We start from the raw sequence: 50949 nt of genomic DNA on the forward strand, positions 1-50949 counted from the left end.
GCGTAATGATCAGGCCATTGCCTTCGCGATATTCGCCAAGGTCATTTCGCTAGTATCGTTAAAGTGAATATCCGCTGCACTCAAAGTGTCAGGGTCGCCGATACCGATAGACGTTTCGTTGGCGCCGTTGATGGCTTGAATGCCGGCGGCTGCGTCTTCAACGCCGATGCATTGGGTTGGGTCGAGGTCGAGTGCTTCAGCACCCTTGACGTAGATTTCTGGATCAGGCTTGCCCTTTGAGAGGGTGGCAGGATCAACGATCTTTGGAAAGTAGTCGGTGAGTTCTAGTTGCTTTAGGACGGTTGGACCGTTCTTAGAAGCTGAAGCTAACGCAATCAAGTAACCGTTTGCACGCAAGTCATCGAGAAAGGCCTTGATGCCTGGAAGAATGTTGGCGGGTGTCATTTGGTGGATGGCGTTAACGTAGTTGGTGTTCTTTTCGGTTGCCAAGGCCACTTTTTCGTCTTGGGTATAGTCATTTTCTTTGTTGCCGGCCTTGAGGATCATTTCCAATGAATCCATCCGTGAGATGCCCTTTAAGCCATCTTCAAGCGTCTTAGTCCACGTAACACCGAGTTTTTCAGCTAATTGACGCCAAGCCTTCGTGTGGTAGAGAGAGGTGTCCGTAATAACGCCGTCGAGGTCGAAAACAAAGCCCTTAATTTGATCAAATGCAATTGTTGTCATGATGCCAACTCCTTTAAAATTAGTTTAGTAATCAACCGTTTTGGTTTGATTAGCGGTCAATGCAACCGGTTGCCCTAAGATAGCCACTGTCGCATCCGTATCCGCTGTAACTCGAACTTGTTTTTGGGTGACCGTGAAGTCGTACCAATGACCGCGAATCAACTGGCGAAAATGCAGTGATTGCCACTTGGCTGGGAGGTGAGGGTGAATTGAAATCACCTTACCTGAGCTATCAACGCCAGCGTAGTTTCTGGTTTCGATCATCAACGTTGCTGTCATGACGCCAAGGTGAATCCCTTCAGCAGTTGTACCGCCTTGAATGTCGTAGTAATCAGAGAAGAGGGCAGTTGAAAACAGTGACCAAGATTGGTCAAGGTTATCGTCCATTTCGGTGAGCACAGCATAAACGATTCGAGACAGGGTCGATCCGTGCGTTGTTCGATTTAAGTAATATTGGATGTTCTTAGTGAGATATTCTTTTGGTAACTGATACCCCAATTGTCCCAGAAGATGGTCGACCTCGTCAATACTTAAAACGTAAAATGGCATTAAAGTATCAGCTTGCTTGGCCACTTGGTAAGCATCAGGCGTTTTTCCTTCAGCCTTTAAGATCCGGTCCATTCGGGCAATGTCGCCGTATTTGCGGTGATAAGCTTCGAAGTTCAAACTTGGTAACTTAAAATAGCCCTCGAATTGGGCAAGGATGCCGTTTTTGTTGATATCTAGTTTGAGCTTGTGCGCGATATCCTTGAGTTGATCAAAGTTGGTGGTGGTAAACCCGCTCTTTTTTGCGGCCGCTTTGATCGTAGCGGGCTTTAATTGCGCTTGTAAGTCCAATAGCGTGTTGAACAACCAAGCGACCATCAAGTTAGTGTAGGTATTATTGGTCAGCCCTGGTTCATCAGCATTGGGGTAGTTTTCGTGAAACTCGTCAGGCCCCATGACGTGACTGATGCTATAGCGTTTGGTTTTGGCATCATAACTAGTCGTGCTGATCCAGAATTTGGCGATCGACAGCAGCATTTCTAACCCGTAGTCGGCCATGAACGTTTGATCGTCAGACACGTGGACGTAGTTGACCACGTTGTAGGCGATGGCCAGTGAAACGTGACGCTGGAGTCGGCTGTTGTCTGGATCCCAAGTGTGGGTCATTGGGTTTAAGTGGGTAAATTGAGACTGCTCATCACCGGTCATCCCAGATTGCCAAGGATACATTGCGCCTTGATAGTCGGCACTAGCAGCATAAGCCCGGGCAGCGTCTAAGCGGCGGTACCGGTACATGAGCAGTTGTTTGGTAAGTTGTGGAAAATGCAATGTGTAAAATGGCAACACAAACATTTCGTCCCAAAAGACGTGCCCCCGGTAAGCTTCACCGTGCAGGCCCCGCGCACCAACGGACGCATCAAGTTGACCAGACGCAATCGCTGCGGCTGAGACCATCCCGTGAAAGAGGTTCACTCGAGTCAGTTTTTGACTGGTAATATCCGTGCTAATTTGAATATCAAAGTTTTGCCAACCCTGCTTCCAATAACCGGTGCTCTGCTGCATCGTTTGTTTGTAGGTTGCAGAATCCAGAACATCATCAACGACTTGCGTAAGTGGTTGGTCAGGCGTTTCTAAATCAGTATAGATAGCAACGTTTTTGTCGAAAATAACGGGTTCGCCAGCCGTTACTTCAGTACTCATCACTTGCCGAATCTTATTATCGCCCATGGCAACGGTCACGGTTGGTTCGGTTTTAACCTTGGCCATGTGGAGCGTGCTCCCCACCGCAAAGTTAATGTGTGAGGTTTGGGTTTCACCGGTCATGACCATTTGGTGGTCGTTAGCATTCATCCCGGTGATGTGCAGGTGGTGTTGATCAAAGTCTTGGTAGCGGTCGACGTTACCGTTGATCACGCTACCATCGATTTCGGAGTAAATTTGGACACTTCCTGAAAAGTTAAGGGGGGTCACGGTATACCGAATCGCGTACTGATGCCAATCAACCATGTTGGCCACTTTGGTGGTCGTAATGGCGAGGGTGTGCCCAGTTGATAGTTGAATGTGCATAATCGTTGTGAGGGTACCGTGTTTGAGATCCAAACTCCGGTAAACGTCTTGAATATCTTGATGATTAATTTTAAATGGCGGTTGTTCATCAACGCCGAAGGTTAAATACTGGGCGTTAGGTAAATTAACGAGGTCTTCATTTGTGACATCTCGATCGCCAATTTTCGTTGTCAGTTGATTGTAGACACCCGCAACGTAGGTGCCAGGATAGTTGTCGGCATCGGCTTTAGATTCTACGTACGCGCCACGAAGACCTAGGTAGCCATTCCCAATCGTGAGCATGGCTTCTTGACCGTAGTTGCGCTTACTGTCGTACTGGCCGTAATAGTCGAGATGCCACTCGTTGTAGTGTTGCTTGCGCTTCACAGCTTGGGCGAGACCGTGCTCATCCACGTCTCGTTGACAAACAACGGGAATGTTTAACATGTTTGTAATCGCGAGTCCAATATCGATTCGGCGGTGATTGATGCCGATGATCGTATCTGAAAATTCATATTCCAAAGCATTGAGTAAAATGGCTGCGTCAATCGGTAACCCAGCCAATACGACCTTGATTTTTTCAAGGTTGTCACCAATCGTTTGATCGGGGTTGTAGGTAATCACGAATTGTCGATACGGCGCCTGATTATCATTGGCCGAGTAAGCAATTTCGATTGAATCCTGCATCACTCGAAGTGCAATTGTTTTCATCAAAAATCAGCCTCTTTTCGTTCTTAGAAATGCTTATTTCTTTGAGCCCCATACTTTAATCATAAGGAGCAGTCAATCATTTCGCAAACAATTAGACTTCGTTTCCAAGAAGCTGAGGCTTATAGAAAACGGTGACTGATACTTTCATTGGTGATTAAAATTGGCTCGTGTTGAAGGTAAATGGTGAGTGGTTTGCCCGCAATCAGTCGACACGTTAACGCAGATTGGGTGACTGTAAAGACGAGCTTTCGGCCTCGAAATTGAAGCTGGAAGCGCAGACTCGTCCAGTTTTCGGGGAGCCGGGGATCAAGACGTAACTGATGATCCGCAGTTAACGCCACCCCCGCAAACCCAAAAATCAAACTCAGCCAACTGCCACCCATATTCGCAGCGTGAATCCCGCTACCAGTGTTATCCTGTGCGTTAGTGAGGTCCATCATTGCCGTTTCCGTGAAGTACTGGTAGGCTTTTTCGGGTTGATGAAGTCGATGGGCGAGAATGCCGAAGATGGCGCGGGATAGTGATGAATCGTGAACCGTAATGGCCTCGTAGTAGTCAAAGTCGCGTTGGAGTTGGGCTTGATCTTGATCATCGGGAAATAAGAAATCACTCATCATGGTGTCGGCTTGTTTATTAACTTGGTAGTGATAGATCGTCATCGGGTGGAAGTGTAACAGAAGCGGGAACTGGTTGCGAGGTGTTTCCGCGATTGGCCAGACCGGTTTCGTCGTTGACACATCGTCCTGTAATTTGATCCGACGCTCGTCATCGTACGGTAAGGTCATGTGAGTTGCGGCTCGTTGAAACGCATCGATTTCAGCAGTTGTTACGTTTAGCGCCACCAATTTTTCGGGATGTTCATGCTTTAGTTGGGTCGAATAGTCAACTGCGATTTGAAGGTTATATTGGGCCATTCGGTTGGTAAAATAATTGTTGTTTACCATTGCAGTGTACTCATCTGGGCCAGTCACGTCTTCAATCACAAAATCCATACCATCTGCGGTATAGTGACCGTATGCCAACCAGAAACGAGCGGTTTGGATAATCATTTCATACCCAGCTTGAAGTAAAAAGGTCTGGTCATCGGTAACGGCAACGTAGGCCGCAACCGCATAAGCGATATCAGCATCAATATGAACCTGTGCCGTTCCGGCTGGGTAGTAGCTGCTGGCCTCTTCACCGTTAATGGTCCGCCAAGGATATAGCGCACCGTTCTTGATAGCCAGTTCTCGGGCACGTTGTTGGGCTTGGGGAAGGGTTTTGTAACGGTATAACAGCAGGGATTTGGCAATCTTGGGTTGCGTATAAAGAAAGAACGGGAACATAAACATTTCGGCGTCCCAGAAGTAGTGACCTTCATACCCAGTGCCCGTAAGGCCCTTGGCGGCAATGCTGGTCTGGCCATCACGACCAGCGGCCTGAAAGAGGTGGAAGAGGTTGAACCGAATCGCTTTGGCTAACGTATCATCGCCGTGCAACGCAATGTCACTATCACGCCAAAAGTCCACTAAACGTTGTTGAGAACTTGCTAATAAAGCGTCGAAAGTTTGGCCTGCGAGCCGACTTTCAGCAGTTTCTGTGAAGTCCTGAAGCAGTTGGGTCGCGTCCAGTAGCGGATGGGGATTGCCAATGGCGTAGGCGAAGCTAAAATTAACGGTTAACCCACTCGTGAGATCAAGCGTGCGGCTATAAGCTGGCAGGTCGTCAATCGTCGTCAGTGGCATATTGGTATCAGGTAGCGGTGTCATCGCAACCAGTAAGGCCAACTGACTTTTACGGGTACTGATCATCATCGTGGGGAGTTGCCCTGAGGTAAAGGTCCGGTCCAACGTCATGTCACGTTGGGCGGCACGCACATCATTCTCATCACGAGCAATCTGTTGATCAATGTAGGCGTGTTGTTTGATAATCGTAACGGGTCCGGTAAAGTTAAGGGCCGAGATTCGGTAATTGATGACGTAAAAATGGGTGTCATCTTGAGAAGCAAAGGACTGTAAAGTCAATCGAAATTGCTTATTGGTCGGGGTGGTCACGTCAAACAGTTCGAGCAAGACACCGGTCTGCATATCAAGGTTTTTATCCACAATTTTGACATCAAAGGGCTGTTCATCTGATCGAATGCCATCAATCTCGAAAATGATTAAGCGCGGGTCGGGAAGGAGACAAATCGTTTGCGAATTTTGAGCGTAGCCGAAGTAGTTTTCACCGTAAGACAGCGGGGTTAAATCGTAGAACCCGTTCACTAATAATCCTGGCTGGCCACGGTAGGCAGTCTGCGTGCCTTGAAGTGGATTAGAAGCACGAACGCCAAAGTGACCATTGCCTAACGTAAATATTGTTTCAATGGCCGTCTCCGGTTGGGGTGGTAACTGTTGCAAATGGAGTTGAAATTGATCATGAGTGGTCATTGGTTCACCTAGTTTCGTCTGAAGTTAACCCCATTGTAAGCCGTTTAACTTGAAAGTGGCTGAAAAATGGTCTGCTAATTTGAAATGAAAGTTTGCTAAGAGAAGTCGGAAATTCGAAGGCCATGCGCCGTGTTATTGGTCATTGTGTGTTAAAATGACAATCGTAGCTAGGCAATTTATCGGTTATCGGCAACTAAATTTATGCCGATTAAAATTTCTGTGAGAGAGTTAACGGAGGACCAACGTTATGGAAACTATTCAAGAACAGTTACTGTCAGCACAACAAACAGGCCGGTTGGTGTCGTTATTTCGTTACGGCGATGAACGGCATTTTTTAACGGGCAACGTGATCGCGGTTGATGAGAAGTTTGGTTTGATCAAACGCATCAATCAAAACGGCGCGGTGGATGGCCTGATTGTGCTGCGATTAAACACCATTACGAAGGTGATCGCACAATCGGACTATTTAAAATCACTGGTTGCCATTATGGCGTTAGCCCGTGAACGGCACTATAGCGATGTTTGGCAGATTGATGCCATCACGACGGACCTTGATTTAGCGCACCATTCAGTTTTAAAAGCTACCTTGAAGTGGGCCTTTAAACAGGACCAAGTTGTGAGTCTCGGGATCCATCCAGGAAAGCGCGAAAAAACGTATACTGGTTTTATCGCCGCGTTGAAGAATAAAAGTTGCAACTTAACGATGTTGATGCTACCGATTTAACGGCTCGCGTTCAGGTTAAATTAGCTTATGCTGATGTGAATTACCTCGAACTTGGTAGTTTCAAGACTTATGGTGTGACCGCTATTTTGGAACGTTACATGGCCGAAGACTTTCATTAATTTTTAGTAACGGAGGATTAACGTGAAAGCACTCATATACCTAATTATCGTTGTTGTACCATCGACCATTATTGGGACAACGGTTTACCTGACTCGGACGTGGCCACCTCACGCGATGAGCACCATGGTGGTGTGGTTTATCGCATGGATGGTATCGATGGTGTTAGTGACGATTCTCTATCTCAAACTGATGCCGTTGACGAAACGACTTTCGGCGGATGAAGATGATGATGAGGATGGGTCAGTAACCACCAAATCGGCGGATAAAGTCGACCAATAAACATGATTGAGGTGACGACATGTCTGGACTTCCTGATTCTCGCCCAGCGGCACGCCCGTCGCTGTGGACGCGGATCTTACTTTTCATTAGCTTTTTTGTGTTAATTCAACTGCCACCCGTGTTGTTACTCGGGTTTCAAAAATTACCTGCCAGTTCGATTCTGGGGCGTAGTTTACTGGCAGTTGGTTATATTGCCGGTTATGCGTTAGTGATTTGGCTCGTTTGGCTTGCGCTGAAGCGGGTGACGACTGGGCCAATTTGGCGACGACTAACGGGTCCGGATTGGCGGATGATTGCAATTGGCTGGATTGGCTTTTTTGTTATCGAAATAGGGTTAAATATGCTCAACCAGTTATTGTTCAGCCAAACCGAAACGGCGAATAATCAAGCCATTATCGACCTATTAAAAAGCGATCACTGGACGTTTTATTTACTGATGTTTTCCGGCGTGGTGATGTCACCGATTCTCGAAGAACTACTGTTTCGGGGTTACTTGGTGAACGCCTTCTTCAAGACCAACCAGTTTTGGTGGCCGGTAATTTTTAGTGGGGTGGCTTTTTCAATTGGTCACGCAAGTAGTAATCCGGTCAGCTTCTTGATCTACGCCTGTTTAGGTGGCATTTTGGCAACGGTCTATTTGAAAACGAACAACTTAACCACCTCCATTGGCGTGCACATGCTTAATAATGCGATTGCGATGGCTGGAATGGCGGTTATGTTGCGGTAGGCACAATTAAATACAAGCTGAGTTAGCTAGGTAATTCCATTTACTGCTAACAAAGCTAAAAACAAAGTTCCCCAACTGATTTGGTCAGTTGGGGAACTTTGTTTTAGGTTAACGTGATGTTGTTGAAACTGGTTCAGGAAAACTTTTTCGGTAGACTATTTTTGAACTCAGTAAAATCGTTCGCTTGGCCTGTTCAGGGGCGTTCACGGTATCACTAAGCGCTTCAACCGCAGTTTGGCCTAGCACATGAACGTTTAAGTGGTAGGTGGTTAGTGGCGGTGAGACGTATTTGGCCACATCAATATCATTGATGCTGATAATGGCGGTTTGATCAGGCACTTGAATCTGGTGCTCGTTAAAGGCCTGTAGAACACCAACTGCTAAGGGATCAGATGCAACTAAGAAGGCCTCGGGGATGACACCAGTCTCCTCGTATTTTTCAGCAATAAGATTGCCAACTTGGTAGCCACTTTCAACTGAGAAATTAGTACCGAGAAAAATATGACGCTCATCAAAAATACCGAGTTCTCGCATGTGGGTTTCGAAAAACTTCCGCCGAACGTCCCAGACAGGTCGTTGTGTTAGCAATTAACCTTCAGTAAGCGGTTACATTTTATTTAAAATCCGGTTATTCTTAATTTGCGATATCGTAAAATCACCTTATTAATTTATGATAAGGTGATTTTTTATGATTTCATATGACTGCGATTGCGATGCTTTGCCAACAAGTAGTAGTGGAAGCAATTTATCTAATGTTGAATTGACTAAACCAATTAATTATACTAGCTTTAGAAAGCGTTTACAGAATAGACAGTGTTTCTCACTGCTTTGAAATAAAAATGCTTTGAAATCAGGAGGTTTCAAACGTGAAAATTTATGTTAATGCCAACGCCATTCGAGATGGAAACGGTACTGAAAAGGCACCCTATAAATTAATCAATGACGCGGCACGTGTTGCTGCCGCTGGTGATGAGGTCTTAGTTTATCCGGGGACCTATCGTGAAAACGTTAATCCGGTCAATGCCGGCACTGAAGATGCGCCAATTACGTACCGCAGTGTGGAACCATTGAAGGCAATTATCACCGGTGCTGAAAAAGTCACTGATTGGAAACGATACAAAGATAATGTTTGGGTGACCCGAATCAATAATAACTTATTTGGCGACTACAACCCATATACCACATATATCATCGGCGACTGGTACCTCGGACCCGTCAATAAGCATACAGGTGCCGTTTATATGAATGATCGTCAATTTTACGAAACCGAGACTTTAGATGACTGTTTGAAGGGTGACGTTTATGCCCGGTCTTGGGATCAAAAGCATTCTGTTTATAAATGGTACACCGAACAAGACGAAGAACGGCATGAGACGATTATTTATGCTAATTTCCAAGGTCAGGATCCAACTAAGGAATCAGTTGATATCAATGTTCGGCGTGAGGTGTTTTGGCCACAAGCAACCGGCAGAAATTACATTACGGTCAGTGGGTTTGCAATCAATAAAGCCGCGACAACTTGGGCGCCACCTGCCGCTTACCAAGATGGCATGATTGGTCCGCACTGGTCAAAAGGGTGGCTTATTGAAGACTGTGATATCAGTCATTCACGTTGTGCTGGGATTTCGCTAGGTAAGTACAAGGATCCTGATAACGATCACTACTTCACTTACAAGCACGTTAAGAGTCCCACTCAAATGGAACGGGATGCCGTCTGCCGCGGGCAATATCATGGTTGGTATAAAGAAAATATTGGCCATCACGTCATCCGGCGGTGCAACATTCATGATTGTGAACAAGATGGAATCGTTGGTCGTCAGGGCGGGGTATTTAGCTTAATTGAAGATAATCATATCCACCATATTAACAACATGCAAGAATTAGCTGGTGCCGAGATTGCCGGCATCAAACTCCATGCGGCAATCGATGTCATTATTCGTCGTAACCACTTCGATCACTCAACGATGGGGCTATGGTGTGACTGGGAAGCGCAAGGTACCCGGATCACGCAAAACCTGTTTGATCACAACTATGCGCCTGATGGGACTGCGCCACATTTGAAGGGTGCGATGGAGAGTCAAGATATTTGGGTCGAAGTGAGTCACGGCCCGACATTGATCGATAATAACTTACTTTTATCGAAGGGCTCATTGCGGATTCCAACCCAGGGGTTAGCTATCGTTCATAACTTGATTTTAGGGTCATTTACACTAGTTGGTGCTGGTACGGATCATCCGGGTAAGGGTGAACCGCAACCACGATATACGCCGTATCACATTGCACACCGGACGGAAGTTGCCGGGTTCATGACGATTCTGCATGGCGATGATCGGTTCTATAACAATATCTTCATCCAAAAATGGCCTGTAACCGATACGACACCGGCGACCAATGAAAAAGTTGGCACCTACGTCTTTGATGATTACCCAACTTATGATGAATGGTATGCGCCATTTAAAAAAATCGAAGGTCAACCAGCGGTGGAGAATGACATGGCAGACTTGCAGCCATATCACTTCGGGCATCTACCAGTTTGGGCCAGCGGTAACGTTTATTTAAACGGGGCTCAAGCTTGGAAGAAGGAGGATCATAAGTTAGTGGATGACCAAGATAAGGTCGAGTTTGAACTTGTTGAAAAAGATGGCAAGCCATTGGTGAAAACGAACTTGTACGAGCTACTCGGCAACTTCAAGAATAGTATCATCAACACCGATGTTTTAGGCGAAGCGTTCGAACCAGAACAACGTTTTGAAATGCCGAATGGGGACGATATCATTTTCAACGAAGACTACTTCGGTAATCATCGTGGGGTTTCAACAATTCCGGGACCGTTTGCGTCACAACAAGCGGCAAAGAATTTTCTTTGGCACAAGTAGGCTGAGTAGGCATAAAAAGCGGGCTCACCGTCATCATTCCAATTGGATGGTGACGGTGAGCCCGCTGTTCGTTATTGTCAGTTATTCAGTGACACCGTGAATCAATTGATCGTGATTGATCGTGTTCAGTTCGCCGATAACACTGTTAATTTGCTTCATGAATTGGTCGTAATCGATGCCATCTAGCTTCAAGAAGTCCACGCAGGCGTTGACCCGGCTGTAAACTTCATCACGCTGGTTTTGGGCAAATTCAGTGACTTCAATGTTCACGTGTCGTTCGTCTTGTTGGCTACGGGTTCGGGTGACCCAACCCATGCTTTCCAGACGTTTAAGCAGTGGGGTTAACGTCCCACTATCAAGATTAAGGTGTTCGCCCAATTCACGAACCGTCATGGGTGACTTCTCCCAGAGAGCCAACATGGCGATGTATTGTGGGTAGGTGAGGTGGAAAGGCTTCAAAGCCTCTTGGTAAAAGTGATTGAACGTCTTACTAGCGTTGTAGAATGCGAAACAGAGCTGATCGTCTAGTAAACGAGGAGTCGTATCGGACATAGTGGCGCCTTCTTTCTAAGAGTTTTAGGTAAATCGTCATCAATTCATGACGGTCTGTGATGGACAATTTAATCATTAGTCGAATTCATTGTACCCCGCTTGATTTTGCTTGTCCAATTATTTATATGCTTAGTGATATGGATAAGAAACATTATTCGAAATATGAAGTGGATTGTCACTTGGCGTGGTTAAAAATTAGCTACGGCATTATTAAAGACGGTGTACTGCTTGATTTGTTTTTTAGTCAGCTTCAAAAGTTGATGCTTCTGGATAAAAGCGTTCTCTCTTGCCCAATTAACCGGTATAATGACGTCAGAGGGGTGATTCGATGTTTATGTCGACAGGTGATTTTAACCAAGCACACGTCATTAAAGGTGTGGTGGCTGTAACGTGCCATAAAATGTTAACGTCCGAAAAACCGGATGAATTTGAATTATTTGATCAACTATTTGAAGATGCCAAACAGCAACTCTTTCAAAAAACGAAGGCGCGTGGTGGCGACGGAATCGTTAATGTGTCGTTTAATACGGAAGTGGTTCGCATGAGTGTTGCACCTAAGTTTTTAATCGTTCACGGTTATGGAACCGTCATCACTTTGCCAAAATAGGCCTTTACAAACCACTGATGATACGGTATGATTATTTCTGTTGTTTGATGCCCCGGTGGCGGAATTGGCAGACGCGCAGCGTTCAGGTCGCTGTTTGGGCAACCAAGTACAGGTTCGAATCCTGCTCGGGGCATAATTAACATACCGAATCAATGATTCATTAAAGCTTTGCTAATTAAGTTTAGCAGAGCTTTTTTTGTGCGTTCAAGATTATCATTAACAATCGTTTGACTTGATTATTCCCCCAATTCGACTTATTCTCTACATAATTAATTTGGAGGTGTCGGATGATGGAACTAACAGCAACGGATTACAACATTTTAGACGCGATTGCAACGGGTAAGGTTGAACCGGGGACTAGCCCAAGTTACTTTGTGGATTACTGTGACAACGTGATTGGCGGCGATCCAAAGCCCTTGATTGCGGCAGGGTATATTGATGCCGGTCACTTTATTAACGGCTTGACCGAAAAGGGTAAACAGGCGTTAGCAAACCGTGATCAACCATCAGCTTGATTTCTCACACTTAGAAGACGTTCGTGGGCAAATTCAACGGATTTTTAATCACTGGCAATCTCGAATTGAGCAGGTTGAACTGGGCGCCCGAAAGCGACAGGATTTTGCTCAGGTCAACACGGTGACGCGGTTGTTGCGACACGAAATCCAACGTTATTATCAGGCCAATCAACTGATTTCGCGCTCATTGCCACTGGCAAATCGCCGGTTACAGAAACGCTTTTTGCAGGCGTTGCGCGAACTGTCTTCCCGAATCGTGTCCGTGCCGACGAAGGCGCTGGCCTATGATGATTTAGTGGGATTTAAAGCCAACCTGTTTGTTGCACAACAATTTGTGTTAACGACATGATAAAAATGAGGGATGTGTTTCGTGCGATTATTAATTAGTGATGTGCGCGAGTTAAGGCTTGGTGATCGGACTGCCGAAATTGAGCAATTTCTGGCTAAAATCGGTTATCAAATTAGTGAGGCTTCTGCAACGACGATTATGCTAGCAAATGATCATGCATCGGTGACGGCTAGTGTGCCAGTTGTGCTTCAGCGGTATGATCGAGATCATTTTTTAAGTGTGACGGCCGCGGATGGTGAGCAGTTTGATTTGCCTTACGTGAAACAGCCTCAAAACCGGGTGCGGTTTTGAGGCTGTTTTTTGAGATTGGAAATTTACAGGTGGAGAACTACGCGTAAGGTAATTAGCAAAAGCCGAGAACGGCGACTTGCTATTGATTGGCCCTTGCGCTTTGCGCTCTCAACGCTTCATTTCACACACTAAACTTCTTTTGAGACCTGATACGCCTTAGAATCATCACCATTTTCATTTTGATGAGTGATTTCGTTATCGGCTAAAAAGATGTCGAACGCTTTATTATCAACGCCTTTAACGACCAGCACGTGGCCATCTTGCACGTGGTTAGCTTCCCGATAGATTTGCGCTGTTCTCACAGCTTCATCGTAATCGTGGAAGTTCCCAATTGAATCACCGGGGTTGAAGAAAATTAAATTATCCATTGTCATCCCTCCATTTCGTGTTCACTTTTATTATACAGCATTTGGGGTTTGAATAATATCGTAGCGCTTTCATTTGGCGACACTTAAAGAAAACGTTATGCTAGTACATGTTTAGTAGTATTGTGCGCCATTTTTTGCTAAAATAAAGCATGTTTTTGATTACGGGTCGATCGACCACGCGTCGTCGGCAAGGATCACGCACCGTAATCACAGAAGGCGCACCGAGACCTTCGACAATGTAAGCGTAAATAGCAGGATAAAAAGGGGATATCAACATGTGTGGATTCGTTGGTTATGTTAACCAATCAGGCGTTCCAAGTGATACGATCGTAAAAATGGCGAACCGGATTCGTCACCGGGGACCCGATGATGAGGCTTACTTTAGTGATGACAAGGCTACGATGGGCTTCCGTCGGTTGTCAATTATTGACCTTGCTCACGGTAAGCAACCAATGTATAACCAAGACCAAACCAAAGTTTTAACCTTTAACGGTGAAATTTATAACTACCAAGATATTCGGAAGGAATTACAAGACCTCGGTTACGAATTCCGGACTGACGTGGATTCAGAAGTTTTGATTCATGGTTACGATGCTTGGGGAGCTGACCTGCTACAAAAGTTGCGGGGCATGTATGCCTTTGTCATCTATGATTCTAAGACCGGTGACGTCTTTGGCGCCCGCGACCATTTTGGTATCAAGCCATTGTACTACTATGATGACGGCGATACGTTCCTGTGGGCTTCCGAAATTAAAGCCTTCTTGGAACACCCAAAGTTCAACAAAGAATTTAATAAGGATCTGTTGGCCATTCACTTGAGTTTTGAATTTATCCCTTCAAAGGATACGATGTTCAAAAACGTGTTCAAGTTGTTGCCAGGTCACTACTTCTTACACCACAATGGTCAAACTGAGACCCATGAATATTACCGGTTCAACTACGACCATATCGATGAAAACCAAACGATCGAAGAAGACGCCAAGAAGATTCGCAAGATCGTGGACGAATCAGTTGACGCACATATGATCGCCGATGTTGAAGTTGGGAGTTTCCTGTCAAGTGGGATCGATTCCAGCTACGTCTTGAACGAAGCGGCCAAGTTAAAGCCAATTCAATCATTCTCGTTAGTTTAATGATTCAAAATACAGTGAATTGAGCTGGTCAACCGAATTTGCCAAGGAAATCAAGCAACAAAACACGCCATTAACGATGACCGGTGACGATTACTTTGACATCTTACCAACCATCATGTACTACATGGACGAACCACTGTCTAACCCATCAGCCATGCAACTTTACTACCTCTCAAAGGGGACCCGCGAACACGTGAAGGTTGCCTTATCTGGTGAAGGGGCCGATGAATTCTTCGGTGGCTACAACACCTACCTTGAAGCCAAGCCATTTGAAACTTACCAAAAGTGGGTCCCAGCTGGCATTCGCCGGTTGCTTGGCGCAGCTGTGGTTAACTTACCACGGTTCCATGGTCGTCGGTTCCTCGTTCGTGGGGCGCAACCACTGAGCGAACGTTACTACCGGGTCAACTACGTCTTTGACTACCATGATCGTGACCGAATCTTAAAGGATCCAAGCTTGAACATGGATGCCGGGGCCTACACGAAGCACATCTTTGATGATGTTAAGGGTAAGGATGAGATGACCCAGATGCAGTATTTTGACATCAACACCTGGTTACCTTACGACATCTTGCACAAGGCCGATCGGATGAGTATGTGTAACTCATTGGAAGTTCGGACGCCATTGGTTGATAAAGAAGTTGCTAAGTTTGCAGCCACGATGCCAATCAAGACGCGGATTCGCGGGACCGAAACCAAGGTTTCACTGCGGACGGCCGCACTTTCTGAACTCCCAGAACGGGTTGCTAAGAAGGAAAAGTTAGGCTTCCCATCACCAATCGCTTCTTGGATCAAAGAAGACAAGTACCGGACTCGGATCGAAGAGGCCTTCACCTCTGACGTTGCCAAGAAGTTCTTTAACACGGATGCCTTACTTGAAATTTTACAAGAACACATTAATGGTAAGTCTAGCATGCAAAAGATCTTTACCATTTACACCTTTATCTTGTGGTACCAAGTTTACTTCCCAGAAGACACTTCAGCGGATACGGTAAGCAAGGTTCGTCGCACGGACATCGACAAGATTCCAGTTGCTAACTAGAGCCTAGTTAATTGAAACCGGCTTGCACCCGTCAACCCATTTACGGTCGCCGGGCGTAAGCCGGTTTCTTTTTTCGAGCAAACGTGAAATAATGGAGTGTGCGCTAAGTAGGTGATTTGCCTACGCAACGCAATCGAGTTAGCACTTATTGGGGCTAACGAAAGCACTGTTGTTGGGGTCGTCATGAACGGCGACCTAACGAAACAGCATTTAGGAGATGAATCAAAGCCAATGTCACTTGATATGACCCAAGCGTTGACTTTATTAAACGAACATCAATTACTCATTCAAACGACGCAACCAGCGTCTACGCAAACGTTTCAACACGTGACCTACGATTCTCGACAGGTCACCGCTGACACGTTGTTCTTTTGCAAAGGTAACTTTAAACCCGCTTATTTGGCGAGTGCCAAGGCAGCGGGGGCAACAGCCTACGTTGCTGAAACCGCGTATGACGAAGCGGGCGCTGGTCTGACCGGCATTATTGTGACCAATATTCAAAAAGCAATGGCGTTGTTAGGGGCAGCTTTTTACGGTTATCCGCAAAACGACCTCTTTATCGTTGCCTTTACGGGCACTAAGGGGAAGACGACCTCATCGTACTTCACTTATCACATTGAAAAACAACACACTGATAATCATGTGGCGTTGTTTTCAACGATTGATCGTATCGTTGGCAACAAGCCAGCCGATAAGTTTAAGTCGGATTTAACCACCCCAGAGTCCCTTGATCTCTTTCACGATATGCGGTCAGCCGTTGACAATGGGATGACCCACCTTGTGATGGAAGTGTCCTCACAGGCGTATAAGAAGAACCGGGTATACGGCCTGACTTTTGATGTCGGCATCTTTTTAAACATCACACCAGATCACATTGGTGAAAATGAACACCCAACTTTTGCTGATTATCTGCATTGTAAAGAACAGTTACTGGTGAACTCCCGAACGTGCATCATTAACGCCGAGACTGCCCAATTACTGGATGTTTACCAAACGGCGAAGGCAACGACTGAGCCAGAGCAAATTTACCTGTACGCACGTGAAGGGGCTAAGCTGGCACTGCCACTCGACCTTGACGTCACGTTTAAGAACGTGAACGAAGATCTTCACCAAAGTGATTTTGCGGTGACGGCCTTGTCGGACAAAGCTAAAGCACTAGCACTTGATGAAACCTACGAACTGCACGTACCAGGTGACTACAACGAAAGTAACGCCGTCAGTGCCATTATGGCGGGGGCGTTATCAGGGGCGAAGTCAACTGAAATCAAACAAGCGTTGGTCGATGTTCACGTCCCTGGTCGGATGGAAATGGTCACGAGTCCGGATCACGGCACAATTTACATCGATTACGCGCACAACTATGCGAGCCTAAAGGCGTTGCTGCAATTCTTACATCAACAGACCCACGCCGGTAAGGTGATCGTTGTAATCGGCAGTACTGGTAACAAAGGCGTTAGTCGCCGAGAAGGCTTTGGTAAAGCGTTGAGTGAAGAGGCTGACGTAGCGATTTTGACGACTGATGATCCCGGTTATGAAGACCCCAAGGTGATTGCGGACGCCATTGACGCCCACATTGACCACGAACGGGTCACCGTTCAGTTTGTGATGGATCGCCAAACGGCCATTGAAACGGCCATTAACATGAGTACCCCAGACGACATCGTCGTGTTGGCCGGGAAGGGTGAGGATGCCTACCAAAAGGTAAATGGTGTCAACACGCCGTACCCAACCGATGTCACGATTGCGAAAAATGCTGTGAAGGAGCTTTAACATGCAACAAACACCAGAATTTACCCCAATTCTATTGGGAAGTGATTTTAACGTCTACGGGATGGCGCGGTCACTGTATCAACTTTATCACCGTCCCGTTAAGGCAATTGCGTCGATTCAACTGGCACCAACGCGTTACACGAAGGTTGTTGATCTGGAATTGATCGATGGCTTCAGTGAGGATCCCGTTTGGATCGATAGCATGCGCAGAATCAAGGAACGTTACCGCGACCACAAAGAGCCCGTGATTTTGATCGGTTGTGGTGACGGCTATGCCGAATTGATTGCGAAACATAAGGATGAGTTATCAGACGTCTTTGTTTGTCCGTACATTGATTACGATTTGCTGAAGCATTTGAACAACAAGGAACGCTTCTACGAAATTTGTGATCAATACGGGTTGCCATATCCGGCAACGCGGACGATTTCAAAGGACCAACACGACAGTCAAACGGTGGTTGATCAGCCGTTTGATTACCCGGTTGCGTTGAAGCCGGCCGATTCTGTTGCTTGGTTGGACGTGCACTTTGAAGGCCGGAAGAAGGCTTTCCGGATCCAATCACGGGCCGAGTTCGATAAAATCTTGGATGCCTCATACGCTAACGGGTATACTGGCGACTTTATCCTCCAAGACTTCATCCCTGGTGATGACAGCAACATGCGGGTGTTAAACGCCTACGTTGACCAACACCACCACGTAAAGATGATGTGCTTGGGTCACCCATTGTTGGAAGATCCAGCACCATCTGCTATCGGAAACTACGTGGCCATCTTGCCTGAATATAACGAGGCCATCTACCAGCAGATCAAGACGTTCTTGGAAGCCATCGACTTCACAGGTTATGCCAACTTTGACATGAAATACGACTCGCGGGATAACACCTTCAAGTTGTTTGAAATCAACCTTCGACAAGGCCGGAGCAGCTTCTTCGTCACGCTGAATGGCTATAACTTGGCCGACTGGGTCGTTAAAGACTACGTCAAACAAGATTTAGCCGATCAACCAACGGTGTACGGTAACCAAGACGAATCAAAGCACGCGCTTTGGCTAGGGGTTCCAGTGAAGGTCTTCAAGAAGTATGCGCGGGAAAATGCCGATAAGGAACGGGCGTTGAAACTGATTGCCGCTCATCGTTACGGCACGACTTACGAATACAGTGAGGATATGAACCTCAAGCGTTGGGCATTGATTAAATGGATGAACCATAACTACACGAAAAACTTTGACCGTTACTTCGCTGAAAACAAAGGGTGATGCGAGATGGAACACTTTTTTACGATTATTGGTGGTATGGGGACCATGGCAACCGAAAGTTACGTACATCAGCTTAACCTTCGCACACCAGCCCATCAGGATCAGGATTATTTGAACTACATTCTAGTCAATCACGCCACGGTGCCAGACCGGACAGCGTATATTATGGACCACAGCCAGCCGAACCCGGAACCGGTGTTGCAGGCCGACTTTAAGCAGCAGAGCGCGTTAGGACCCGATTTTTTCGCGTTACCGTGTAATACGGCCCATTACTTCTACGATGCGTTGACGGCGGTGACGAATATTCCGATTTTGCATATGCCAAGAGAAGCTGTGGCTGAGATCAAGTCCAAGTATCCTGCAGCTAAGAAAGTGGGCATCGTTGCCACTCAGGGAACGATCGAAGACCACATCTATGATGAAGAAATTATGGCAGCTGGTTATGAATTTCTACGGCCAAGTAAGGCCGTTCAAGCCAAAACCAATCATTTAATTTATGATGACATCAAGGATAACGATCACGTTGACCGTGAGCTTTTTCACGGTCTTGTCCAACAGATGTTTGATGAGAGTGGTGCGGACGTTGTGATCTTGGGCTGTACGGAACTTTCCTTAGCTCAGGAACGCGAACCCATCACAAATATGCCGATTGTCGATGCACAGTCGGTCTTGGTGGATCGTTCCTTGGCGTTAGCGTTGAAGGCGCGGGGAAAAGCTTAGTTATAGCAGACCAACACATCAAAATTTGCTTCAAATAAAAGCGGGTATCAAGCGTCGCACAAGTGCGAACGTTTGATACCCGCTTTATTTGTCTGTGAATTAGATTGATTGCAACGTTAACCAAATCCCCAATGCGGCAGTTAAGAGCACTAAAATCATGAAACCGGTCAACCACCGTTTTGAGAGGGTCCGCTCCTGTTTACGACCAAAAGTGAGTTCAATTAAAATCACCACGAACACTTCAAGTAGAGCCTTAAAACTGACCAGCATTGGCGCGTGTTGGAAGGTTCGGATCACTAAGACCACGCCACTAATGAGTAGCGATAGGTAAACTAATCGGTTAAGTATCAAAAATTGGGCGATTCGTTTTTCTGAATGGCGACTTAGGCCAATAATTGTGAACGGAATTAATAGAATTAAACTAATAAAGTGAATGAGAAGCCACATGACAGTCACGTCCTTGAAATCAGTTGTTGGCAGCGTTGGTCGCCACCGGTTTAAATTAAGTGTACCATGTTCGATCGGTTAGCGACGACTGGCTTTAGTGGAACACAGAAATTATTTAACTTTTTAGGCAGTGTTTGAAACTAGTAACTAGAATCGTGTCTAATAAAATCGAAAAAGGGCGATTAAAACCCGAGATAGCCAGTTTAAGTAAGCGATTACACAAAATAATTTTAAAAACCCTTAAAAATCCTTGTATTCTCAAGTTGAATTTGGTATTATCTTTCTCATCATGTTAAGTGGAGGACACACAACCAATGGCAGAAGAACACAAGATTGGCGATTACGTAAAGGGCAAAAAGTTCGGTTCCTTTGAGCACGATTTCGAAGGCGAAATTGAGAAGGTTTATGAAAACTCAGTACTCATTCATATTCTTAGTTTTGATCCGGAAGATCGAATTCTGGTTGGTGAACTTAACAACCGGGCAATCGTCCGGAAAGACGATGCGCAACCAGCAAAACCAGCTAAAGTTAAGGCTGAATAAACCGCGCATCGAGTTCAGATATAACTAGTCATTTCAGCAACGGAAACCATCTTTTCTGAAAAAAACTCATTTTTATGCAAAAAAGGGCTGACAAAGTGCGGTTTATATGATAAGATTGTTTCTGTTGTTAATTGCGGGTGTAGTTTAGTGGTAAAATCCAAGCTTCCCAAGCTTGTGTCGCGGGTCCGATTCCCGTCACCCGCTTAAGTGAATTGCATCGGGTATCTTAAAATGAAAGTCTGCTAACTTCAGAGTTAGCGGGCTTTTTATTTTCGATTAATGGCGCGTTGTTCTTAGTTGATGGGGGTATCACTGAATTCAAATGAAGCTGGTTGTTTTGGAAATTGATATGGCTAACTATCATAAGTCTATTTTCAAACTCAGCAATTACGCCATGAAAAATACTCCAGAACCCATTTTCAATAACCAAAGCCGGAATTGTATGATAAAATGGTCGATAATCAAAACGATTATCAATCAGTAGATTAGGGGGGCGTGTTGTATGACAGACTATCTTTGGTGTGTAACGGTTCAGCGGACAGATGGGAGTTTGTTGAATTACCGATTATCAGATGATTTACAATTCGGCTTAAACATTGATCCAAAGGGGCAACGGCATTTAACCACGGCGCTGATCGTCATTCCACTGGCACCGTACCTGTATGATCATCCGGGAATGGCGGATGATGTCCTACCACCGTATGGCGTGGGACAAGTCCAACGAATCTTTCAGGTTTCTCGAGAAGTTGCTGGCGATTGGGTGCCAACGAGAAGTCAGTTTATTGGCGATAATGCGTGGCACACAGCGGCTTTTACTTCAGTGGAAGGGTACCTGAAGCACGATTATCGAGACGAAGATCGGTTACGAATTGCTGAAGATATTCAGTACTGGCAGTCGCAGGTTAAGCACCGGCCGTTTCATCAAAGTTGCGGGCTACGAAAGGCTACGAATCGAAGCATTGAAGCGCATTTAGCGCGAGTTGGTCGACGGCGAACGATTGCTGATCAGTCTGAATGGCAGCTTGCTCAGGTGGAGGTACCATCGGTTTAGGGTGACCTTTTAGTGGATCAGTAAATGTAAGCGCTAACAAGAATTGGACTGGTGTGTTTCTAACGCCGGTTCTTTTTGTTCAAATTGGTGTACCCACTCAGTCGTTCGGTCAAACGAGCTGTTCGCTTGTTATATGAGGTCAATCTGTGATAATGTGCAAAAACGCAAGTGAACGGAGTGGCAAAGAACGCATGCAAATTGCATTGATCGAACGACAAACGCCAAATGATGGCCGTTACTTATATTTAGTGGGCTGGCCGGTGTTAAAACTGACTGACCGTCAGCTGACGGTAATGGCGAAAGTGACGAACTTAGTGGTCGGCATCACGTGTAACGCTCGGGAACAGGTCCAGATTGCCTTTTCTGAAACCAAACCATTGATTCTAGGTACCGGCAAGATCAATCGAATTGGGCACAAACCAGCAGAACTGACGGATGTCGATTGGTTAATGGAATTAGGTTATCCATCACTGCCCAAAATCGACCAACCGATGCCAGCGCAGTTAATCATGACTTGCCAACAGTTGACCGAAATTCCGGCACGGTACATTGTGGTTGATTGTGAGTTTGGCAGCTACTACCGCACACAGCAAGCCGGTAGCGACCAACTATTACAGCAGGTGACGGTTGATGGCGTTAATCAGAGTATTTTTCAAATTAGTGCGTTGGGGTTTGCGGATGGGCACCGAACGACGACTTATCTCAATCGATTTTTGGATAATCCACATTTTTCGGCTGCTCAAACGCTGATTGGATTACAAAAGACGGGCCTCTCGTTAGCTGAGTATCGGCGTGAAGCGGCCATTATCGATGTTTTGCGAGCGGTAATTGAGGTCGTGCTGCAGCCGGGCCTGCCACTGGTGTTTTGGAATCAGGCGAACGATTTAAAGTACCTGATCAACTTATTCACGGTGCACTATGATGCCTTCAATGCGGCCGAACAAGCCGTTTTGAAACAACCGCTGCAGGTATTCGATGGCTCTCAATATATGAGTGATGTGATCAATCGAAGTAACGTTGGCCGCCAAAATAATCACTATGATTTACCGTTAAGCGGGGTTGCTGGTCTATTGAACGTGATCAATTCAACGCCACATGATGCACTTTGGGATGCGCTCACCACCCATGAGGTGATTCGGAGATTACGCGACGTTCGGGGCAAGAAAGTTCTCCGTCTGACTGAACCACAGCCCTTAATCACAGAATCGTCAAGGCAGGTTGCTGAACCGGCTAATGCTCAGCCTCACCAGCCTGTACACCGCATTGATCAGCAACAAGTGCTTGAATTACGCGCAATGGGACGAACCTATCGGCAGATTGCGGTAGCGTGTAACATTAGCGTGAGTACGGCATGGCAAATCGTTAAGGCGTCTCAATAATGGACGTAATTTGGATTGAAGAAAGCACCCAGTTTAGCCTTAATGAGTAATTTTTGATTATTTAACTATTAAAATAGGTGTGTAAAGTTGTTCTTACAAGATTTCGTTCTAACAATTTGCAAAAAAGTTCACTATTTTGAGACGCGCAACGGGTGTGTCATCATTCATTTTGACGTGTAATAATAAAGGTACCTTGTGGCCAATTGGAGGAGTACTGGCACACACGGTCAGTCGGCGTTGATCACCACAGCCACTCAAGGTGATGGGTGGCTGTACGCAAACACCGACTACAAATTTGGTCATGTCGTTGAGGACGTTAACCAATGAACTGTTAGGGGGATAAGCAAATGTATCGATATTTTGTTCAAGCACAATTAGACCACTTTACCGGTTCATTGTACGGGTATGAATTTATCATCCGTGAATATGATGCGGGTAATTGGGTTGCACCACTTGATTATAGTAAAATCATTGTTGGGATTCAGGCGATTTTGTTAAAGCTAACGGCCCAGAAGTTAGCGTTGAAGGTTAACTTTGTGTCATTTAACCTGTCGCCAGAACAGATTTTAAATCCCGCAATGGCAACGACCCTATTTAACTTACAACCAGAATTGTTACCCGTTAAATTTGTTGTCGAATTGGATACGACAACGTTAACTGATGACGTTGATATGGCCCAGTTGACCGCTCAACTCAAAACGTATACCGAGCACGGCATCGAGTTGAGTTTGGATGGGGTTTCGCTTAACCAAACCAATATTGCCAATGTGGCAACGTTATTGCCGTTAGCTCAAGAAGTGAAGTTCCACATGGCTGATTTCCGGGATCTTCAAACCGATTCTGAATTAGAGACCCGCTTTCAAACTTGGCAAGCCGAGATTAAGGACTACAATTTGCGCTACGTTGCGACTGGTGTGCAAACGGCAGAAGATGAGGCATTGTTGGATGACCACGAGATTGCGTTGCGTCAAGGTGACTACTATGGTAAACCACATGAGATTCAATAACTGCACAGCAAAAAAGCACTGTAAACACGCCAAACTGGGTGTCTGCAGTGCTTTTTATGTTGTAGAAGAAAGTGTAGATTTTTAATTAATGGGCTTACACATCGGCTTCTAACCGCTTCGCACACTGTTACACAACCTGATCACTATCCGCTAGTATGCAGCGCCATATAGATCAATTCACCCAGTGTCGCAATCAAACAGGCTGGTGGGAAAAAGTAGACCAGCACCGCTAAAATCGCCGTAAACGTGGGTAACTGCCAACTGTTCATAAACCGGTACGGTGGCATGGCAGCCAATTTTTCAGCAACCGAGGTACCACGGTGTTCGGCAATCAGTACGCGGGTTAACAACCAGTAAGCAATGCTCCAAACGAAGAAAACACCGAGGTAGAAGTATTCGGGACCCCGTTCGTTTAAATATTCGCCGGCCCAAGCGGTGGCAACGGGTAGGAATGACATCGCCAGTAACCAGGCGTTATTGACCCAATAAACACGCTTGGTTAAGCGGGTCGCAATCGCGAACATGTAGTGGTGGTTGTACCAAGCAACGCCAACGAAGAGAAAACTGACAATGTAAGCAAATAAATAGGGCGTATCAGCGATAATTGCTGAAAATGCAGGTGATGTTGGGGGTCTTGAATTCCAACACCATAATGGTCATGATAATGGCGACAACGGCATCGGTAAATGCTTCAACACGGGAATGGTTCACTATAATTCTCCTCCAAAGAATGATTTAGTGTCTTTATCATACATCGAGGTGTCAGCGTTGAAAAGGGAGGAGGACCCGGCTTAATTCTCGATTTCGTGGATGACAAGTTAACGAATAATCAGGCGTATAAAACCGCCTCGTGGTTACCATGATGTGGTATTCGCGAGGGCGGTTTTGAATGGCCTCATAAACTTATTCAGTTGCTAATTGTGGTTTGGGCCGTTGATCAATCAGATAGGTAGCCAAAAAGGCCGTGATTTGTGAAAAGATGTCATCCAGATAACCCTTAGCGTGGCGGTTTCCAGGTAATACATTGAGGACAAAAGGTACTTGGACAGATGTTAGCGCGTCAGCTAATTTTAAAACACCACTCGTTGGGACGAATTCCGCTAGCGAGTTGGCTAAGAAAAGTGGTCCCGTCGTCGCACTGATTCGATGAACCGGGGTAGCAGCACTCAGTTCATCGGTGCGTTGGTTAAAGTAGTTTAAAACGAACCACTTGTAGAAAGCGTCATTGCTACCGGTTTGATTGATGGCCGCGCTAGATTGTTGATTAAAGCGGTCTAAATCACCCGGAGCGGCCTCAACGGCTTGGTGTTGCGTCAGCCAGTCATCGATATCTAAGATGCCGGATAACGAAACGGCAGGCACGCCATAGCGAATTGCCAGTTCAACCGCCATGTTACCACCAGCAGAGGAGCCGACCACACCAATTGGCATTTGGTTAAAGTCGCTGGTGGCAATCCAAGTCATTAACGTATCCATGTCGCGCAACGGTTCAGGATAGAAAACTTGAGGGGTTAGCCGGTAGTTCGGTACCAAAACTTCGTAACCGAGTTGCGCAAGTCGAGTGGCCCAATCCGCGTCCTTGTCTTTATCGCCGCGAAACCAACCGCCACCGTGGATGTCAATTAAAAGTCCGAGATAGGGTTGGGCATCATCGTGATAGGCATCCAAAAATAGATGATTGTTTGCGTCATACTCCAATTCAGTTTTGTGTAACATGTTGTCACCTCCAAAGGGTTTTGGGGTGAGTATTACCGAAAAACTAGTCAAAGTCAATTAGACCGACTCGTCATGATAACCGGATAAGCTGTTCGTTGAGTCGCGCATATTTGCGAAAAATAATGGTGGCGACCTGTCCGGCAATGACGAGCGCATCTTGCCGCTCGTCTGCACTGAAGTATCGAGTGAGATGGCTGATTAATCGAAGCTGATCAGGCGTAGCTGTTGATGACGTGGCATCGGTTTGGACCGTCAGATACAGGTGCCAGAGTGCGGCCAGATAACCTCGAATTTCGGGTACCGTTTGACTGTCCTTCAAACTGGCCTGAATCAAGGGGTATAAGGATTTGGCATCTGGGACTACCGGTTCATTGATGACTGCGTTGCGCTGATAACGGGTTCGCCGAAGGGTTAGGCCAGTCTCGTGAATTATTTGCGTCATTTGCTCGAGAATTTGGGCCTCAGTCATGTTCCGCTGAGGATCAGCGGCTAATTGTGTTTGCCTGGCCAGTGTTTGAATCGCTAAACTGCGTCATGTTGCGTTTCAAAAACGTGCGTTAGGTTGACCAGAATCGGTTGATCAGGATGGGCCAGTGCAATCGCGTTGCAATAAGTCGCTTGATTTCTAGTGATTGTGTGATCTGAAACCAACTGTATCTGAATGATGCCAGTTGTGTAAAGATCCGGCGAGAGCGGTGTCTGACGAATCTGAGCATAAACAACCGTTTTGACGACAAAGAGCACTTGGTGCTGGCTGTACGCGGTTGGAATAAATTGTGAATCAAGCAAGTCCATCATCTCCAGTCGATTCAAAATAGATATTAATGCTATTTTAACATTTTATTCAGTAAAATGGAGAAAATGTTGCATATATTTCACTATTTTTAGTTATTTTGCATAATTATTGAAAATGTTATAACGGAATTTGGCTATTTTTTGAAGGTGTTATAACTGAAATCGGTTTCAAATCTGATTGGAATCGAATTTGATAACACCGGTTAATATTGGTGGCGTAAAAAAGTCACGCTTACCGATAATGCATCAGTCGGTAATCGGTGATTGAGTTGGTGTCAATTATTGTCTGAGCTGTTGTGCGAGTGATGGATCAGTTTTGAAGATAAGTTGTGTGATTTGAATGAGGGTGCGGCTGAACTCATAGTGATCGGCGGTGGGGTAAAGTCGGTGAAGAATGTTAGCAAGTCGACAGTCAGCATCGGTCTCGAGATAACTATCCGCAGCGTGTAGTAAGCTTTGAAGATTGTCCAGATGGCTGATCACTTTTGCGATGGTTGATGGGGTATGTCCGTGAGTTAAACCGGCTTGAATGATTGGTAGGATGGGTTGAATTGCGCTAACTTGAGATTGTGCGCTATCAAAACCACGATAGGGAAGTTGAAGACCATGTTGCATCATTAATTGAGCGACTCGGTTTGCCCAACGTTGGGTCAAATCGGGGTTAATCGGTAATGGCGTGATAAGCGCAGCAAGTTGATACTGACACATAGCATTCCGTTGAAATCGCTGTAACAGGTTTTGAAGGAGGTGATCACGATCTTGAAAAAGTTGGCGTCGGTCGACAACGATTTCAATCGTGGCCTTTTCGGGCCGAATCGTAATCAATTGGCGGTGAGTTGAAACGACATGGCAGACTGTGACAGTGGTGATGACCTTGTGCGGATGCTGAATCGGTAGCGGTAATAATGTGACTTGTTGCGCTCGGTCGCCGTGCACCCAGAGCAGGGGGCGATGTTGCGAAAAAGCCGTGTTAATTTCAAACGTTGTCAGCATGGCGCACCTCCTTTGATCGCGATTTGATTCTACGGTTAGTATAGTCGGGTTTGTTAGGGCTGTCTATTTCAAAGTGAAACGATAAACAGCGGCTGAATGACGATCAGTTGCATTTGAAGGCCAAAGCGACTAAAATAAAGCACTAACAAATTGTAACCAGATTGAATCAGGAGGTGGTTTGATGACAAGCGGAATCAAAGCGATTCGAGATGAATCATACGCAACTGAAACGAAGACTGGGGTGGTCGTTGTTGATTTCCGATCGGATTTTTGTCCGGGCTGTACGACGATGGATCACATTTTAACCCAGTTGGCACAAACGGAACAATTTGGTTCACAAGTTAAGTTTACGAGTCTGACAGTCAATCGGCAGCCTCAAGTGGCACGTCTCATTGGGGTTCAAAGCACGCCAACGATGTTAATTAAGAAAGATGGTCAAATCGTTGATGCTGTTATTGGCACCCGTTCACTGGGAGAGATTAGAGCGAAACTGGCACGACACCTCGCGTAGTATGACATAACGGGTAAGGTTAGTCCTCGCCTAAACCGTTAAATAAGCGCCAAACTCCGAAACCGGAATTTGGGCGCTTACTTTTGTAAGTGATTTTTATAATTGGTAGAAAGTCATTCTGAAATCCAATTAGCGGGCCTCAGGAAACAGGTGCGGTTTACCGTAATAGTAACCTTGGCGCAACTGCAACCCTAATTGATCGAGTAAGACTTCATCAGCGGCGTTTTCGATGCCTTCGACAACAAGTTGCACGTGGTAAAAGTTGGCAACCCGTTGCCAATAGGCTAACTGACTGGGAATCTCTGCTTCACGGTGGGCTCGACGAAAGTTCTGCATGGCAAACTTAATTTCGTCGACTTCAGCCAGCAGGTGCCGAATCTCTGCTAACACATTACCGCCACTTTCAATATCATCAAGGCTAATTTGGATGCCGTGATGGTGGTATAACGCAATTTGGCGGCGCAATTGTTCTGGCGTTGCTGTACAATCCTGCGCTTCTTCCGTTACTTCAATCATCAGGTGAAGGGGTGAAATGGCCACTTGAATGGCGATCAGTTGCGCTGTCATGTCCGCATCCAAAAACTGCGTTCGGTTGACGTTGAAGGCGACCGTTGGAATTTTTAATTTAAGCTGGTCTGCGATACCGAGTAATAAGTCGGTTTGGACGTCTGCGGCGATATCAGAAAAGTTAACCGGTAGTCCCCAGTGATCACCTTGATATTCACGAATTAATAGCTCGTAGCCAAAAAGTGATTGCGTACCCTGGTTAAACTGTGGTTGAACAAAATACCGATACATGCACTAAACTCCGTTTCTAAACCGACCCGCAATGAGGTCACTGACCTTCGTGTTGAAACAAGACAAGGCCTACAATAACACACTTGCAAATAAAGGTAAATACAATTCCCGAATTATATACCAAATATATTGGTGAAACGTTAAAGTTATGGCATTGCGAACGACTGATTCAGAGTAGGGTTACAGTAGGCATGATATTGACTTATGCAAAGCTTTTTTGAACCTGTGCAACAAAATATTGTGCAATTTCTGAAAGCGTATGGTTATTTTGTCGAAGCAGAATCATTCGGTTTTGACGTGAATCAGCAAGTGGCCGGGTCACGATACCAACGTTTTCTGGATCTTCCAAGATGCCCGAACCAGAGCCGTACGCATCCGTTTGATTCACAATTGTCACCATGGTGGCTCGGTCACTGGTTGCAATCACCGGCCCAGCGCTCGGAGCGGTGACTGGATCTTCAGCCAATTCTGAGTAAGTGGCATCTTGGGTAAAGCGAACTTGAGGGAAGGGTGCTAAATCACTCATGGTGATAATCGACTTACGCGCCAGCGGATGCCCGATCCGCATAAAAATATGGGTTTCAAAAGTTCCGAGCACATCGTAAACCAGATTATTTTGGGCAAATAAGTTCAATAGATGGGCTTGGTTATCTTCGTTTAGAAAAACGATGCCAACTTCACTACGCGCCTTGGCCGTGTCTTCAATCACGCGGGTCGTGGTACTTTCAAAGGCCCGGATGTATTGGTAATTTGGGTAGTGTGCCATGACTGCACACAGCGCGGTCGCAATAAAGTCGTAGTGCTGACCGGCGACGGAAAAGTACTGTTCATTAGATTGTTTGTTGGAAAACGACCGTTGCAGGCTTTCAGCGTCTGCGACGATTTTACGCGCTTCGTTCACGAACGTTGCGCCATCAGTCGTTAGAAAGGCGCCTTGACGACTGCGTTGAAAAATCTGGGTACCAAGTTCGTGTTCTAGTTCTTTGATGCCGTGCGACAGCGTGGGTTGTGAGACGTATAGTTTTTTAGCTGCAGCGTGGAAACTACCGTTGTCGGCGACTGCGAGGACGTAACGCATTTGTTGAATATTCAAAACGCTCACCTTCTTTTTAAAATTTAAAATTATTGAAACAAAAAAAGCCCCTCGTAGCTAAAATTAGCCACGAAGGACGATTGCTCGTGTTACCACCCAAGTTCATTTAGATCACACTGACCTAAACCTCAATTCAGTACCGATTGATACCTAGTCAGTTAACGATGACAATCGTCCAAGTTGCGTGAACAACTTAGCCACTCCAAGCTCATCTTCGTCATGCTGACGCGATACCCTTTTTCACCAGCCAGGGTTCTCTAATGACGCGTCAGCACCACTACTCTTCTCTTCACAGTGTTTAAATTAAAATTCGCTTAGACTTAGCTTAACGTTTCAGTTGGGAAAGTGTCAAGAAAATTATGAAATTTTTTTAGTTTTGCCATGAAGCAAGGACGAATTGGGGGATTAGTGAAAATACTGAAAAGCGATGAGACATAACTGATGTGATGTTGTATATTTTAACGATGTTTAAAATTATTCTAACATGAGTAATTTACTATGGTTAATTGATTTCAATGACAAAAGTTTAACCTGCAAAGTATTCTAATAAAAGCCGTCGTTATAATAAATTCACATAAGTTACAATTGTAATACGAATTAGTAAATTGGACTTTATTAGCTAGTATTTAATGGAAAACGTGTTAAAATTAATGATGCATAAATAATGCAATATAGCTTATATTTAATCATTCTAAAGTAGCACAAAGTTTGCAAAAGGAAGTGGTCTGGTGTCAAAGCGAAAGGATATTACGGGGCAACGGTTTGGCCGGTTGATTGCAATTGAGCCTCATGGTCGCGATTGTCGAAACGGTGATTTACTTTGGCTGTGTCAGTGCGATTGTGGCAATCAAATTGTCGTCGATGGTGCCCGGTTGCGTTCTGGATCAACTCAGAGTTGTGGGTGTTTACGCCGTGACGTGAGTCGAGAAAAGTATCAACAAAACCAGCAGTTTATGGCACAAGTTGGGGATGCCAGCTCGTTGTTTGACCAAAATGGTATCGCTTTATCATCCGTAAAAGTTTCAACCCGAAACAAATCCGGGATAATTGGGGTCTCTTATGATAAAAACTCCGATAAATGGTTTGCACGGATGATGTACAAGGGCGCGTACGTCTTATTGAAGAGCTTTGACACCAAGGCTGAAGCAATTGCTGCCCGACAGTTAGCGCAAGAGCAGGTTCGTCAACAGCGGCAGGCTGAGGCAGACGTAACGAAGTAGTTGAGTAGGGCGGTTTTGCTGAAATTTAGTGGTGTATAAGTAGGGTGAACCGTAAGTGAACAGCGATTAAACAAAGCAGTCGGTAGGGAAATCGACCATATATATTTAGTAAGTATCGAACTCGTTTTTGGCTTCAAGCAACTTAACAGTGTTCGTTCACAATCGTTGACTCGTGGTTAAGTCATCAAGTGATTTCCAACGGATGCGGGATGGTGCGCAGAAATCAGCGCCTATATATAAGTAAAGGCCCCGGAGATTCTTAACTTTAGAATCTCCGGGGCCTTCTGTTTGCATTGCTTGATTAGATGGGGGCGACCACTGTCCGCTGTTTAAGCTGGCAGGATCAATCGCAACCCAATGCCCGCAATCACTGCGAATGCAACAGCGGTGGCGATGCCGTTTAACAAAATTGCCAAATCAAACTGTCGCTGGTAGTCGGCGGCGATTGCGGCCAATGTTGGGGAGGCCTTGATCATTTCAGCGTGGTTATCGTGAAGTTCGGTAAATTGGGCTTCCAGTGACCGATACTTTAAATCACTGAACCAGCACCACCAAGAGATCGCGAAAGCCATGATCGCAATTAACATCAGGCTCATGAGGAGCACATGACTTTGACCTTGACGCCAGAGAAATGACCAGGTTTTTAGCTGATTGGCAGGCACGATGCGAACCGTGATGAGACCGACACTAACGATGACGATTAAACAGGTGAGTTGACCAAGATTGGCGTTTTTATGACGAACGGACTGTTGTCGAAGCTCAAGCAATTGTTGCTGGACAATGGAAATATTTTTAGTCAGGGGAGTGGCGGAAATCATAACGGCAGCTCCTTTCCGTTGGTTGGTAAAGGCGTCAGCTAACAGGGTGACTAGTTTTCAGCAGTTAATTTCGTTATTAATATACGTCAATATTAGTATACGTCAATTGGTCTACGAAGCGGTGGATAAACACCTCATAAAATCGGTGTTTTCTCATAAATAAGACAGTTCGTTGTCGTTTGTTTAAATGATAACGATTACACTTCTATGAGAATTTATGAAATTTAATGAAATTAAAAAATAATTAAAATATATGATTGACAAATTAAAGATAAATGATAAACTTCATGTTGTACTCATTTAACTGATTGATTTGAAACGATAGTTGTTTGAAATCACGATGGCTAAATGGTTAACATTACCGAGATGGTAGGTGATTTGACTTCGTTTGGTTTAGAAATAACATTAAGTTCTAAATGAGAATTTGATAACACATAGTGCACCACTTCGGTTAATTTAGTTGGCAATGAGTCCTACTATAATAACCAATTTTACCTCAATTATTGTTCACGTTTTATATTCAGGGAGGACTACATATGAATACAATTGAAGCAGTTGGGAAATGGGTTGGCCGTTGGTTTACCTTATTAGTTGTGATTTGGGCGGCATTTAACTACGCTGTTCCAAAGACGAGTGCTTGGGTCGTTCCAAACACGTCGTACTTACTTGGCATTATTTTGTTTGGGATGGGGCTGACGTTAAAGGGCGCCGACTTTGCTCGGATCGTTAAACGCCCAGTTCCAGTTATCTTAGGCACCATCGCTCATTATGTGATCATGCCATTAATCGCGTTTCTACTTTGCCAAATTTTTCAATTAAAGGGTGCAACCGCAGCCGGGGTTATCTTGGTTGGGTCATGCCCAAGTGGGACGTCGTCTAGCGTTATGGCCTACCTTGCAGGTGGTGACGTTGCATTGGATGTATCGATTGAAACGTTATCAACGCTGTTGGCACCAATTGCTTTGCCAGGATTGTTGTTGTTGTACGCTGGTCAATACGTTGCCATTCCAACGCAATCGTTATTCTTAAGCACGATCAAGATCGTGCTGGTACCAATTATCTTAGGGGTTTTGATCCACACGATCTTTGGTAAGAAAATCGATCAATTAACTCGAGCACTGCCACTCATTTCACAAGCCGCAATCCTATTGATCATTGGGGCCGTTATCTCTGCTAACCACGCAGAACTTTTCTCCGCTGCAACTGCACTGGTTATCCCAGTTGTGATGTTGCACAACCTGTCAGGCTACGGCTTGGGCTACCTCTTCTCACGGTTGATCCGGTTGAAGGATCCACAACGTAAGGCCATTACCTTTGAAGTTGGGATGCAAGATTCCAGTTTGGGTGCGACGCTTGCGATGAAATACTTCTCACCAGCTGCTGCAATTCCATCAACAATCTTTAGTATCTGGCACAACATTTCTGGCTCGATCTTGTCGTCGTACTGGCGTGGTCGAACTGAAAAGAAAGCCGCGCAAACAACCGCCGAAACTGCACCAGTTTCTGGTCGGTAAACGATACATCAAAAAAGAACTTGTGACGAGTGGTCGTCCAAGTTCTTTTTTATTGGATTAGGTTTAGTTACGCTTGTGTCCAGCGTAAGCATTCTGAGTTTGTGAGGTGATTCTGGTTTTATATGGTGGAGGATGCCGCGGGAGGCTCCGGCGCTATGCGAAGCTGGAACGCAGTGGCGGGCCTACGAGCTAGGAATGGCTGAGGACCGCCATGTCGGATCTCTCCGGACCCGCGTATGACTAAGGCACTCGCACCTCGAACCCCACGAGGCACGACTGCCTAAGTCATACCGACACTGCTGAGCCTCGCGCGCCTCCGCCTCCCGCTACATGGTGCGCTGTCAGTAACTCAACTGTTAACTGCAACAATCTGGAGTTAACGAAACTGTATAACGATAACATTGGACGGTAACTCAACAACTGCAGAAACGATAGTGGTAAATATTCAGTAACCGCGATGAATCAACGGTTGTGCCATACTAAATCTACCAGGCATGCACCACGTTAGCGTGAACTTAATGCCGATACGTTGCCATTCAGACATCCGTTATGATTCTGAAGTGTTGACTGATGATCAATTTTGTTGTTTGTCGAATCAACGTTAGTCATTGCAATACTGCTGTAAACCGTACAAAGGGCTTGAGATGATCTGCAATAGTGCTAAATTGTGCAATGTGAGATGGAGGTAAGTGGCTAGGTGTATGCTGTGTCGCGATAATTGGCGGTTGTTGGTGTTCTTCCGACAACCGCCAATTATCGGGGACGAATTCAAGACTCGCACGGATTTTGGCGAGGCTTGAATTCGAGGGCTGAGACCGCCCTTGGGCTCAGGCCGGCCCCACAGCAGGAACCTAGCCGCTTACCGGAATCGACAGTTCAAGCAAATCATCGCATTTCACAAACTAACAGCAACGATGCTTAAGCTGGACACAAACGACAGTAACTATCACGCTAGTAAGTTCTAATCTTAGGTGGCTGATACGTCGTCATAAACGTCATAATCGTATCCAGCGAGTCAGCGAAACAGAGTTTTTGTCGATCAGTTGGTGTTAAAAAGCCATTCGTGACCATGTCGTCAAAGAAACGTTCTAATGAATCGTAATAATGATTGACGTTGTAAAAGGCACACGGATTAGAATTATCGCCTAAGCGGGCCCAAGAAAAAGCCTCAACGATCTCTTCCAGTGTCCCAGGACCACCAGGTAGTGCCAGACACCCATCGGCCAGCGTCAACATAGTTTGCTTACGGGTGGCCATATCGGCGACGATTTGAAGATCGGTGAGGCCAGTAAACGCTGCGCCACGGTCAACCAGTTCTTGTGGCATGACACCGTACACCTGACCACCGTCTCTGAGAACTTGGCGTGCGAGGATGCCCATCAAGCCAATCCCGCCACCGCCGTAGACGAGATCGAGGTGGTGCGTGGCTAAGTAGTGACCAAGTTCCGTAGCGGCCTGTTCGTAAACGGGGTTTGTGCCCGTGGCGGCACCGCAGTAAACGGCAATTTTTTGCATATGAAGGCTCCTTTGAGGTTTTAATCAAGATAGGATTAATGTACCATATAGTTGTTAAATTAGATAGCCGCGAATTGTCAATAGTATTTGACAGTTCATGTCAAATGATTTTGACACTGTTTGACAAATACTTTTGACATTTCGAAAGGAGGAGCCGGTATGCAAAATTCAATTCAAACGCGCCGAAAAGCATTGCACTTATCACAGGCTGAATTGAGTCAGTTAGCTGCCGTTTCACGACAAACCATCAACGCAATTGAAAATGCCAAGTACGATCCGTCATTAGCGCTAGCGTTTCGTCTGGCTGCCATCTTGTATACGACCGTTGATGAGCTGTTTGATGCGCCTGATCAGGTCACTTTTGAGCAAAAATGAAGCGCTTGTTGGCCGATGGTAAACCAACTTATTGCGAAAAAGGTTGTATTTCCAAAATAATTAGTAGAAAATAATCTATAAATAATAACAATTACACATAACAGTTAATTTCAGCAAGAATGAAGGGTAAATTATGGCATTTAACCTATGGATGTCACACCTTCTCATTTCAGTGTTTTTTGTGGCGGGCTTTATTACCTACTATGAGTGGCACGTCAAATGGGCAATTCAAACACCCCGACCGACAACGGTGGGGGAATGGCTGAGACGATTTTCAGTCATCGGTGTGACGGTGCTACTCTGCTTATGGCTTCAGTATATTACTGGTGCCAAGGCGGTTAGCGTATTACTATTTTTAAATTTACAACTTTTTGTCATTGCTTACCCACTATTAAATGATCGACTCACCGACTTCGAGTTTTGGCTTCAGGGCGCAATTGGCGGTTCGTTTTGGTTTATTAACCATACGTTTGACCTCGAATTATTCATTGGGGTTGCCTTGGTTCTCATCATCATGGGCACGGTACTGCGCTTATTTCGAAATCAGATTCGTTATAGTTGGGCCTTTCATATGATCTACGTAGTGGTGTTATCGGTTGCCTACTGGACGAGCTACGTTGGCATCGATAACTGGCAACGGTTTGGCTATATCGCGATGTTTATGGCGATGAGTGTCTATTCATGTGCTTATAGTAATGCCACTCACAAACGCGCCTTAGAGCGGGCAAAACTCACGCACGAAGTTAATTTTGATGCGTTAACTGGTGCCAAGAGTTACACCAACTTTTTAAGTGAATCGGTCGCCATTTTTAACCAAATTCGAGATGACCAGCAGCCGTTGACCTTTGCTGAATTAGATATTGATAATTTTAAGGGAATCAACGATCGCTATAGTCACTTGGCAGGTAATGGGGCCTTGGTTGCGGTGACAAACCTCTTAAAAACGACGTTGTCACACTACGTCCAGCCCTGGCAGCTTTATCGAACTGGTGGTGAAGAGTTCGTTATCCTGTTTCCAAATGGTGACGCTCAAGAAACGGTACCGGTTGTCCGAGCGTGTTGGCAAGCACTACGACAAATGGATTACCACTACCACGATCAATTCATCAAAATAACGGCATCGTTTGGAGTAACAACGGTCCGTCAAGCAGACGTTGTTTTGGCTGATAGCTATGGTCGAGCGGATGATAGTTTGTATATTTCGAAGCAACATGGCCGAGACTGTGTCACGGTTGATGGTGAGACGTTAGATGTCAATCCATTGTCAACGGTCGTTGTGACCCACACGTATTTCACCCAACCCGTTATTCAAATTGCGGATGAGCAACCGATTTGTCAGGAGTTATTAATGCGGACGTTTGATCACGGTCGGTGGGTAGTGCCAGAGTCGTTTGACCTTGGTGTTACGACTCAGGTGTCCATGATGCGGCAGTTGTTAGCGCAACTGAGCGTCAAGGTCATTGCCATCAATGTGACGCGAGCTCAATTTGTTGATCCGCACCACATTAAGCAGTTACAGCGATTTGTAGCGGCAACGCCAGAACTTCGACGATTGACACTGGAGTTAAGCGAAACACCAACTATGGCTGAGCTTAAGCAGATTTACCCGCAGTACCAAAATGCCGGGATTTTAGTGATGTTAGACAGTGACTCGATTCTACAACAGCGGAAATTGCTTGCTGAGGGCCTTGCGTACATTGATGGGATCAAAGTTGATGTGCAAGCATTAAGCGTTGCTGATCAACAATCGATTCAACAATGGCAACAACACCTTGAGGACCACCATAAGCGTTTGATCTTGAAGAATATTGAAACGTTAGCTGATTATGAACTAGCGCAGATGTTGAATGTTCGATATGGTCAAGGTTACTTCTTTGGTCGGCCGGTGATGCCACGGATGATTTAAGCAACATGTTCACCGAATAATTGAAACAGTACCGAAATATCTCGAATTAAGGGGTGTTTCGGTACTTTTTTGGATGAGATGATTCCGCTCAAATTACCTAAGTTTGGCATATTCGTAAATTATTAGTTATTTTTAACGTTGGAATGGGTATAATTAGGCTGGAATATTTTTGAGTGAAGAGAGGCGAAGGTTGATACAAGTGGCTAATTTGAAAATTTTCAGAAATCGCAAGTAGTTGCTTGTAATTTAGAATCAATCCAGTTATAATTGATTCCTGGTTAGAAAAATTCTAAAGTAAGGCGGCGGTTTAAATGAAAAAGAAGATTACGTTAGCCCAACGAATCAATATCATGCGAGCAGCGGTGATGGGTGCGAATGACGGAATTCTATCCGTTGCTGGGATCGTTATTGGGGTTGCGGGTGCAACAACCAGTAACTTTGCGATTTTGATTTCAGGGTTGTCAGGAATGTTGGCCGGTACGGTTTCAATGGCGATGGGCGAGTATGTGTCCGTCAATACGCAAAAGGATTCGCAGCGGCGAGCAATCATGGCCGAACAAGAGCGATTGGATGACGATTATGATGGCGAGTTCAACTTCATTCGTCAAAAATACATTAATTCAGGGATCAGTCCGGATCTTGCCCATCAAGCAACCACCGAAATGATGGCGCAAGATCCGTTAGTCGCTACGGTTCGAGAACGTTATGGGTTTGATGCAGGGGAGTATACGAGCCCATACGCAGCCGCAATTTCATCCATGATTTCATTTCCAATTGGGTCGGTGTTGCCCTTGTTGGCGATTACATTATTACCAACGTCAACGCGTATTTTAGGCACGTTTATTGCGGTTATCATTGCGTTAACGATTACCGGCTACAGTGCCGCCGCATTGGGAAATGCGAGTCGAAGCCGCGGGGTACTGCGAAACGTGGTCTCTGGCTTATTAACCATGATCGTTACGTTTGCGATTGGGACCTTGATTGGTCAGTAGGGGGAATACGAAAATGATGAAGCAATTAGCTGGGGCCAAACCCAAGAAAACCCAAACGATGGAAGAACGGTTAAACACGTTACGAGCTGGCGTTTTGGGATCCAATGACGGCATCTTAACCGTTGTTGGGGTGTTGTTTAGTGTGGCGGTGGCAACGCCGAACCGGTTTACCATCTTCATTGCCGGATTATCAGATTTATTAGCCTGTGCGTTTTCGATGGCATCCGGCGAATATGCGTCAGTCTCGACGCAAAAAGATACTGAAAAGGCAGTTGTGCGGACCGAAAAGAAGCGGTTAGCGACGAACTATGATGATGCGATGGCGGCGGTTGTTAATCACTATACGGACCGTGGTGTTTCAACTGAAACGGCGACTAAGATGGCTGCCGAATTAATGGCAAAACGGCCATTGGAAACGGTCGTGAGCGTGAAATATGACCTACAACTTGGCCATTACATGAGCCCGTGGAACGCGGCTTTCTCGTCGCTGTTCTCAGCGGCTGCTGGTGGCATTTTCCCGTTAGCTGCCATGACATTGTCGCCAGTTAGCATTGAATGGCCAGTCACAATTTTAGCCGTTTGTGCTTCAGTTGCGTTGACTGGGTTTCTCAGTGCTAAGCTGGGTGACGGCTTAGTTAAAACGGCCATTATTCGGAACGTGATCGTTGGTATCCTGACGATGATCATTCACTATTCCGTGGGGATCTTGTTGTAATTATAAAAAATGAAACGACCTGCCAATTCACGATGAACTGAATTGGCAGGTCGTTTTTTGTTGTTCAAATCAAGTTAAAAAATTTCTGAGCTATCGTGAATAATCGTTATCGGGGTCGTCGATTGCGTTGCCATTTGTTCGCCCCAAATCGAGAGGGTGACAAGCGTTTCTCGAAGGCTTCGACCAGCGGCGGTTAATCCGTACACTACTTTCGGCGGCACGGTACCACAGGTTGTTCGACTAACGATGCCGTCCGCTTCAAGTTGCCGAAGTTGTTTAGTTAAGACCTTTGGTGAAATCCCAACTAGGTGTCGTTGTAATTCCAGCGGTCGTTGCGACTGTAAGCCTAATTGACAAATAATGGCGGATTTCCATTTGCCACCGATGATGGCGAGGGTGTAATTGATGCCCAGTTGGTAGATTTTATCGTCGTATGCCATGAGTGCGTTCCTTTCGTATCCGTTAAATTGAGTCAGAAAATTTTAGCAGTGTTCAAACGACTTGACACGCTAAAACTTACCATCCGGTAACTATTGTACACCGAATTAATTACTTTTAATTAGTGATTGAGCGTGTATACTGGGATTTGTAATCGGTTTCAATTTAGCTGAAGGAGACTTCGAAATGACAGACTATCAATTTTAAAGCCATATACCTTTAAAAACGGCATGACGGTGAAAAACCGGGTGGTAATTCCGCCGATGACGGAACGTTCCGGATTGGAAGACGGGAGCGTCTCACGAGATGAATTGTATTACGCAAGTTTGCGGGCTGGCGGCGTTGGTATGTTTATTACACCAGCAGCTAATGTGACGGCGACCGGGAAGGGCTTCGAAGGCGAATTAGCGGTGAATGATGATCGTTATCTTCCGCGGTTGGCCAAACTAGCGGCTACGATGAAGCAGAACGGCACCAAGGCAATTTTGCAGTTGATTCATGCCGGACGGATGACGAACTCACAGATCCTTCGTGGGACGCAACCTGTCAGTGCCAGCGCAATTGCGGCGCCTCGTGATGGAATGGAAACCCCGCGGGCATTGAGTGAAACGGAAATTAAAGAAATTGTGGTTGCCTTTGCGATGGCAACGCGACGGGCGATCCTCGCGGGATTTGATGGCGTTGAGATTCACGGTGCAAATACCTATCTGATTCAACAGTTCTTTTCACCCAACTCCAATCAACGGACGGATCAATGGGGCGGTTCGGTTACAAATCGGATGCGGTTTGGGTTAGAAATTGTCAACGCGGCTAAAATGGTGATTGATCAGTACGCACAAACGCCATTTTTGCTGGGTTACCGAATTTCGCCGGAGGAAGTTGAAAATCCAGGGATCCGCATCGCAGACACGTTACAATTTGTCGATCGATTAGCGGATAGTGGCATCGACTACTTACACGTCTCAATGGGTAATGCTTGGCGAAAATCCCTGAATGATCCGCAAGAAACCCGGCCAACGATCCTTCGAATCAAGGATCAGGTCCATGATCGGGTGCCATTGATTTCAGTTGGTGGGTTGCAATCGCCTGCGGACGTTGAGAAAGTGATGGCCGCGGGCATCACGTTTGCGGCATTGGGACGCGAGTATCTTAGAGAACCAAAGTGGGTTCAAAAGGTTGAAGCCGGTCTTGAAGACACAATTCGTTACCGGGTCAACCGGACTGAACTGGAGGATTTAGGCTTAAACCCTGCTTTATTAGACTTCTTAGACGTCATTGGTACTGATCTGGGCTATGCGGGTGAAACCGATGCAACGGCCAGTGACCGGGTTGATGCGATATTTAAAGATTAATTGGATGATAAAAAAAGGAGACCACCTGTCGTTGAATAACATGTGGTCTCCCTTTTAATTAACCTTGTGATACCGCGATATTGTAGTCTACAATGAGTGAATCAAGTTATACCAAACTTCACCAGCATGATCCGATTCAGCAACGCCTGCGTTGACGTAACCGTTTCGTTCATAAAACGGTATCAGGCGTTCCAGACAGGTCAACGTGATGGCCTGACGATGTTGCGCTTTAGCAACCTTAGCGAGTTCTTTGAGTAGCTGGCTTGCGATGCCTTTACCCTGAGCATCGTCATGGACGGCCAAACTTAACACAGTCTGGTAGGCTGCTGTCGGATTATTGGGCGTTGTGTGGTCGAAGAGGTCGTCGTTGATGTAACGAGCATTGTCGGCTGGGCCAACGATATAGCCGAGCACTTGGCCTTGGTCATCCTTTGCAGTAATGAATGTATCGCTAATGACTTGGATTCGTTCTGCCATACTAGTCTCGCTGGCAGCTTCTTCTGGCGTAAAACCCTGATTTTCGATGGTCATAATTTCAGTTAAATCTGCGAGTTGGGCAGGTTGATAGTGAATGGACACGGTGTTAACCTCCTGATGAATGTGATGCGTTTCATTTTAGTCGAAGCTTAGCGAGAAGTAAATATGCAGTGTGCGGCCTGCTGATATCAGGACAGAGGTCACGATAAACTAATGCGATTTCACGCGTTAACGGCGGCTATCTAGGTGCGCTTCTCATGTTGAGTGGCATTTAGTTGAAACCGATGACGGTGTGGTTGCGACAACGGGCAATGGTATCGGTCAAGTTACACCGATGAGTTAACCATCTGAGTCAACGTCATCAAAAAACTACAATAATCGTTCAATTCAAACGATTATCGTAGTTTTGTTGCTGGTCGTGTTAGATCAACACAACCACTTTACCAATGCCGGTTGATTGTGCCAAGTATTCATGGGCTTCACGAGTGTGTGCGAGGTCGAACGTCTTGTCGGGCGTGACGTCAATCTGATGATTTTCAATGTAGGAGACGAGATGCTGAATCTGGTCGGCCGTCACGTTACCCGAGTAAAAGCCGGTTAGATAACGATTGTTCGGAATGTCGACAATGGGGTCGAATTCCGGTAACGTCCATTGCCCACCGAGTTGACCGGTTGAATTTAAAATGCCGAATTCAGCGAGATGAGTAAATGAATCCGCAATGGTGGCCGGACCAACTAAGTCGATGATTTTATCAAACTGACCAGCTGAACCGGGTAACGTCAATGGATCATCAGTGATGAGCACTTTATCTAAATTAAGTTTTTGCAGGAGGCGTTGTTTACGCGGATTACGGGTCGTTCCCGTGATGATCGTGTTAAATGGTAACGATTGAATCAGTTTAATCACCGCCACGCCAACTCCGCTGGTAGCTGCCCGGATCAGGATCCGATCATTAGCCTGAGTTGGAGACTATTGAAGATACCAAACGCGGTATAGTACGTTTCCGGTACTGCAGCCAGCTGAGCTGGTGTAAGCGTAGTGGTCACCGGATAAATCTGGTGATTTGGCACTAGTACGTATTCAGCATAACTGCCATCAAAGTCGCGTCCCATTTCCCCCATTAACGAAACGACGCGTTGACCGGGATGGAGCTTGGTATCGGTGCTGACATCGATAATCCCCGTGACTTCGATGCCTAAGATTCTTGGAAATTTCACCGAGGGCGAATCACCTTGACGGGTGAAGATTTCTGAATGATTAATGCCAAATCCCGCGACTTTGATCCGTGACCAACCAGGTTTCACAACTGGTTTTGGAACAGTCGTATACTCAAGGACTTCTGGGCCACCGGATGGCGTACAACGATTGCGTGCATGGTGAGGACCTCCAAAGTAAATTAGACCTATCTTACCATTAACTTGGTAAAGTTCAACAGGATTGAATTGTGAAAACAATTGAAAATAGCCGGAAAAGGGTGGCTTAACCCACTAAAATACGGCCATTACCGCTGACTAGCAATGTCCGTATTGTGACCAAATATTGTACTGATAACTGTGTAACTAAGGCATTTGCTTAGTCGATGACTTTGTAACCCTGACTGGTTGGCAGTTGAAGTTAAAAGCTAGCTCAATGATATTCAATGTTGCAACATCGAATGGGCTTAAACCACTGCGCAAAGCAACAGCCCACCCATAATACCAAAGACGATGGTTAAATTGACCATATTAAACTGCGTCGCATCGTGCACCTTCTTTTGGAAATCATTGGCCAAGGCAGTTAACGGCAATGACGTATTAATCACCGCTTGGTAGTCGTCAATGAGCTGCTGAAACGTCTGATTAACAGCATTGAACTTGAGGTCTTGCATCCAAGCGAGCCAAGAAGTCAAAAAGGCGATTAAAATGATGACGGTCCCGCTAAAGATGACCGGATCACTCATGATATCGTGGGTCACAGTGACTGATTTAATCAGGGCAGTGGGGGTTTGAATGATTAAAACCGCCACTACCGTGATAACGATCAGTAACATGCAGATCAATTGAATCAAGTTTAATCTGCGGTGCCGATTTGCCTGTTGTTCTAATGATAAGAGTTGTTCCTGAACGTTAATTTGGTTAGTTGTAATGTAGCCTTCGCGAATAAGCATGGCATGGCGTCCCTTCACTAAAGTAATACAGTGTTATGAGCTAACACCAGTTGGTAAGTTCGTTGTGCTATGTGTACGTGACGACTCGAGCGTCGAACAACGTGGGTCTTTTGTATGTTTCCTAATACTAGTATACGTCATTCAAGTGCGGATGACGCTGTAATTTAGCTTATTCGGGCTGTTTTAACGAATCTTGGGTAATCAAGACACTGCCAATGATCATGAGCAACAGTGCAACTATGAAAGGAATGGTGATTGATTCACGCAAGAATAGAATTGAGATCAGCACCGCAACGAACGGCGAAACGGCGTAATACGCACTTGTTTTAGCTGCGCCGAGGTAACGTTGCGCAAGAATATAGAAGTAGATGCTGATGCCAAAGGCGAAGAAGCCCAGTAATAACAAGTCAACCACTGTCCAAAAGGGTGGCCACTTTTCGCCTAGCGTGAGTGCAACCAGTAAGCTACCGATCCCGACGCCCCAACCTTTAACGATGACGACCTGTAGCGGATCCTTATTGGAAAGCACGCGCGTAAGATTATTTTCAAATCCCCAGCAAACTGTTGCCAACAACGCTAAAATTGACCCCCAAGAGAGACTAAACTGATTAAAATCGTTGAAACTTAATAGTAAACTTGCAGCTGTCACAATGACAATCGCCCAGCTTAAACGGTGGCTGACCCGTTCGTGAAATAGGGTCTGTGCTAGAAGCGTCGTTGCTACGATTTCAAAGTTACCCAGCAATGAGATGTTACCGGCAGAAGTGAGTTGAATCCCCATGTTCATCAGGACACCAGCTAAAACGTTGGCGATAATCATCACAATGAGCGCTGGGAGGTCGTGACGGCCGAGCGAGGTTTCTTGTTGATGTCCCTTAGTGCGGTGAATAAGTGGCAGTAGGGCTGTCATGCCTAATCCCGTGCCAAAGTACAGTAAAGCGGACAATATTGCCGGGGCTGCTGAAACCACTAGTAGTTTCGCTAATGGAGGATAAAGGGCGTATAGGACGGCTGATAATAACGCAAAACCGATTGCGCGTCTGGTTGTTCGAGTTGACATATGATGATCCAGATCCTCTCGTGATCAATAGTTACTTTTAGTGTAGTGCGACCAGCGTAAGAGTTTGTTGTTGATTAATTGATCATATTAGTTGGAAGTTAAGCTGAGTTGGGCGGAATCGTGAAATGTGATTAAAATTGTTATCTATTGATGTACTTTGAGTGATGGTTTTCTCATTATTCACTAACGGGGAACCTAAAAAAGGTAATACCCGTCATAGCTTGCTGCACTATAGTGGGTATTACCTATTTGAAAGTGATTAATAAAACGTGAACCGTTAGGCGATTACAGCTCGCCAGTGATAAACTGCGCTTGCCCGTTCGCAAAGCTCCAATCGGCATCGCCATTTTCAACCATATCGATCATTAAGTCGTGTGGATCGAAATCAAAGGTTGCTTGGAGTTTGGCTAAAAAGGTCTTATAGAAGGTGAGCTTTTCGGCTTCCGGCCGGGGACGCGTTCGAATGTTTAACATGATTCGGTGTGGGGAGCGGTTGAAGCCCAAACCAGTATCGGCCATGACCAGATAGTCAGGATCGAAGAAACTAACGGTCTGATAACGGTCACCTTCAGGCGCGTGGAAAACTTCGAGGGTCGTGTCGTAGGCTAAATCAAGAATTGTCTTCACTTGCGGTTTCGTCCAGCTGCCCTGAACGAGGTTAAATTGAAGTAGTGGCATGTTGGGGCCTTCTTTCTATGTTAATTACCTAATAATAGCGTGTGCTGTTGGATTTAGCAATCGATTTTGCTTATTTTAGCATTATCGGTTAATTACCCAAGCTAAATTGTTGACTTAGAGTGGACTCCAAGTTGTAGACTATTAAAGAACTTAAAGGAGGTACACCATGACAGTCATTACAGAAACCTTTGATTTAAACAACGGCATTAAGATGCCTAAAGTGGGCTTTGGTACTTGGCAAACCCGCCCTGGCAAGGAAACCTATGATGCGGTCACTAACGCATTGAAGGCGGGGTACCGCTTCTTGGATACCGCTAAAGCTTATGAGAACGAACAAAGTGTCGGTGAAGCGTTAGCTGATTTCGACATCGATCGCAGTGAGGTCTTTGTACAAACGAAGCTACCCGGCGAAACGAAAACTTATGAAGGCACGTTACGGGACTTTGAAAGTAGTCTGAAGGCGTTGAACTTAGACTACGTTGATTCCTATATTATTCATGCACCCTGGCCATGGAATGATATGGGGTCAAATCACGATGACGATAACCGTAATGTCTGGCGCGCAATGCAAGAAATTTATGCCAGCGGTCGTGCTAAGTCGATTGGGGTGTCTAACTTTAACTCTCACGACTTACAAAACTTACTAGATTGGGACGGCTTAACGGTGACACCAGCCGTTGATCAGATTCAGTACTACGTTGGTCATACGCAACCAACCATTGTGAAAACTGCAGAAGATCACGGTATTGTGGTTCAAGCCTATTCACCATTGGCAACCGGTGGCTTGTTGAATAGTGCTAAGCTAGAACAGTTGGCTGGGCACTACAACGTGACAGTCTCACAATTAGCACTGCGTTACGTCATTCAAAAGGGCGCCGTTCCGCTACCGAAGGCCCGAGCAATGGCCCATGTTGAAGCAAACACCAAGTTGGATTTTGTCATCAACAATGATGATATGAAGACATTGGATGGGATTCAATCAAATGGTGGTTGGCATCCAGTTGGTGATTAATTGATAAAATCGGGTTTCGTCAACTGACGGAACTCGATTTTTAGGTTGGGTAGTTGTAAACCTTCCGACAAGTAATCAATCATTTTTATCAAATTGTGATTCAAAAAATTTGACTTGGAGTGGACTTCAACGTTTAAACTAGATTTATAGTCTGACGACCGAATAGTCGCCATTCAGATGTCGATAACGAATTGAAGGAGTTTGAAAGAGAGATTGAAATTAATTAATCAGCAAGTGATGGAGGGTGAACGGGCGCTATTTCAAGCCCACGACCTCCAGATTGAAAATAGTACGTTTCAAAATGGTGAATCACCACTCAAACATGGCCACCATTTAAAAATTGATCATACGCTGTTTAAGTGGAAATACCCGCTTTGGTACAGCGATGATATTTCGGTGACTCAGAGCACTTTGAAGGCGGGGCTCATGCGGGCATTTGGTACACCACGCATTTGACCATGGATCACGTGATGATTGAAGATACCAAAACGTTTCGGCATGCCGGCGATTTAAAGTTGAGCCACTTGACGATGAGTGATGCTAAGGAAACGTTATGGTGGTGTCACGATGTTCAACTTGATCACGTGACGGCAACTGGCGATTACTTTGGGAAGAACTGCGAAAACGTGGTTGTGAATGATTTGCAGTTGTCAGGAAACTACGCGTTTGATGGTGGTCGTAATATCGAAGTACACAATTCGACGTTTCAGACGCACGACGCCTTTTGGAATTGCGAAAACGTGACGGTTTATGATTCAACCCTGATTGGCGAATACCTCGCTTGGAATAGTAAGAACATCACCTTTATTAACTGTTGGATCGAAAGCGAGCAGGGGCTGTGCTACGTGGATCACCTGACAATGAAGAATTGCGCGTTGGTCAACACTAACTTGGCTTTTGAGTATTGCAGTGAAATCGATGCTGAGATTACGACGACGATTGACAGCGTTAAGAATCCAGTGAACGGGCGAATCAAAGCGCCAGCGATTGGTGAAGTGATCTTTGACGATCCGGCAATTCAGGCAAGTCAGACGCAAATTCAAACTCGGAGGCAATCAGCATGAGTGATGCATTTTCAGAAATGATCGATCGGCAACACACGAATTCCGTGAAGTGGGACGTGGCGGATGGCGAACTGCCAATGTGGGTCGCCGATATGGACTTTAAAACGGCGCCAGCATTATAACGGCACTCAGCCAAACGGCTCAGCAAGGCATCTTTGGTTATCAAGAAGTTCCTCAGGCATACTTTGACGCGGTTAAACGGTGGTACCAAACGATGCACCACTGGCAGTTAGACACGGAATGGTTGATTTTTGCGACCGGTGTCGTGCCAACGATTTCGTCTGCCGTTCGCCGACTGTCCAACGTGGGTGATAACGTGTTGGTTCAAGCGCCCGTCTACGATATTTTCTACCATTCGATTGAAAATAACGGGCGGCACACGCTATCCAGTGACCTCCAGTACGTTGATGGGCAGTACCAAATCAATTGGGCGGACCTTGAAGCAAAAATGGCGGCGCCACGAACGACGTTGATGATCCTATGCAACCCACATAACCCAATCGGGATTGTGTGGCCGGCTGAAACGTTGGGTCGAATCGGTCAGTTGGCAGCGGAAAATGGCGTTACGGTAATCTCGGATGAAATTCATGGTGATTTAACGGCGCCTGGTGTCGACTACATCCCGTTTGCGTCAGTTAATGACGTTAACGCGCAGCACAGCGTGACTTGTGTTTCGCCAAGTAAGACGTTCAACGTTGCGTCACTACATGCGGCAACCGTCATCGTGCCGAATCCGCAGTTACGGGCAATCGTGGATCGGGGACTTAACACGGATGAACTTGCAGAACCCAACACTTTTGCGATTCCAGCGACAATTGCGGCGTATACGCAAAGTGACGAGTGGGTCCTAGCGTTGCGGCAGCAATTACAGGCCAATAAGGATCAAGTTGCTAATTTCGTGGCCGAACAACTCCCACAATTACGGGTTGTTAAAGGCGACGCGACCTATCTGGTGTGGTTAGATATCAGTCAACTAAATCTACCGGCGACGCAGTTTAGTCAGCAGTTGCGTGCGCAGACGGGGCTGTTCTTATCTAACGGTGCTGAATATCGAGGAAATGGTGATCAATTCGTCCGCATCAACGTTGCATGTCCGGCAGAGCGATTGACGGATGGGCTCCAAAGACTCAAACGCGGTGTTGAGACGATTATTCGTTCGGCATAGACGTAATAGCTGAAAACACTCACGAAATTCACTCGAATTTTGTGAGTGTTTTTTTGATATCCTGCATAAAGATAATCATTTGATTTCTACAAGCATAAGGTCATTCAAACAGTTTCGATTTCGTTTTAAGTGGGATGGATTTAGTGAAAACGACTGAAAATTTGGCTGACAACTCAGAAGAGATTACCCGATTTCTTCCGAATTAGCGTTAAAAATATTAATTTTTGAAAGTCACGTGAAACCGTGATGTATCAATGGATTAGCGCCTTCGAAAAAAGAAAAATAAATAATTGGACCGTATCAATTTCAGAAATTGTTGACTTTTGTCGAAATATTGGTATTATTAGACAAGTACAAAATGGCTTTTGATGATTCACGTTAATTGTTTGAAAGACTGTATTTATTTACGAAGGAGTGTAATTTCATGGCAGTAGATTTCGATTCCAAGTCATACTTGGAAAAAGTTGATGCATGGTGGCGTGCCACAACGTACCTTTCAGGTGGTATGATCTTCCTGAAGAGCAACCCATTGTTCTCAGTAACTAACACACCAATCAAGGCAGACGACGTTAAGGTTAAGCCAATTGGTCACTGGGGGACTATCTCAGGCCAAACTTTCCTTTATGCTCACGCTAACCGTTTGATCAACAAGTACGGCTTGAACATGTTCTACATTGGTGGCCCTGGTCACGGTGGCCAAGTAATGGTTACTAACTCTTACTTGGATGGTACCTACACTGATGCTTATCCAGAAATCACGCAAGACCTTGAAGGTATGTCACGCTTATACAAGCGTTTCTCATTCCCTGGTGGGATTGGGTCACATATGACTGCCCAAACACCTGGTTCTCTCCACGAAGGTGGCGAACTTGGTTACTCATTATCACATGCTACTGGTGCCGTTTTAGATAACCCAGACCAAATTGCCTTTACGGTTGTTGGTGATGGCGAAGTTGAAACTGGTCCAGCTATGACTGCTTGGAACTCAATCAAGTTCTTGAACCCTAAGAACGACGGTGCCGTATTGCCAATTCTTGACGTTAACGGCTTCAAGATTTCCAACCCAACGCTCTTCAGTCGGATGAGTGATGAACAAATCACGAAGTTCTTCGAAGGTTTAGGCTGGTCACCACGTTTCCTTGAAAACGATGATATCCACGATTACATGACTTACCACGAAAAGGCTGCTAAGTTGTTTGATCAAGCTATCGAAGACATCAAGGCAATCCAAAAGGACGCCCGTGAAAACGGCCGTTACGAAGATGGCGAAATCGCTGCTTGGCCAGTTGTTATCGCTCGTTTGCCAAAGGGTTGGGGCGGTCCTACTCACAACCCAGCCGGCGAACCAATCGAAGATTCATTCCGTGCGCACCAAGTACCACTTGGCTTGAGCCAAAAGAACTTGAGCGAATTACCAGAATTCGAAGCATGGATGAACTCATACAAGCCAGCTGAATTGTTCAACGCTGACGGTTCATTGAAGGCTGAAGTTGCTGACTTTGCACCTAAGGGTGACAAGCGGATGGCAGCTAACCCAGTTGCTAACGGTGGTCGTGCACGTGGCGAAAAACCTGAATTGCTTGACTTACCTAACTGGAAAGATTACGCAAACGAAATCAACGAAAGCAACCGTGGGACTCAATTGCCAGATGGCAACCGTAACATGGATATGAACGTTCTTTCTACGTTCTTTGCTGGCGTTGCTACTAAGAACCCTAACTCATTCCGGATCTTCGGCCCTGACGAAACCATGTCAAACCGTCTCTGGGAAATGTTCAACATTACTAACCGTCAATGGATGAGCAAAGTTAAGGAACCAAACGACCAATACGAAGCCCCAGAAGGCCGTATCTTGGATGCTCAATTATCTGAACACCAAGCTGAAGGTTGGTTGGAAGGTTACACGTTAACTGGCCGTCAAGGGATCTTCGCTTCATACGAATCATTCCTTCGTGTCGTTGACTCAATGACTACTCAACACTTCAAGTGGATCCGTCAAGCTGCTGCTGAAGACTGGCGCAATGATTACCCATCATTGAACTTGATCTCGACTTCAACTGTGTTCCAACAAGACCACAACGGTTACACCCACCAAGATCCAGGTATGTTGACTCACTTGTCAGAAAAGAAGTCTGACTTCATCCGTCAATACCTGCCAGCTGATGGTAACACCTTATTAGCTGTCTTTGACCGTGCATTCACTGACCGTCAAAAGGTTAACCACATCGTTGCTTCTAAGCAACCTCGTCAACAATGGTTCTCAATCGACGAAGCCGAAGAATTGGCTAACACTGGTTTGAAGACCATCGACTGGGCATCTACTGTTGCTGAAGGCGAAGACGCTGATATCGTCTTTGCAAGTGCTGGTGTTGAACCAACCATCGAAACGTTGGCTGCTTTACACTTAGTTAACGAAGCCTTCCCAACTGTTAAGATGCGTTACGTCAACGTTGTTGAATTGGAACGTCTTCAAAAGAAGAACGGCCCATTGAACGACGACCGTGCCTTGACTGATGCTGAATTCAGCTCATTCTTCGGCGAATCAGGGACTCCTGTTGTCTTTGGTTTCCACGGTTACGAAGACTTGATCGAATCATTCTTCTACGAACGCGAACACTTAGGCTTACGTGTCCACGGTTACCGTGAAGATGGTGACATCACCACTGCTTACGATATGCGTGTCTACTCAGAATTAGACCGTTTCCACCAAGCTAAGGATGCTGTTAACACCTTGGCTGCCAAGGGTGCTATCGACGCTGCTGCTGCCGAAGCCTTTGACAAGAAGATGGATGACATCTTAGCTAAGCACTTCAAGGTTACCCGTGACGAAGGTCGCGATATTGAAGAATTTACTAAGTGGGCTTGGACGCCATTGAACAAGTAATTCTGAAATTTTAACATTAAAAGCTCTGTTGCCGGTCTCGGTGACGGGGCTTTTTTGCTAGTGTGCGGAGCGAGGCGGTCATAAAGCGACGTGTAGCGGTCTCTAAGTTAAACTACCGGG

The 50949-nt window shown here is 45.7% G+C and carries 50 protein-coding genes, 2 tRNA genes and 3 pseudogenes; 31 read left to right on the plus strand and 24 right to left on the minus strand.

Going from position 1 to position 50949, the window contains the following annotated elements:
* Positions 1 to 9: 9 nt before the first annotated feature.
* The 3 genes from pgmB to JCM2765_RS05505 form a co-directional block, all read right to left on the minus strand.
* Complete coding sequence (gene pgmB, locus JCM2765_RS05495) at positions 10 to 687, minus strand: beta-phosphoglucomutase (RefSeq protein ID WP_054734727.1); 678 nt, start codon at positions 685 to 687, stop codon at positions 10 to 12.
* A gap of 24 nt (positions 688 to 711) precedes the next feature.
* Positions 712 to 3429 (minus strand): glycoside hydrolase family 65 protein, encoded by a 2718-nt coding sequence (locus JCM2765_RS05500; RefSeq protein ID WP_054734730.1) that lies wholly within the window; start codon positions 3427 to 3429, stop codon positions 712 to 714.
* 119 nt (positions 3430 to 3548) lie between these two features.
* Complete coding sequence (locus tag JCM2765_RS05505) at positions 3549 to 5837, minus strand: glycoside hydrolase family 65 protein (protein WP_054734734.1); 2289 nt, start codon at positions 5835 to 5837, stop codon at positions 3549 to 3551.
* 247 nt (positions 5838 to 6084) lie between these two features.
* Between JCM2765_RS05505 and JCM2765_RS05510 the strand changes: the two genes are divergently transcribed.
* From JCM2765_RS05510 to JCM2765_RS05520, 4 genes are read left to right on the plus strand one after another with little or no spacing between them, the layout of a single operon-like run.
* The gene (locus JCM2765_RS05510) at positions 6085 to 6561 is read left to right on the plus strand and encodes a hypothetical protein (protein ID WP_054734735.1); all 477 of its coding nucleotides are present in this window, start codon (positions 6085 to 6087) and stop codon (positions 6559 to 6561) included.
* Positions 6528 to 6680, plus strand: a complete 153-nt coding sequence (locus tag JCM2765_RS17065; protein WP_156301687.1) for a hypothetical protein — start codon at positions 6528 to 6530, stop codon at positions 6678 to 6680. Before JCM2765_RS05510 ends, JCM2765_RS17065 begins: the two co-directional genes overlap by 34 nt.
* Positions 6681 to 6702: 22 nt before the next feature.
* Complete coding sequence (locus tag JCM2765_RS05515) at positions 6703 to 6960, plus strand: hypothetical protein (RefSeq protein WP_054734738.1); 258 nt, start codon at positions 6703 to 6705, stop codon at positions 6958 to 6960.
* A gap of 19 nt (positions 6961 to 6979) precedes the next feature.
* Positions 6980 to 7687, plus strand: a complete 708-nt coding sequence (locus JCM2765_RS05520; protein WP_054734740.1) for a CPBP family intramembrane glutamic endopeptidase — start codon at positions 6980 to 6982, stop codon at positions 7685 to 7687.
* A gap of 108 nt (positions 7688 to 7795) precedes the next feature.
* Here JCM2765_RS05520 and JCM2765_RS05525 read toward each other — a convergent pair whose 3' ends face one another.
* Entirely contained in the window at positions 7796 to 8275 is a 480-nt protein-coding gene (locus JCM2765_RS05525) for a substrate-binding domain-containing protein (RefSeq protein WP_054734743.1), read from the minus strand.
* Between the two features lie 278 nt (positions 8276 to 8553).
* On the opposite strand from JCM2765_RS05525, the gene JCM2765_RS05530 reads away from it, so the two are divergent.
* Positions 8554 to 10563, plus strand: coding sequence for a right-handed parallel beta-helix repeat-containing protein (locus JCM2765_RS05530; RefSeq protein ID WP_054734746.1), 2010 nt, complete (start codon positions 8554 to 8556; stop codon positions 10561 to 10563).
* Positions 10564 to 10644: 81 nt separating this feature from the next.
* On the opposite strand, the gene JCM2765_RS05535 is transcribed toward JCM2765_RS05530, so the two are convergent.
* Positions 10645 to 11115, minus strand: a complete 471-nt coding sequence (locus JCM2765_RS05535; protein WP_054734748.1) for a MarR family winged helix-turn-helix transcriptional regulator — start codon at positions 11113 to 11115, stop codon at positions 10645 to 10647.
* 334 nt (positions 11116 to 11449) lie between these two features.
* Here JCM2765_RS05535 and JCM2765_RS05540 point away from each other — a divergent pair, with 334 nt between their 5' ends.
* The 5 genes from JCM2765_RS05540 to JCM2765_RS05560 all read left to right on the plus strand — a co-directional run bounded on the left by JCM2765_RS05540 (position 11450) and on the right by JCM2765_RS05560 (position 12877).
* Complete coding sequence (locus JCM2765_RS05540) at positions 11450 to 11722, plus strand: hypothetical protein (RefSeq protein ID WP_225351992.1); 273 nt, start codon at positions 11450 to 11452, stop codon at positions 11720 to 11722.
* 49 nt (positions 11723 to 11771) lie between these two features.
* Positions 11772 to 11855 (plus strand) — tRNA-Leu (locus JCM2765_RS05545).
* A 154-nt stretch (positions 11856 to 12009) separates the two neighbouring features.
* Entirely contained in the window at positions 12010 to 12237 is a 228-nt protein-coding gene (locus JCM2765_RS05550) for a hypothetical protein (RefSeq protein WP_225351993.1), read from the plus strand.
* Positions 12218 to 12586 (plus strand): hypothetical protein, encoded by a 369-nt coding sequence (locus tag JCM2765_RS05555; protein WP_054734756.1) that lies wholly within the window; start codon positions 12218 to 12220, stop codon positions 12584 to 12586. Before JCM2765_RS05550 ends, JCM2765_RS05555 begins: the two co-directional genes overlap by 20 nt.
* Positions 12587 to 12607: 21 nt before the next feature.
* Complete coding sequence (locus JCM2765_RS05560; protein WP_054734758.1) at positions 12608 to 12877, plus strand: hypothetical protein; 270 nt, start codon at positions 12608 to 12610, stop codon at positions 12875 to 12877.
* Positions 12878 to 13005: 128 nt separating this feature from the next.
* Here the strand turns inward: JCM2765_RS05560 and JCM2765_RS05565 are convergent, their stop codons facing one another.
* Complete coding sequence (locus JCM2765_RS05565; RefSeq protein WP_054734759.1) at positions 13006 to 13245, minus strand: hypothetical protein; 240 nt, start codon at positions 13243 to 13245, stop codon at positions 13006 to 13008.
* Positions 13246 to 13520: 275 nt separating this feature from the next.
* Here JCM2765_RS05565 and asnB point away from each other — a divergent pair.
* The 4 genes and pseudogenes from asnB to JCM2765_RS05585 all read left to right on the plus strand — a co-directional run bounded on the left by asnB (position 13521) and on the right by JCM2765_RS05585 (position 19165).
* Positions 13521 to 15420: pseudogene (asnB, locus tag JCM2765_RS05570) on the plus strand (asparagine synthase (glutamine-hydrolyzing)).
* Between the two features lie 231 nt (positions 15421 to 15651).
* Complete coding sequence (locus JCM2765_RS05575; protein WP_054734825.1) at positions 15652 to 17190, plus strand: UDP-N-acetylmuramoyl-L-alanyl-D-glutamate--2,6-diaminopimelate ligase; 1539 nt, start codon at positions 15652 to 15654, stop codon at positions 17188 to 17190.
* A 1-nt stretch (position 17191) separates the two neighbouring features.
* Entirely contained in the window at positions 17192 to 18445 is a 1254-nt protein-coding gene (locus tag JCM2765_RS05580) for a carboxylate--amine ligase (protein ID WP_054734762.1), read from the plus strand.
* A 6-nt stretch (positions 18446 to 18451) separates the two neighbouring features.
* Positions 18452 to 19165 carry an aspartate/glutamate racemase family protein gene (locus JCM2765_RS05585; protein ID WP_054734764.1) on the plus strand — a complete coding sequence of 238 codons (714 nt, stop codon included), beginning with the start codon at positions 18452 to 18454 and terminating at the stop codon, positions 19163 to 19165.
* A gap of 99 nt (positions 19166 to 19264) precedes the next feature.
* Here the strand turns inward: JCM2765_RS05585 and JCM2765_RS05590 are convergent, their stop codons facing one another.
* The gene (locus JCM2765_RS05590; RefSeq protein WP_054734767.1) at positions 19265 to 19612 is read right to left on the minus strand and encodes a DUF1516 family protein; all 348 of its coding nucleotides are present in this window, start codon (positions 19610 to 19612) and stop codon (positions 19265 to 19267) included.
* Positions 19613 to 19926: 314 nt separating this feature from the next.
* Here JCM2765_RS05590 and JCM2765_RS05595 point away from each other — a divergent pair, with 314 nt between their 5' ends.
* The 5 genes from JCM2765_RS05595 (at position 19927) to JCM2765_RS05615 (ending at position 23591) form a co-directional block, all read left to right on the plus strand.
* Positions 19927 to 20154: a hypothetical protein gene (locus JCM2765_RS05595; RefSeq protein ID WP_054734769.1), complete on the plus strand. Its 228-nt coding sequence runs from the start codon at positions 19927 to 19929 to the stop codon at positions 20152 to 20154.
* A gap of 133 nt (positions 20155 to 20287) precedes the next feature.
* Positions 20288 to 20358 (plus strand) — tRNA-Gly (locus JCM2765_RS05600).
* Positions 20359 to 20656: 298 nt separating this feature from the next.
* The gene (locus JCM2765_RS05605) at positions 20657 to 21205 is read left to right on the plus strand and encodes a DUF7679 family protein (protein WP_054734773.1); all 549 of its coding nucleotides are present in this window, start codon (positions 20657 to 20659) and stop codon (positions 21203 to 21205) included.
* 191 nt (positions 21206 to 21396) lie between these two features.
* The gene (locus JCM2765_RS05610) at positions 21397 to 22584 is read left to right on the plus strand and encodes a helix-turn-helix domain-containing protein (RefSeq protein WP_156301688.1); all 1188 of its coding nucleotides are present in this window, start codon (positions 21397 to 21399) and stop codon (positions 22582 to 22584) included.
* 347 nt (positions 22585 to 22931) lie between these two features.
* The gene (locus JCM2765_RS05615) at positions 22932 to 23591 is read left to right on the plus strand and encodes an EAL domain-containing protein (protein ID WP_054734779.1); all 660 of its coding nucleotides are present in this window, start codon (positions 22932 to 22934) and stop codon (positions 23589 to 23591) included.
* A 143-nt stretch (positions 23592 to 23734) separates the two neighbouring features.
* On the opposite strand, the gene JCM2765_RS05620 is transcribed toward JCM2765_RS05615, so the two are convergent.
* The 6 genes from JCM2765_RS05620 to JCM2765_RS05640 all read right to left on the minus strand — a co-directional run bounded on the left by JCM2765_RS05620 (position 23735) and on the right by JCM2765_RS05640 (position 27095).
* Positions 23735 to 24196: a TMEM175 family protein gene (locus tag JCM2765_RS05620; protein ID WP_369404038.1), complete on the minus strand. Its 462-nt coding sequence runs from the start codon at positions 24194 to 24196 to the stop codon at positions 23735 to 23737.
* Positions 24186 to 24302: a TMEM175 family protein gene (locus JCM2765_RS18710; RefSeq protein ID WP_263849326.1), complete on the minus strand. Its 117-nt coding sequence runs from the start codon at positions 24300 to 24302 to the stop codon at positions 24186 to 24188. Before JCM2765_RS18710 ends, JCM2765_RS05620 begins: the two co-directional genes overlap by 11 nt.
* A gap of 192 nt (positions 24303 to 24494) precedes the next feature.
* Complete coding sequence (locus JCM2765_RS05625; protein ID WP_054734782.1) at positions 24495 to 25307, minus strand: alpha/beta hydrolase fold domain-containing protein; 813 nt, start codon at positions 25305 to 25307, stop codon at positions 24495 to 24497.
* Between the two features lie 70 nt (positions 25308 to 25377).
* Positions 25378 to 25749 carry a hypothetical protein gene (locus tag JCM2765_RS05630; RefSeq protein ID WP_156301689.1) on the minus strand — a complete coding sequence of 124 codons (372 nt, stop codon included), beginning with the start codon at positions 25747 to 25749 and terminating at the stop codon, positions 25378 to 25380.
* An 80-nt stretch (positions 25750 to 25829) separates the two neighbouring features.
* On the minus strand, positions 25830 to 26096 hold the full coding sequence (locus JCM2765_RS05635) for a hypothetical protein (protein WP_054734788.1): 267 nt from the start codon (positions 26094 to 26096) through the stop codon (positions 25830 to 25832).
* Positions 26097 to 26381: 285 nt separating this feature from the next.
* The gene (locus JCM2765_RS05640; RefSeq protein WP_054734791.1) at positions 26382 to 27095 is read right to left on the minus strand and encodes a hypothetical protein; all 714 of its coding nucleotides are present in this window, start codon (positions 27093 to 27095) and stop codon (positions 26382 to 26384) included.
* A gap of 181 nt (positions 27096 to 27276) precedes the next feature.
* On the opposite strand from JCM2765_RS05640, the gene JCM2765_RS05645 reads away from it, so the two are divergent.
* Positions 27277 to 27606, plus strand: coding sequence for a thioredoxin family protein (locus JCM2765_RS05645; protein ID WP_054734794.1), 330 nt, complete (start codon positions 27277 to 27279; stop codon positions 27604 to 27606).
* A 129-nt stretch (positions 27607 to 27735) separates the two neighbouring features.
* Here the strand turns inward: JCM2765_RS05645 and JCM2765_RS05650 are convergent, their stop codons facing one another.
* Together JCM2765_RS05650 and JCM2765_RS05655 are read right to left on the minus strand one after the other, a co-directional pair.
* Complete coding sequence (locus JCM2765_RS05650) at positions 27736 to 28404, minus strand: EAL domain-containing protein (protein WP_054734796.1); 669 nt, start codon at positions 28402 to 28404, stop codon at positions 27736 to 27738.
* Positions 28405 to 28606: 202 nt separating this feature from the next.
* Positions 28607 to 29506, minus strand: coding sequence for a LysR family transcriptional regulator (locus JCM2765_RS05655; RefSeq protein ID WP_225351994.1), 900 nt, complete (start codon positions 29504 to 29506; stop codon positions 28607 to 28609).
* A gap of 719 nt (positions 29507 to 30225) precedes the next feature.
* Here JCM2765_RS05655 and JCM2765_RS05660 point away from each other — a divergent pair.
* Complete coding sequence (locus JCM2765_RS05660; RefSeq protein WP_054734806.1) at positions 30226 to 30717, plus strand: AP2 domain-containing protein; 492 nt, start codon at positions 30226 to 30228, stop codon at positions 30715 to 30717.
* Between the two features lie 329 nt (positions 30718 to 31046).
* On the opposite strand, the gene JCM2765_RS05665 is transcribed toward JCM2765_RS05660, so the two are convergent.
* Positions 31047 to 31535 (minus strand): hypothetical protein, encoded by a 489-nt coding sequence (locus tag JCM2765_RS05665; protein ID WP_054734811.1) that lies wholly within the window; start codon positions 31533 to 31535, stop codon positions 31047 to 31049.
* A 536-nt stretch (positions 31536 to 32071) separates the two neighbouring features.
* Between JCM2765_RS05665 and JCM2765_RS05670 the strand changes: the two genes are divergently transcribed.
* Positions 32072 to 33049: a bile acid:sodium symporter family protein gene (locus tag JCM2765_RS05670; RefSeq protein ID WP_054734812.1), complete on the plus strand. Its 978-nt coding sequence runs from the start codon at positions 32072 to 32074 to the stop codon at positions 33047 to 33049.
* A gap of 951 nt (positions 33050 to 34000) precedes the next feature.
* Here JCM2765_RS05670 and JCM2765_RS05675 read toward each other — a convergent pair.
* Positions 34001 to 34564 (minus strand): LOG family protein, encoded by a 564-nt coding sequence (locus JCM2765_RS05675; RefSeq protein ID WP_054734813.1) that lies wholly within the window; start codon positions 34562 to 34564, stop codon positions 34001 to 34003.
* A 159-nt stretch (positions 34565 to 34723) separates the two neighbouring features.
* Here JCM2765_RS05675 and JCM2765_RS05680 point away from each other — a divergent pair, with 159 nt between their 5' ends.
* The 4 genes from JCM2765_RS05680 to JCM2765_RS05695 all read left to right on the plus strand — a co-directional run bounded on the left by JCM2765_RS05680 (position 34724) and on the right by JCM2765_RS05695 (position 38552).
* On the plus strand, positions 34724 to 34939 hold the full coding sequence (locus JCM2765_RS05680) for a helix-turn-helix transcriptional regulator (protein WP_054734814.1): 216 nt from the start codon (positions 34724 to 34726) through the stop codon (positions 34937 to 34939).
* A 133-nt stretch (positions 34940 to 35072) separates the two neighbouring features.
* Positions 35073 to 36845, plus strand: a complete 1773-nt coding sequence (locus tag JCM2765_RS05685; protein ID WP_054734815.1) for a sensor domain-containing diguanylate cyclase — start codon at positions 35073 to 35075, stop codon at positions 36843 to 36845.
* 311 nt (positions 36846 to 37156) lie between these two features.
* Positions 37157 to 37837 (plus strand): VIT1/CCC1 transporter family protein, encoded by a 681-nt coding sequence (locus JCM2765_RS05690; RefSeq protein WP_054734816.1) that lies wholly within the window; start codon positions 37157 to 37159, stop codon positions 37835 to 37837.
* A gap of 16 nt (positions 37838 to 37853) precedes the next feature.
* On the plus strand, positions 37854 to 38552 hold the full coding sequence (locus tag JCM2765_RS05695; RefSeq protein WP_156301690.1) for a VIT1/CCC1 transporter family protein: 699 nt from the start codon (positions 37854 to 37856) through the stop codon (positions 38550 to 38552).
* A gap of 74 nt (positions 38553 to 38626) precedes the next feature.
* Here the strand turns inward: JCM2765_RS05695 and JCM2765_RS05700 are convergent, their stop codons facing one another.
* A complete protein-coding gene (locus tag JCM2765_RS05700; protein WP_054734818.1) occupies positions 38627 to 38992 on the minus strand; it encodes a winged helix-turn-helix transcriptional regulator in 366 nt (121 codons plus the stop codon).
* Between the two features lie 228 nt (positions 38993 to 39220).
* On the opposite strand from JCM2765_RS05700, the gene JCM2765_RS05705 reads away from it, so the two are divergent.
* Complete coding sequence (locus tag JCM2765_RS05705) at positions 39221 to 40342, plus strand: NADH-dependent flavin oxidoreductase (RefSeq protein ID WP_054734819.1); 1122 nt, start codon at positions 39221 to 39223, stop codon at positions 40340 to 40342.
* An 87-nt stretch (positions 40343 to 40429) separates the two neighbouring features.
* Here the strand turns inward: JCM2765_RS05705 and JCM2765_RS05710 are convergent, their stop codons facing one another.
* The 6 genes from JCM2765_RS05710 to JCM2765_RS05730 all read right to left on the minus strand — a co-directional run bounded on the left by JCM2765_RS05710 (position 40430) and on the right by JCM2765_RS05730 (position 44704).
* Positions 40430 to 40921: a GNAT family N-acetyltransferase gene (locus JCM2765_RS05710; protein ID WP_054734820.1), complete on the minus strand. Its 492-nt coding sequence runs from the start codon at positions 40919 to 40921 to the stop codon at positions 40430 to 40432.
* A 319-nt stretch (positions 40922 to 41240) separates the two neighbouring features.
* A complete protein-coding gene (locus tag JCM2765_RS18985) occupies positions 41241 to 41726 on the minus strand; it encodes a zinc-binding dehydrogenase (protein WP_369404037.1) in 486 nt (161 codons plus the stop codon).
* A 32-nt stretch (positions 41727 to 41758) separates the two neighbouring features.
* The gene (locus JCM2765_RS18990; protein ID WP_369404039.1) at positions 41759 to 42124 is read right to left on the minus strand and encodes an alcohol dehydrogenase catalytic domain-containing protein; all 366 of its coding nucleotides are present in this window, start codon (positions 42122 to 42124) and stop codon (positions 41759 to 41761) included.
* 356 nt (positions 42125 to 42480) lie between these two features.
* Positions 42481 to 42966: a hypothetical protein gene (locus JCM2765_RS05720; RefSeq protein ID WP_054734821.1), complete on the minus strand. Its 486-nt coding sequence runs from the start codon at positions 42964 to 42966 to the stop codon at positions 42481 to 42483.
* 169 nt (positions 42967 to 43135) lie between these two features.
* A complete protein-coding gene (locus JCM2765_RS05725) occupies positions 43136 to 44026 on the minus strand; it encodes a DMT family transporter (protein WP_082405007.1) in 891 nt (296 codons plus the stop codon).
* 285 nt (positions 44027 to 44311) lie between these two features.
* Positions 44312 to 44704, minus strand: coding sequence for a tautomerase family protein (locus JCM2765_RS05730; protein ID WP_054734822.1), 393 nt, complete (start codon positions 44702 to 44704; stop codon positions 44312 to 44314).
* Positions 44705 to 44870: 166 nt separating this feature from the next.
* Between JCM2765_RS05730 and JCM2765_RS05735 the strand changes: the two genes are divergently transcribed.
* The 4 genes and pseudogenes from JCM2765_RS05735 (at position 44871) to JCM2765_RS05750 (ending at position 50829) form a co-directional block, all read left to right on the plus strand.
* Complete coding sequence (locus tag JCM2765_RS05735) at positions 44871 to 45716, plus strand: aldo/keto reductase (protein ID WP_054734823.1); 846 nt, start codon at positions 44871 to 44873, stop codon at positions 45714 to 45716.
* A 213-nt stretch (positions 45717 to 45929) separates the two neighbouring features.
* Positions 45930 to 46780, plus strand: a pseudogene (locus JCM2765_RS05740) (DUF3737 family protein).
* Positions 46777 to 47945: pseudogene (locus JCM2765_RS05745) on the plus strand (MalY/PatB family protein). Before JCM2765_RS05740 ends, JCM2765_RS05745 begins: the two co-directional pseudogenes overlap by 4 nt.
* A gap of 424 nt (positions 47946 to 48369) precedes the next feature.
* Positions 48370 to 50829 carry a phosphoketolase family protein gene (locus tag JCM2765_RS05750; protein WP_054734824.1) on the plus strand — a complete coding sequence of 820 codons (2460 nt, stop codon included), beginning with the start codon at positions 48370 to 48372 and terminating at the stop codon, positions 50827 to 50829.
* Positions 50830 to 50949: the final 120 nt, after the last annotated feature.

This window comes from Secundilactobacillus similis DSM 23365 = JCM 2765, assembly GCF_001311075.1.
In the GTDB taxonomy this organism is placed as follows: domain Bacteria; phylum Bacillota; class Bacilli; order Lactobacillales; family Lactobacillaceae; genus Secundilactobacillus; species Secundilactobacillus similis.

Excerpts from the sequence above, each read along its gene's own strand:
- JCM2765_RS05615 (WP_054734779.1), top strand. The coding sequence starts at position 22,932 with ATGTATCGATATTTTGTTCAAGCACAATTAGACCACTTTACCGGTTCA.
- JCM2765_RS05645 (WP_054734794.1), top strand. The coding sequence starts at position 27,277 with ATGACAAGCGGAATCAAAGCGATTCGAGATGAATCATACGCAACTGAA.
- JCM2765_RS05550 (WP_225351993.1), top strand. The coding sequence starts at position 12,010 with ATGATGGAACTAACAGCAACGGATTACAACATTTTAGACGCGATTGCA.
- JCM2765_RS05540 (WP_225351992.1), top strand. The coding sequence starts at position 11,450 with ATGTCGACAGGTGATTTTAACCAAGCACACGTCATTAAAGGTGTGGTG.
- JCM2765_RS05670 (WP_054734812.1), top strand. The coding sequence starts at position 32,072 with ATGAATACAATTGAAGCAGTTGGGAAATGGGTTGGCCGTTGGTTTACC.
- JCM2765_RS05605 (WP_054734773.1), top strand. The coding sequence starts at position 20,657 with ATGACAGACTATCTTTGGTGTGTAACGGTTCAGCGGACAGATGGGAGT.
- JCM2765_RS05730 (WP_054734822.1), bottom strand. The coding sequence starts at position 44,704 with ATGCCACTACTTCAATTTAACCTCGTTCAGGGCAGCTGGACGAAACCG.
- JCM2765_RS05700 (WP_054734818.1), bottom strand. The coding sequence starts at position 38,992 with ATGGCATACGACGATAAAATCTACCAACTGGGCATCAATTACACCCTC.
- pgmB (WP_054734727.1), bottom strand. The coding sequence starts at position 687 with ATGACAACAATTGCATTTGATCAAATTAAGGGCTTTGTTTTCGACCTC.
- JCM2765_RS05640 (WP_054734791.1), bottom strand. The coding sequence starts at position 27,095 with ATGCTGACAACGTTTGAAATTAACACGGCTTTTTCGCAACATCGCCCC.
- JCM2765_RS05510 (WP_054734735.1), top strand. The coding sequence starts at position 6,085 with ATGGAAACTATTCAAGAACAGTTACTGTCAGCACAACAAACAGGCCGG.
- JCM2765_RS05680 (WP_054734814.1), top strand. The coding sequence starts at position 34,724 with ATGCAAAATTCAATTCAAACGCGCCGAAAAGCATTGCACTTATCACAG.
- JCM2765_RS05565 (WP_054734759.1), bottom strand. The coding sequence starts at position 13,245 with ATGGATAATTTAATTTTCTTCAACCCCGGTGATTCAATTGGGAACTTC.
- JCM2765_RS05650 (WP_054734796.1), bottom strand. The coding sequence starts at position 28,404 with ATGTATCGGTATTTTGTTCAACCACAGTTTAACCAGGGTACGCAATCA.
- JCM2765_RS05725 (WP_082405007.1), bottom strand. The coding sequence starts at position 44,026 with ATGTCAACTCGAACAACCAGACGCGCAATCGGTTTTGCGTTATTATCA.
- JCM2765_RS05520 (WP_054734740.1), top strand. The coding sequence starts at position 6,980 with ATGTCTGGACTTCCTGATTCTCGCCCAGCGGCACGCCCGTCGCTGTGG.
- JCM2765_RS05535 (WP_054734748.1), bottom strand. The coding sequence starts at position 11,115 with ATGTCCGATACGACTCCTCGTTTACTAGACGATCAGCTCTGTTTCGCA.
- JCM2765_RS05690 (WP_054734816.1), top strand. The coding sequence starts at position 37,157 with ATGAAAAAGAAGATTACGTTAGCCCAACGAATCAATATCATGCGAGCA.
- JCM2765_RS05595 (WP_054734769.1), top strand. The coding sequence starts at position 19,927 with ATGGCAGAAGAACACAAGATTGGCGATTACGTAAAGGGCAAAAAGTTC.
- JCM2765_RS05585 (WP_054734764.1), top strand. The coding sequence starts at position 18,452 with ATGGAACACTTTTTTACGATTATTGGTGGTATGGGGACCATGGCAACC.
- JCM2765_RS05500 (WP_054734730.1), bottom strand. The coding sequence starts at position 3,429 with ATGAAAACAATTGCACTTCGAGTGATGCAGGATTCAATCGAAATTGCT.
- JCM2765_RS05580 (WP_054734762.1), top strand. The coding sequence starts at position 17,192 with ATGCAACAAACACCAGAATTTACCCCAATTCTATTGGGAAGTGATTTT.
- JCM2765_RS05720 (WP_054734821.1), bottom strand. The coding sequence starts at position 42,966 with ATGCTTATTCGCGAAGGCTACATTACAACTAACCAAATTAACGTTCAG.
- JCM2765_RS05575 (WP_054734825.1), top strand. The coding sequence starts at position 15,652 with ATGTCACTTGATATGACCCAAGCGTTGACTTTATTAAACGAACATCAA.
- JCM2765_RS05675 (WP_054734813.1), bottom strand. The coding sequence starts at position 34,564 with ATGCAAAAAATTGCCGTTTACTGCGGTGCCGCCACGGGCACAAACCCC.
- JCM2765_RS05705 (WP_054734819.1), top strand. The coding sequence starts at position 39,221 with ATGACGGTGAAAAACCGGGTGGTAATTCCGCCGATGACGGAACGTTCC.
- JCM2765_RS05505 (WP_054734734.1), bottom strand. The coding sequence starts at position 5,837 with ATGACCACTCATGATCAATTTCAACTCCATTTGCAACAGTTACCACCC.
- JCM2765_RS05685 (WP_054734815.1), top strand. The coding sequence starts at position 35,073 with ATGGCATTTAACCTATGGATGTCACACCTTCTCATTTCAGTGTTTTTT.
- JCM2765_RS05610 (WP_156301688.1), top strand. The coding sequence starts at position 21,397 with ATGCAAATTGCATTGATCGAACGACAAACGCCAAATGATGGCCGTTAC.
- JCM2765_RS05665 (WP_054734811.1), bottom strand. The coding sequence starts at position 31,535 with ATGATTTCCGCCACTCCCCTGACTAAAAATATTTCCATTGTCCAGCAA.
- JCM2765_RS05630 (WP_156301689.1), bottom strand. The coding sequence starts at position 25,749 with ATGACGCAAATAATTCACGAGACTGGCCTAACCCTTCGGCGAACCCGT.
- JCM2765_RS05625 (WP_054734782.1), bottom strand. The coding sequence starts at position 25,307 with ATGTTACACAAAACTGAATTGGAGTATGACGCAAACAATCATCTATTT.
- JCM2765_RS05695 (WP_156301690.1), top strand. The coding sequence starts at position 37,854 with ATGAAGCAATTAGCTGGGGCCAAACCCAAGAAAACCCAAACGATGGAA.
- JCM2765_RS05590 (WP_054734767.1), bottom strand. The coding sequence starts at position 19,612 with ATGTGGCTTCTCATTCACTTTATTAGTTTAATTCTATTAATTCCGTTC.
- JCM2765_RS05735 (WP_054734823.1), top strand. The coding sequence starts at position 44,871 with ATGACAGTCATTACAGAAACCTTTGATTTAAACAACGGCATTAAGATG.
- JCM2765_RS05750 (WP_054734824.1), top strand. The coding sequence starts at position 48,370 with ATGGCAGTAGATTTCGATTCCAAGTCATACTTGGAAAAAGTTGATGCA.